At 64.6% G+C, this 56787-nt stretch carries 55 protein-coding genes and 1 tRNA gene (1 of these 56 cut by a window edge); 34 read left to right on the top strand and 22 right to left on the bottom strand.

What is annotated here, in order from left to right; all coding sequences use genetic code 11:
• Nucleotides 1–20 precede the first annotated feature (20 nt).
• The 3 genes from glgA to QMF22_RS09535 all read left to right on the top strand — a co-directional run bounded on the left by glgA (nt 21) and on the right by QMF22_RS09535 (nt 2484).
• A complete protein-coding gene (gene glgA, locus QMF22_RS09545) occupies nt 21–1202 on the top strand; it encodes a glycogen synthase (protein ID WP_283452904.1) in 1182 nt (393 codons plus the stop codon).
• Between the two features lie 79 nt (nt 1203–1281).
• Nucleotides 1282–2064: an ABC transporter ATP-binding protein gene (locus QMF22_RS09540; protein ID WP_283452901.1), complete on the top strand. Its 783-nt coding sequence runs from the start codon at nt 1282–1284 to the stop codon at nt 2062–2064.
• Nucleotides 2065–2232: 168 nt separating this feature from the next.
• The gene (locus tag QMF22_RS09535) at nt 2233–2484 is read left to right on the top strand and encodes a type B 50S ribosomal protein L31 (RefSeq protein ID WP_092107894.1); all 252 of its coding nucleotides are present in this window, start codon (nt 2233–2235) and stop codon (nt 2482–2484) included.
• 87 nt (nt 2485–2571) lie between these two features.
• On the opposite strand, the gene QMF22_RS09530 is transcribed toward QMF22_RS09535, so the two are convergent.
• The 4 genes from QMF22_RS09530 to treS all read right to left on the bottom strand — a co-directional run bounded on the left by QMF22_RS09530 (nt 2572) and on the right by treS (nt 6625).
• On the bottom strand, nt 2572–3258 hold the full coding sequence (locus tag QMF22_RS09530; protein WP_283452898.1) for an exonuclease domain-containing protein: 687 nt from the start codon (nt 3256–3258) through the stop codon (nt 2572–2574).
• 92 nt (nt 3259–3350) lie between these two features.
• Nucleotides 3351–4064, bottom strand: a complete 714-nt coding sequence (locus tag QMF22_RS09525; protein ID WP_283452896.1) for a GAF and ANTAR domain-containing protein — start codon at nt 4062–4064, stop codon at nt 3351–3353.
• Nucleotides 4065–4107: 43 nt separating this feature from the next.
• Entirely contained in the window at nt 4108–4812 is a 705-nt protein-coding gene (locus QMF22_RS09520) for a GAF and ANTAR domain-containing protein (protein WP_283452894.1), read from the bottom strand.
• Between the two features lie 115 nt (nt 4813–4927).
• Entirely contained in the window at nt 4928–6625 is a 1698-nt protein-coding gene (gene treS, locus QMF22_RS09515; RefSeq protein WP_283452892.1) for a maltose alpha-D-glucosyltransferase, read from the bottom strand.
• Nucleotides 6626–6741: 116 nt separating this feature from the next.
• Between treS and QMF22_RS09510 the strand changes: the two genes are divergently transcribed.
• Both QMF22_RS09510 and QMF22_RS09505 read left to right on the top strand, forming a co-directional pair.
• A complete protein-coding gene (locus QMF22_RS09510) occupies nt 6742–7677 on the top strand; it encodes an alpha/beta fold hydrolase (RefSeq protein ID WP_283452890.1) in 936 nt (311 codons plus the stop codon).
• Nucleotides 7674–8738 carry a glycosyltransferase family 4 protein gene (locus QMF22_RS09505; RefSeq protein WP_283452888.1) on the top strand — a complete coding sequence of 355 codons (1065 nt, stop codon included), beginning with the start codon at nt 7674–7676 and terminating at the stop codon, nt 8736–8738. Before QMF22_RS09510 ends, QMF22_RS09505 begins: the two co-directional genes overlap by 4 nt.
• On the opposite strand, the gene QMF22_RS09500 is transcribed toward QMF22_RS09505, so the two are convergent.
• Together QMF22_RS09500 and QMF22_RS09495 are read right to left on the bottom strand one after the other, a co-directional pair.
• Entirely contained in the window at nt 8733–9386 is a 654-nt protein-coding gene (locus tag QMF22_RS09500) for a histidine phosphatase family protein (RefSeq protein ID WP_283452886.1), read from the bottom strand. The two genes, QMF22_RS09505 and QMF22_RS09500, sit on opposite strands and share 6 nt — an antisense overlap.
• 6 nt (nt 9387–9392) lie before the next feature.
• On the bottom strand, nt 9393–10280 hold the full coding sequence (locus QMF22_RS09495) for a Sir2 family NAD-dependent protein deacetylase (protein WP_502846935.1): 888 nt from the start codon (nt 10278–10280) through the stop codon (nt 9393–9395).
• A 197-nt stretch (nt 10281–10477) separates the two neighbouring features.
• Here QMF22_RS09495 and QMF22_RS09490 point away from each other — a divergent pair, with 197 nt between their 5' ends.
• On the top strand, nt 10478–11287 hold the full coding sequence (locus QMF22_RS09490) for a TrmH family RNA methyltransferase (RefSeq protein WP_283452881.1): 810 nt from the start codon (nt 10478–10480) through the stop codon (nt 11285–11287).
• 53 nt (nt 11288–11340) lie between these two features.
• Nucleotides 11341–12582, top strand: coding sequence for a D-alanyl-D-alanine carboxypeptidase family protein (locus tag QMF22_RS09485; RefSeq protein WP_283452879.1), 1242 nt, complete (start codon nt 11341–11343; stop codon nt 12580–12582).
• A 9-nt stretch (nt 12583–12591) separates the two neighbouring features.
• Here the strand turns inward: QMF22_RS09485 and QMF22_RS09480 are convergent, their stop codons facing one another.
• Nucleotides 12592–13380 (bottom strand): SGNH/GDSL hydrolase family protein, encoded by a 789-nt coding sequence (locus tag QMF22_RS09480; RefSeq protein WP_283452877.1) that lies wholly within the window; start codon nt 13378–13380, stop codon nt 12592–12594.
• A gap of 85 nt (nt 13381–13465) precedes the next feature.
• On the opposite strand from QMF22_RS09480, the gene QMF22_RS09475 reads away from it, so the two are divergent.
• Entirely contained in the window at nt 13466–15283 is a 1818-nt protein-coding gene (locus QMF22_RS09475) for a DEAD/DEAH box helicase (RefSeq protein WP_283452875.1), read from the top strand.
• Nucleotides 15284–15289: 6 nt separating this feature from the next.
• On the opposite strand, the gene QMF22_RS09470 is transcribed toward QMF22_RS09475, so the two are convergent.
• Nucleotides 15290–16492: a trans-sulfuration enzyme family protein gene (locus QMF22_RS09470; protein WP_283452874.1), complete on the bottom strand. Its 1203-nt coding sequence runs from the start codon at nt 16490–16492 to the stop codon at nt 15290–15292.
• 118 nt (nt 16493–16610) lie between these two features.
• Here QMF22_RS09470 and QMF22_RS09465 point away from each other — a divergent pair, with 118 nt between their 5' ends.
• Entirely contained in the window at nt 16611–17090 is a 480-nt protein-coding gene (locus QMF22_RS09465) for an Lrp/AsnC family transcriptional regulator (protein ID WP_092107921.1), read from the top strand.
• Nucleotides 17091–17181: 91 nt separating this feature from the next.
• On the opposite strand, the gene cspE is transcribed toward QMF22_RS09465, so the two are convergent.
• On the bottom strand, nt 17182–17385 hold the full coding sequence (gene cspE / locus QMF22_RS09460) for a transcription antiterminator/RNA stability regulator CspE (RefSeq protein WP_035840308.1): 204 nt from the start codon (nt 17383–17385) through the stop codon (nt 17182–17184).
• A gap of 309 nt (nt 17386–17694) precedes the next feature.
• The gene (locus QMF22_RS09455; RefSeq protein WP_283452852.1) at nt 17695–18531 is read right to left on the bottom strand and encodes a DUF3097 domain-containing protein; all 837 of its coding nucleotides are present in this window, start codon (nt 18529–18531) and stop codon (nt 17695–17697) included.
• Between the two features lie 58 nt (nt 18532–18589).
• Here QMF22_RS09455 and QMF22_RS09450 point away from each other — a divergent pair, with 58 nt between their 5' ends.
• Nucleotides 18590–19300 carry an SOS response-associated peptidase gene (locus QMF22_RS09450; protein ID WP_283452850.1) on the top strand — a complete coding sequence of 237 codons (711 nt, stop codon included), beginning with the start codon at nt 18590–18592 and terminating at the stop codon, nt 19298–19300.
• A 103-nt stretch (nt 19301–19403) separates the two neighbouring features.
• Nucleotides 19404–19568 carry a hypothetical protein gene (locus QMF22_RS09445; protein ID WP_283452848.1) on the top strand — a complete coding sequence of 55 codons (165 nt, stop codon included), beginning with the start codon at nt 19404–19406 and terminating at the stop codon, nt 19566–19568.
• Between the two features lie 20 nt (nt 19569–19588).
• Here QMF22_RS09445 and QMF22_RS09440 read toward each other — a convergent pair whose 3' ends face one another.
• Nucleotides 19589–20236: a DUF1345 domain-containing protein gene (locus QMF22_RS09440; protein ID WP_283452846.1), complete on the bottom strand. Its 648-nt coding sequence runs from the start codon at nt 20234–20236 to the stop codon at nt 19589–19591.
• A 134-nt stretch (nt 20237–20370) separates the two neighbouring features.
• Here QMF22_RS09440 and QMF22_RS09435 point away from each other — a divergent pair, with 134 nt between their 5' ends.
• The gene (locus tag QMF22_RS09435; RefSeq protein ID WP_283452844.1) at nt 20371–21306 is read left to right on the top strand and encodes a DnaJ domain-containing protein; all 936 of its coding nucleotides are present in this window, start codon (nt 20371–20373) and stop codon (nt 21304–21306) included.
• On the opposite strand, the gene QMF22_RS09430 is transcribed toward QMF22_RS09435, so the two are convergent.
• A complete protein-coding gene (locus QMF22_RS09430) occupies nt 21303–22196 on the bottom strand; it encodes a hypothetical protein (RefSeq protein WP_283452842.1) in 894 nt (297 codons plus the stop codon). The genes QMF22_RS09435 and QMF22_RS09430 overlap by 4 nt on opposite strands.
• Nucleotides 22197–22284: 88 nt before the next feature.
• Between QMF22_RS09430 and QMF22_RS09425 the strand changes: the two genes are divergently transcribed.
• From QMF22_RS09425 to QMF22_RS09410, 4 genes are all read left to right on the top strand, one after another.
• Complete coding sequence (locus QMF22_RS09425; RefSeq protein WP_283452840.1) at nt 22285–22665, top strand: hypothetical protein; 381 nt, start codon at nt 22285–22287, stop codon at nt 22663–22665.
• Nucleotides 22666–22756: 91 nt separating this feature from the next.
• The gene (locus QMF22_RS09420; RefSeq protein WP_283452838.1) at nt 22757–23863 is read left to right on the top strand and encodes a LolA family protein; all 1107 of its coding nucleotides are present in this window, start codon (nt 22757–22759) and stop codon (nt 23861–23863) included.
• The gene (locus QMF22_RS09415) at nt 23860–24834 is read left to right on the top strand and encodes an ABC transporter ATP-binding protein (protein WP_283452836.1); all 975 of its coding nucleotides are present in this window, start codon (nt 23860–23862) and stop codon (nt 24832–24834) included. The genes QMF22_RS09420 and QMF22_RS09415 overlap by 4 nt, the downstream gene beginning before the upstream one ends.
• Nucleotides 24821–25696, top strand: a complete 876-nt coding sequence (locus QMF22_RS09410) for an ABC transporter permease (protein WP_283452834.1) — start codon at nt 24821–24823, stop codon at nt 25694–25696. The genes QMF22_RS09415 and QMF22_RS09410 overlap by 14 nt, the downstream gene beginning before the upstream one ends.
• 90 nt (nt 25697–25786) lie before the next feature.
• Here QMF22_RS09410 and QMF22_RS09405 read toward each other — a convergent pair.
• Nucleotides 25787–25871, bottom strand: a tRNA-Leu gene (locus QMF22_RS09405).
• Nucleotides 25872–25977: 106 nt separating this feature from the next.
• On the opposite strand from QMF22_RS09405, the gene QMF22_RS09400 reads away from it, so the two are divergent.
• The 3 genes from QMF22_RS09400 to mshC all read left to right on the top strand — a co-directional run bounded on the left by QMF22_RS09400 (nt 25978) and on the right by mshC (nt 29597).
• Nucleotides 25978–27345: a M20/M25/M40 family metallo-hydrolase gene (locus QMF22_RS09400; RefSeq protein WP_283452832.1), complete on the top strand. Its 1368-nt coding sequence runs from the start codon at nt 25978–25980 to the stop codon at nt 27343–27345.
• Between the two features lie 27 nt (nt 27346–27372).
• Complete coding sequence (locus tag QMF22_RS09395; protein WP_283452831.1) at nt 27373–28227, top strand: undecaprenyl-diphosphate phosphatase; 855 nt, start codon at nt 27373–27375, stop codon at nt 28225–28227.
• Nucleotides 28228–28289: 62 nt separating this feature from the next.
• Nucleotides 28290–29597: a cysteine--1-D-myo-inosityl 2-amino-2-deoxy-alpha-D-glucopyranoside ligase gene (gene mshC / locus QMF22_RS09390; RefSeq protein ID WP_283452829.1), complete on the top strand. Its 1308-nt coding sequence runs from the start codon at nt 28290–28292 to the stop codon at nt 29595–29597.
• 3 nt (nt 29598–29600) lie between these two features.
• Here the strand turns inward: mshC and QMF22_RS09385 are convergent, their stop codons facing one another.
• Nucleotides 29601–30560: a PAC2 family protein gene (locus QMF22_RS09385; protein ID WP_283452827.1), complete on the bottom strand. Its 960-nt coding sequence runs from the start codon at nt 30558–30560 to the stop codon at nt 29601–29603.
• Between the two features lie 81 nt (nt 30561–30641).
• Here QMF22_RS09385 and QMF22_RS09380 point away from each other — a divergent pair, with 81 nt between their 5' ends.
• The 9 genes from QMF22_RS09380 to lnt all read left to right on the top strand — a co-directional run bounded on the left by QMF22_RS09380 (nt 30642) and on the right by lnt (nt 41175).
• Nucleotides 30642–31409: an HAD family hydrolase gene (locus QMF22_RS09380; RefSeq protein WP_283452825.1), complete on the top strand. Its 768-nt coding sequence runs from the start codon at nt 30642–30644 to the stop codon at nt 31407–31409.
• Nucleotides 31406–32407: a tRNA (adenine-N1)-methyltransferase gene (locus QMF22_RS09375; RefSeq protein WP_283452824.1), complete on the top strand. Its 1002-nt coding sequence runs from the start codon at nt 31406–31408 to the stop codon at nt 32405–32407. Before QMF22_RS09380 ends, QMF22_RS09375 begins: the two co-directional genes overlap by 4 nt.
• A gap of 121 nt (nt 32408–32528) precedes the next feature.
• Nucleotides 32529–33467, top strand: a complete 939-nt coding sequence (locus tag QMF22_RS09370) for an FKBP-type peptidyl-prolyl cis-trans isomerase (protein ID WP_283452822.1) — start codon at nt 32529–32531, stop codon at nt 33465–33467.
• A 91-nt stretch (nt 33468–33558) separates the two neighbouring features.
• Nucleotides 33559–35703 carry a helix-turn-helix transcriptional regulator gene (locus QMF22_RS09365; protein WP_283452820.1) on the top strand — a complete coding sequence of 715 codons (2145 nt, stop codon included), beginning with the start codon at nt 33559–33561 and terminating at the stop codon, nt 35701–35703.
• A 3-nt stretch (nt 35704–35706) separates the two neighbouring features.
• On the top strand, nt 35707–36021 hold the full coding sequence (locus QMF22_RS09360; protein WP_283452818.1) for a hypothetical protein: 315 nt from the start codon (nt 35707–35709) through the stop codon (nt 36019–36021).
• Nucleotides 36022–36067: 46 nt separating this feature from the next.
• Nucleotides 36068–36325, top strand: a complete 258-nt coding sequence (tatA, locus tag QMF22_RS09355) for a twin-arginine translocase TatA/TatE family subunit (protein ID WP_092340156.1) — start codon at nt 36068–36070, stop codon at nt 36323–36325.
• Nucleotides 36326–36370: 45 nt separating this feature from the next.
• Nucleotides 36371–37123: a twin-arginine translocase subunit TatC gene (tatC, locus tag QMF22_RS09350; protein ID WP_283452813.1), complete on the top strand. Its 753-nt coding sequence runs from the start codon at nt 36371–36373 to the stop codon at nt 37121–37123.
• A 28-nt stretch (nt 37124–37151) separates the two neighbouring features.
• A complete protein-coding gene (locus tag QMF22_RS09345) occupies nt 37152–39611 on the top strand; it encodes a DEAD/DEAH box helicase (RefSeq protein WP_283452811.1) in 2460 nt (819 codons plus the stop codon).
• Between the two features lie 7 nt (nt 39612–39618).
• Nucleotides 39619–41175, top strand: a complete 1557-nt coding sequence (gene lnt, locus QMF22_RS09340; protein ID WP_283452809.1) for an apolipoprotein N-acyltransferase — start codon at nt 39619–39621, stop codon at nt 41173–41175.
• Nucleotides 41176–41227: 52 nt separating this feature from the next.
• Here the strand turns inward: lnt and QMF22_RS09335 are convergent, their stop codons facing one another.
• From QMF22_RS09335 to QMF22_RS09320, 4 genes are all read right to left on the bottom strand, one after another.
• Complete coding sequence (locus QMF22_RS09335) at nt 41228–41596, bottom strand: RNA polymerase-binding protein RbpA (RefSeq protein WP_092107959.1); 369 nt, start codon at nt 41594–41596, stop codon at nt 41228–41230.
• A 111-nt stretch (nt 41597–41707) separates the two neighbouring features.
• Nucleotides 41708–42472 (bottom strand): glycerophosphodiester phosphodiesterase family protein, encoded by a 765-nt coding sequence (locus QMF22_RS09330; RefSeq protein ID WP_283452804.1) that lies wholly within the window; start codon nt 42470–42472, stop codon nt 41708–41710.
• Between the two features lie 3 nt (nt 42473–42475).
• Nucleotides 42476–43438, bottom strand: a complete 963-nt coding sequence (locus QMF22_RS09325; protein WP_283452802.1) for an SPFH domain-containing protein — start codon at nt 43436–43438, stop codon at nt 42476–42478.
• Nucleotides 43431–43913: an NfeD family protein gene (locus tag QMF22_RS09320; RefSeq protein WP_283452800.1), complete on the bottom strand. Its 483-nt coding sequence runs from the start codon at nt 43911–43913 to the stop codon at nt 43431–43433. Before QMF22_RS09320 ends, QMF22_RS09325 begins: the two co-directional genes overlap by 8 nt.
• A gap of 165 nt (nt 43914–44078) precedes the next feature.
• On the opposite strand from QMF22_RS09320, the gene QMF22_RS09315 reads away from it, so the two are divergent.
• The 3 genes from QMF22_RS09315 to QMF22_RS09305 are packed head-to-tail and all read left to right on the top strand — an operon-like array spanning nt 44079 to nt 49385.
• Nucleotides 44079–44843 carry an SDR family oxidoreductase gene (locus tag QMF22_RS09315; RefSeq protein WP_283452798.1) on the top strand — a complete coding sequence of 255 codons (765 nt, stop codon included), beginning with the start codon at nt 44079–44081 and terminating at the stop codon, nt 44841–44843.
• A gap of 14 nt (nt 44844–44857) precedes the next feature.
• Nucleotides 44858–47035 carry an alpha/beta hydrolase family protein gene (locus QMF22_RS09310; RefSeq protein ID WP_283452796.1) on the top strand — a complete coding sequence of 726 codons (2178 nt, stop codon included), beginning with the start codon at nt 44858–44860 and terminating at the stop codon, nt 47033–47035.
• Nucleotides 46998–49385, top strand: coding sequence for an ATP-binding cassette domain-containing protein (locus QMF22_RS09305; protein ID WP_283452795.1), 2388 nt, complete (start codon nt 46998–47000; stop codon nt 49383–49385). The genes QMF22_RS09310 and QMF22_RS09305 overlap by 38 nt, the downstream gene beginning before the upstream one ends.
• 110 nt (nt 49386–49495) lie before the next feature.
• Here the strand turns inward: QMF22_RS09305 and pdxR are convergent, their stop codons facing one another.
• Nucleotides 49496–50983: a MocR-like pyridoxine biosynthesis transcription factor PdxR gene (pdxR, locus tag QMF22_RS09300; protein WP_283452792.1), complete on the bottom strand. Its 1488-nt coding sequence runs from the start codon at nt 50981–50983 to the stop codon at nt 49496–49498.
• 78 nt (nt 50984–51061) lie between these two features.
• Here pdxR and QMF22_RS09295 point away from each other — a divergent pair, with 78 nt between their 5' ends.
• Nucleotides 51062–51760, top strand: coding sequence for a pyridoxamine 5'-phosphate oxidase family protein (locus tag QMF22_RS09295; RefSeq protein WP_283452790.1), 699 nt, complete (start codon nt 51062–51064; stop codon nt 51758–51760).
• 316 nt (nt 51761–52076) lie between these two features.
• Here QMF22_RS09295 and dhaM read toward each other — a convergent pair whose 3' ends face one another.
• The 3 genes from dhaM to dhaK are packed head-to-tail and all read right to left on the bottom strand — an operon-like array spanning nt 52077 to nt 54482.
• On the bottom strand, nt 52077–52775 hold the full coding sequence (dhaM, locus tag QMF22_RS09290; protein WP_283452788.1) for a dihydroxyacetone kinase phosphoryl donor subunit DhaM: 699 nt from the start codon (nt 52773–52775) through the stop codon (nt 52077–52079).
• A gap of 10 nt (nt 52776–52785) precedes the next feature.
• Entirely contained in the window at nt 52786–53469 is a 684-nt protein-coding gene (dhaL, locus tag QMF22_RS09285; RefSeq protein ID WP_283452787.1) for a dihydroxyacetone kinase subunit DhaL, read from the bottom strand.
• Nucleotides 53470–53480: 11 nt separating this feature from the next.
• The gene (gene dhaK, locus QMF22_RS09280; RefSeq protein WP_283452785.1) at nt 53481–54482 is read right to left on the bottom strand and encodes a dihydroxyacetone kinase subunit DhaK; all 1002 of its coding nucleotides are present in this window, start codon (nt 54480–54482) and stop codon (nt 53481–53483) included.
• Nucleotides 54483–54726: 244 nt separating this feature from the next.
• On the opposite strand from dhaK, the gene QMF22_RS09275 reads away from it, so the two are divergent.
• Both QMF22_RS09275 and glpK read left to right on the top strand, forming a co-directional pair.
• Nucleotides 54727–55491, top strand: coding sequence for an MIP/aquaporin family protein (locus tag QMF22_RS09275; RefSeq protein ID WP_283452783.1), 765 nt, complete (start codon nt 54727–54729; stop codon nt 55489–55491).
• A 102-nt stretch (nt 55492–55593) separates the two neighbouring features.
• Nucleotides 55594–56787, top strand: the 5' portion of a protein-coding gene (glpK, locus tag QMF22_RS09270) for a glycerol kinase GlpK (protein ID WP_283452781.1). It continues 321 nt past the right edge of the window; only the first 1194 of its 1515 coding nucleotides appear in the window; its start codon is at nt 55594–55596; the stop codon falls past the right edge of the window.

Below are 56787 nucleotides of genomic sequence, written 5' to 3'. Positions count from 1 at the left end.
GGCTGCGCTACCTTTGCTCCATGCGAGTGGATCTGATGACCAAGGAATACCCCCCGGAGATCTACGGGGGAGCGGGCGTGCACGTCACAGAGCTCGTGCGAGCGCTCCGAAAAGACATCGACGTGTCGGTGCGGTGCTTCGGCGCGCCCCGCTCGGACGTCGACACTTTTGCCTACGCGGTGCCCGCGCAGCTGGTAGACGCCAATGCCACCCTGAGCACCCTCGGCGTCGACCTGCAAATGGCCCAGGACGCCGCTGGAGCCGATCTGGTGCACTCCCACACCTGGTACGCAAATGCGGCCGGACACCTCGCGAAGATGCTGCACGGTATCCCACACGTCGTCACCGCCCACAGTCTCGAACCGCTGCGTCCGTGGAAAGCTGAGCAGCTCGGCGGCGGCTACCGCGTATCCAGCTGGATCGAAAAGACCGCCTTTGAAGCAGCGGATGCCGTCATCGCCGTCAGCGACGGCATGCGTCGCGACATCCTGCGCAGCTACCCGGCACTCGATGCGAGCCGGGTACACACCGTGTACAACGGCATCGACCTCGAGCGTTGGAAGCCGACCCCGGACGAAGATTTTGTGCGGAGCCTCGGAATCGACCCTGACCGGCCATCCGTAGTCTTCGTCGGCCGGATCACCCGACAGAAGGGCCTGCCCTACCTGTTGCGCGCCACAGCCCTGCTGCCGCCCGAGGTGCAGGTCGTGCTGTGCGCCGGTGCGCCCGACACCCCGGGGATCCTGGCTGAAGTGACCGCCGGTGTCGAGGCACTGCAACGCGAGCGGTCCGGTGTGGTCTGGATCAACCGGCTCCTCGCCCAGCCCGAGCTTGCTGCGGTGCTCACCCACGGCACGGTCTTCGTGTGCCCGTCCGTCTACGAACCCCTCGGAATCGTCAACCTCGAGGCCATGGCCTGCGGACTCGCTGTCGTCGGTACCGCCACCGGCGGTATCCCCGAGGTCGTCGCCGACGGCCTGACCGGCCGGCTGGTACCGATCGAGCAGCTCACCGACGGCACTGGCACCCCGCTGCACCCCGATCAGTTCGTCGCCGACCTCGCCCGCACACTCACCGAAGTCGTGAGCGACCCGGCCCGCGCCGCCGAAATGGGACGCGCCGGTCGTCTGCGCGCCGAGCGGGAATTTGGCTGGAGCCAGATCGCCACCCGCACCCGGGAGATCTACGCGTCTCTGCTCTGACCGGCCGTAGGGGGTCGGGCACGCCATCGGGGCGGGCCCGGCGTCCTTCTGCACCGGCCCCGCCCGATAACATGGCTGTATGGTCAACGTTCTGCATTTCACCGACGTCTCGGTCGTCCGGGGTGGCACCACCATCCTCGACTCAGTGAATTGGAGCGTCGATGACGACCAACGGTGGGTCATTCTCGGCCCGAACGGGGCAGGCAAGACCACGTTGCTGCAGATCGCCGCGGCTTTCATGCATCCGTCGACCGGTCAGGCCGACGTGCTCGATGAGACGCTCGGTGGAACGGATGTCTTCGAGCTGCGGCCCCGTATCGGGTTCGCCTCGACCGCCATGGCGCGCAAGGTCCCGGGCAACGAGAAGGTCCTCGACGTTGTCATGACGGCGGCCTATTCGGTCACCGGCCGGTGGAACGAGGAATACGAAACCATCGACGAGCGACGTGCCCAGCGCGTGCTGCAGGAGTGGAATCTCGACCACCTCGCCGACCGCAAGTTCGGCACACTGAGTGACGGCGAACAGAAGCGCGTGCAGATTGCCCGCTCAGTGATGACCGACCCCGAAATTCTTTTGCTGGACGAGCCCGCTGCGAGCCTCGATCTCGGCGCCCGGGAATCGCTTCTGCAGCTGCTCAGCGGTTTTGCCCAGGAACCCAACTCTCCGGCCATCATCATGGTCACCCACCACGTCGAAGAGATTCCGCTCGGATTCACCCACGTGCTGTTGTTGTCGGGCGGCACGGTCGTCTCCGCCGGGCCCATTGCCGAAGCGTTGACCGCCGAAGCCCTGACCGAGACTTTCGGCCTCGCGGTCGAACTGTCCGAGACCGACGGCCGCTACTCTGCGCGTGCGGTCTGAGCTCAGACTCCGCGCAACGGCCGTCGATCACGCGCTCTTTCTGCTAAAGTGAATGGCTGGCCACCTGGCCAACCAGCTTGTCGTCGTCCCAGACGGCGGGGCCCAACAATCGAACAGCACTGTGACCAGTTACAAGTCTGTTCACCAGAAGTGCAAAAGGAAATCTTCATGAAGTCTGACATTCACCCCGAGTATGCCGCGGTCGTATTCCGCGACCTCGCCTCCGGCGCGACCTTCCTGACCCGTTCGACGGTTTCCAGCAAGAAGACCATCGAGTGGGAAGACGGAACCACGTACCCGGTCATCGACGTGGAAATCTCCTCCGAGTCGCACCCGTTCTACACGGGCAAGCAGCGCATCATGGACTCCGCCGGCCGCGTGGAGAAGTTCAACTCGCGATACAAGGGCTTCGGCAAATAGCACCAGGTTTTTGAACGAAATCTTCGACGGAAAAGGCGACCAGCTACGGCTGGTCGCCTTTTGTGTGCACCCGTCAGTGGGGAGCACTCAACGCTGGGGCCAGGTGGTGTCAGCCAGAAATTCAGGGTCGCGGCCACGCCGCATGAACTCCTGAAAGCTCTCAGCCTGCTGGCGGTACCAGGTGACCTGCAGAGCGTGCATCTCGTCGAGAGTGGCCGGCAGAGCGCCCTCGTGGGCCCGATGAATGGCCTGCGCGACACGACCGGCCGCGATCGCATCGGCTCCGGCGTCGTGGGCATCGTCCAGTGAGACACCATAGAAGGCGCTGGTGACCTCGAGGGTGCGCTTGCCCTTGCGGTACTTATCGACGGCCTTGTCGATGACCAAGGGATCGACGACGGGGCTCGGGGAGCCCAGCGGGGCGATGCCGTAGCGCAGGGCTTCACGATCCAGCAGGGTGAGATCGTAGGGGGCGTTGTAGGCCACGATAGGCAGGCCGTCGCTCAGGTGCCCGCGCAGGGCGGTGACGATCTCGGCTACGGCCTCGGCGGCCACCCGACCATGCTCTACGGCCTGCTCTGTCGTGATCCCGTGAACGTTGGTCGCTCCGGCCGGAATGTCGATACCCGGATCGACCAGCCAATCGAGGCGTTCCACGGCGGTGCCGCTCGCGTCGAGAACGGCTACGGTGGCCGACACGATGCGGCAGGTTTCCACGTCGATGCCAGTGGTTTCGAGGTCGAATACGGCGAGGTGATCGCTCCAGGTGCTCATACTTCCACCCTAGGGGCGACCACCGACACTCTTCCGCGCCACCCGCCGGTGCGGGCCGTGCTGTGGGGAACGGCGGGGTCGCGCGCGCGAAATCAGAGTTGAATACGCCGATTGATGACGTTCTCAGCGCTTTCCCGCATTGTCTGGTTGCGGGCGCGGGCATCCGCTCGGAGTCGCTTGAACGCTTCATCCATGTCAACCGTGCTGACCTGCGCGATGACGCCCTTGGCCTGTTCAATCAGAATGCGACTGTTCAACGCCCGCTGCAATTGTTCATTGACGACGGCGTCCTCACGCACGGTGCGCTCCTGCAGAATGCTGATGGTCGCGACATCGGCCATGGCCTGCCCGATGGCGGCGTCTTCAGGGGTGACGTCACCGGTATCGGTGCGAAAGAGGTTTAGTGCGCCAATGGTGCGATCGCGTACCCGCATCGGAATTGCATGCACGGAACGGAAGCCCTGGGACAAAGCGGCTTCCGTGAAGTCGGGGTACTTTTCGCCGGAGTCCTTGAGGTCGCCGATCGTGACGACTTTTCCAGTGATGAAGCAGTCGACGCACGGGCCAGCTCCAGCCTGCTGCTGCAGAACTTCGACCAAGTAGCTCTCTTCGCTGGTGGAGGCGACAACCTGGAGCTCTCCGCTCGGGTCGGCCAGCAGCAGGCCGGCCGCGGTCGCGTCGAGCAACTCGACGCATTCCTCGACCAGAGTGTGCAGCACGTCGAGAACGTCATATTCGCCCACCAGAGTGTCCGTCAACTTCACGAAGGCGGCGCTCACCAGTGAGGCGCGAGTCATAGTGACCATGAAGAAATTCTAAGACCTTTCGTGATATTTAATCAGTTTAAATCTAGTCATTTTCCGGACTGAATTGCAGTCGTCGGGCGACCACGTCTCCCGCGACGGCGCGCACCGTTTTGCCGTGAGCGAAGGCGTGTGCGCGCAGCAACAATAGGGCATCCGTCGGTGTGACGTTCATCTGCACCAGCACCATGCCGGTGGCCTGATGAATCTCCCGCCGAGACAGGGGAGACCCGGAAAAGACCTGGGATGTGGTGGACGTCACCGACACTTCGCTGGCTGCGGCCGCCTGCACCCGAAGCAGGTGGTCGAGTAGGTTCCACGCTGTCTCGTTGGCCAGGACCAGCGCCTTCGCGCGGTCCGCGCGATCCAGTACCCCGGCGGTCGTGCTGTACAGCTCGACGATACCGATGTTGAGTGCTCCGAGAGTGAGGGGAAAAACGTAGAGCGCCTCGACCGTGGTGTCCATCAGTGCGGTGTGAAAGACCGGCCACAGCGGATGCTCTGCCTCACGTACTCGAGGTTCCAGTACGGGTAGCCGGGTGCGAGCGGCCTCCCAACGGGGGCCCTCGCCGAGATCGAACTGCAGCTCGTCGAGGCGAGCGGCGAGGCGATCGGTGGCACAGACAATGGATTCGGGCATTGCACCGCCGAAAACGGATACAGCAGCACCGCTCACGGGCAACACGTCGAGAAAATGGGCGCACAGCGCCGTGTCCTCGACTCCGCCTTCTGAACCAGACCATTCAGCCATGACCGGCCTCCAGACCCTGGGCGATGGCTTGCTGATCCCAAGCTTACGTCGCGCGCGCGAGCACGACAATGAAAGTTTAGGCCAAGTTCGTCATCGTCGCGAACGGCCCACGCGCCTAACCGCAGTGCAACCAGTAGAAGCTCTGGGCACCGAGGGTGAGTGTGAGCGAACCTTCCTCGTTGAAGCTGGGAAAAACCGCGCCGCCGAACAGGTCGTACAGGCGGGTTCCGGCCATGTCGACATCGTCGATGGTGAAGGCGACCGGGTTGTGCGAGAAGCTGAACACGCACATCACGGTTTCGGGCTGGTCGCCGAACATGGAGCCGGAGCCGGCGTAGCTGCGGGTGAAGACGAGAACCGATTCGTGGTTGGTCTTGAGGACACGGATTTTGCCGAGTCCAAAGGTGGGATGCGCCTTACGCACATGGATCACATTGCGAATCCAGTGCAGCAGCGAACCGGACTGGGCCAGCTGAGATTCCACGTTGGTCTGCGTGAAGTTGTAGACCAGAGACTGCACGATCGGCAGGAATAGTTTGCCCGGGTCGGCATCGGAAAAGCCGGCGTTGCGGTCAGGGGTCCACTGCATCGGCGTGCGGGAACTGTCCCGGTCGGGCAGCCAGATGTTGTCGCCCATGCCGATCTCATCGCCGTAGTACAGAAACGGGCTGCCGGGCAGGGCGAACAACAGAGCGTGGGCGAGCTCTAGTTCGGCGCGCGAGTTGTCGAGCAACGGTGCCAGCCGCCTGCGAATGCCGATATTGGCGCGCATCCGTGGGTCGTAGGCGTACCAGCCGTACATGGCCTGCCGATATTCTTCGCTGACCATTTCAAGCGTGAGCTCGTCGTGGTTGCGGAGGAATACGCCCCAGCCGGCGCCGTCGGGAATGTCGGTGGTCTCGGAGAGCACCCGCACCAGTTCGTTGGCCTGCTGCGAGCGCAGGGAATAGAAGATACGCGGCATCACCGGAAAGTCGAATGCCATGTGGCACTCGGGTTCGTCTTCGGTGCCGAAGAAGGCGGCGACCTCGCGCGGCCACTGATTGGCCTCGGCGATCATGACCCGGCCGGGATACTCGCGGTCGACCATGGCCCGCAGCCGCTTGACGAATTCGTGCGTCGGCGGCTCGCCCTCGCCGTTGCCCTCCTCGGACTCAAACAGGTAGGGGATCGCGTCCAGCCGAAAGCCGTCGACACCGAGATCGAGCCAAAAGCGGATGACATCGAAGATGGCATCCTGTACGGCCGGGAGCTCGAAGTTGAGGTCGGGCTGGTGCGAAAAGAACCGGTGAAAGAAGAACTGGCGTCGAACCGGGTCGAAGGCCCAGTTTGATTCTTCCGTGTCGGTGAAGATGATGCGAATATTCGGGTACCGCTCGTCGGTGTCGCTCCAGACGTAGAAGTCGCCGTACGGCCCGTCGGGATCCTCACGGGACTGCTGAAACCACTCGTGCTGGTCGGAGGTGTGATTGAGTGGAAAATCAATCACGATGCGCATGTTGCGTTCGTGCGCCTTTGTGACGAGGTCCTTGAACTCCTCGAGGGTGCCGAATTCCGGAAGAATGGTTCGGTAATCAGAAACGTCGTAGCCGCCGTCTTTCAGCGGGGAATTGAAGAACGGCGGAATCCAGAGGGCGTCGATACCCAACCACTGCAGGTAGTCGAGCTTCGACACCAGACCGGACAGATCGCCCGAGCCGTCGGCATTGCTGTCGACAAAAGAACGCACCATCACTTCGTAGAAGACGGCGCGGCGATACCACCGCGGATCGAGGGCCAAACCGGGCAACTGAATGGGTGCGGTAAAGCTCACGGCTTTCCTTCCGTCCCGGCAAAGGGCTCTCTCGATGCATGTGGTGGCTCGAGTCTAGATCGACCACCCCGGTGTACGTCCAGCCTTGCGTAAGTCTCGCGCCTAAACTAGGTACGATGATCGTTTCTTCTCCCTACGATGTGCTCCTGCAGAGCCTCCCGGTGCGCGAGCGCACCGCATCCGTTCCGGGCACTGACGGAGCACCAAGTGACACGCGGTACTGGGACTACGGCGACCCCACCGCGCCCACCACGCTCGTGCTGGTGCATGGTTTTCGTGGCGACCACCACGGTCTGCAGCTGGTCGTGGCTGAGTTGCTCGGAGGCGACCCGCACTCGCCGGCGCTGCGCATCCTGGCACCCGACCTGCCCGGTTTCGGCGAGTCGGACCCGTTCCACGACGGGGTTCATTCCCTCGCGGCGTACGCTCGCTGGCTCGAGGAATTCCTTGGCGTGATCGCCCCGACCGGGAGGTTAGTGGTACTGGGCCATTCCTTCGGTTCGATCGTGGTCGCTGCCGCCGTGGCCGACGGGCTGCCGGCCGACGAGGTTATTCTGGTCAATCCGATCGCGGCGCCGGCACTGTCGGGACCGCGTGGAGTGCTGACCCGGCTGGCTGTGTTCTACTACTGGGCTGCGGCGAAATTGCCGGAGCGCTGGGGCTACGCGCTCTTGCAGAACCGTGCCATCGTGCGCATCATGAGCGTGAGCATGGCCAAGACGCACGATCCGGCTCTGCGTCGCTGGATCCACAATCAGCACGACCGCTATTTCAGTGCCTTCGCCAACCGCCGGGTCGTGATGAATGCGTTCACCGCCTCGGTCAGTCACGACGTGAGCGAGTTCGCCGCCCGTATCATTCAGCCGACGCTGCTGATCGCGGCCGACAAGGACGACATCACGCCGCTCGCGGCGCAATATCGACTGCAGACACTCTTTCCCAACGCCAGGTTGCGGGTTATCCACAACGTTGGGCACCTCATCCACTACGAGCAGCCGAAACCGGCCGCACTGTTCATCCGGGAATTCATGGCTGAGGAGCTGGCGCTGTGAGAATTGTCGTCGACTGCCGGTACGTTCGCTTCGACCATCACGACGGCATCAGTCGCTACACGACCGGGCTGGTGACCGAACTGGGCCGCCTGCATCCGCTCACCATGCTCATCAGCGACCATCGTCAACTCGCCATGTTGCCGGCGCTGCCGTGGCAGCTGGTTCGCGCCCCGACCAGCCTGCTTGAACCGCTCATCGCGCTGTCGGTCAACCGGCTCAAGCCCGACGTCGTGTTCAGCCCGATGCAGACGATGGGCTCCTGGGGACGCACCTACCGGCTGTTCCTGACCGTGCACGACCTCATCTACTATCGCAATCGCACGCCGCCGCGTGACCTGGCACCGTTCATCCGGCTGCTCTGGCGTGCCTACCACCTCTCCTGGTGGCCACAACGGATGCTGCTGAACGGCGCCGACGGCATCGTGACGGTGTCCGAGACCACCCGTTCACTGATCAAGGAGCACCATCTCACCCGACGTCCAGTCACCGTGGTACCGAACGCCGCCGACACGGTCCCGGGCATCCCGAGCCATCGAAGCATCCCGGAAACCTCCCGCCTGATCTATATGGGCTCCTTCATGCCGTACAAGAACCTCGACACTCTCGTGCTGGCCTTGGCCGACCTGCCGGAGTACGAACTGCACCTGCTCAGCCGGGTGTCGGCGACCGAACGAACCCGGCTGACCCGCCTTGCTCCGCAAGCCCGCCTGGTCTTTCACGACGGGGTGACCGATGAGGAGTACCACGCCCTGCTGCGCACAGCGACGGCCCTCGTGACCGCGTCCCTCGATGAGGGCTTCGGGATTCCCCTGGTCGAGGCGATGAGCCTAGGCATACCGGTCGTGGTCAGCGACATTCCGATCTTTCGGGAGATCGGCGGTGATGCCGCGCTGTACTTCGACCCGCGCAGTGCCGATGCCATGGCTGCGGCCGTTCGGAATCTCGCGGAGCCGGGGGAGTGGGCAGCCCGCTCCGCTCGGTCGATCGAGCAGGCCGCCCGGTTTACCTGGGCGTCATCCGCCCGTACCCTGCTCGGGGTGCTCGAGGGCCCGGCCTTATAGCACCGGTGACGCGGTGGCCTCACCGCGGTCGCCGGGAGACCGGGGGGTCGCGTCGAAGTGGGTCAGCAGCAGCTGGTCGTTCTGCCACCGAAAATCGTGCACGGATCCGTTCGCGATGAATTCTCCGTGCCGGGGTCGCTCGCCCTCGGTCACGTGGCGTAGCAGCGTGCCGATGATGCCGCCGTGGCTGAGCACGAGCACACGCTGTCCGGCTCGCCCGGCCGCCAGCGTCGCAAGGGCGGCGAGCACCCGATCGACGACATCGCGCCGAGTCTCCAATCCCGGAACAACGACACCGTCGGGAAAGCGGTGCTGGCGCTCGGCGAAGGTGAGTCCTTCGATGGCACCGTGACGGCGTTCGGTGAGGGCGGGAACGATGAGCGGTTCGCTCAGTCCGAGCTCGGCCGCGATGATGTGGGCGGACTCAGCAGCACGCGCCAGCGGACTGCTGACGATAGCGTCCCAGCGCCGCGACTGCAGCCGCTCGGCGGCGGCAGCGGCCTCGGCTCGCCCGGTCGCGTTGAGGGGGATATCCGTACTGCCCTGGATGCGGTGGTGGAGGTTCCAGTCCGTCTGGCCATGACGCACGATCGAGAACGTGGTCGTCGCCGGCTCACCCGACGGATTGGGGCTTCGCTGGGCAGACACGCGCGGTCAGCCCAGCAGACGATCGGCCAGTGCGGCAAGGGTTTCCGAGGTACCGGCCTCGAGCTTGTGCAGGGCACGCCCGTCACCCTTGGTCACGCCACGGTTGATGACGATGATTGGCAGTTTGCGGCGCCGGGCCTGTTCGACCAGGCGGATGCCGGAATTCACCGCCAGCGAGGACCCGGCCACGATGAGGGCGTCCGCGCTCTGGATCAAAGCTGATGCCTCCAGAAACGTTTCCGTCGGGACGAGCTCGCCGAAAAATACGACGTTCGGCTTGAGCACGCCCCCGCAGACCGTGCACGCCGGAACCACGAAATCGTCGATATTTCCCACATCGGCATCGCCGTCGGGAGCGATCCGGATGCTCTCCGGGTCGCGGAGCACGGGATTGTCTTTCTCCAGCCGGGCCGCGATGCTGTCCCTGCCGAAGGCCTGACCACAGGCCAGGCAGATGACCCGGTCGAGGGAACCGTGTAACTCGACCACATGGCGCGAGCCGGCGCGGGTGTGCAGGCCGTCGACATTCTGGGTGATGACCCCGGCAATGGCGCCGGCGCTCTCAAGCTGAACCAGCGACCGGTGTCCGAGGTTGGGTTCGGCCTGGTGAAACACCCTCCAGCCGAGGTGGCTGCCCGCCCAGTAGCGTTTACGTGCGCGTTCATCGGCGACGAAGGTCTGAAAGTTCATCGGGGTTCGCGTCGGTGCGCCCGCGCCGCGATAGTCCGGAATGCCGGAATCGGTACTGAGGCCGGCGCCGGTGAGAACGGCAGCGCGTTTGCCGCGCAGCAGAGCGGCGACAGCATCCACTGCCCGTTCCGAATCGAGGGCGACCGCGGAGGCGAGCGCGGCGGCGGTATCGGGGGCATCGGCGGGCTCAAGCGCGTCGACCAACACCGTATCGTCCACAGCGGTGCCGTGTTCAGCCGTGTCGCTGAGCTGGGCCGAGTCGGCGGTCATCGGCGCTCCTTTCCTACTTGGGCGAGCAGAAACGGATGCCCGTCCCTTGATTCTAAACTCGTCTGTTTTCCGGTTTGACTACCCACCTGACAGGCTTGACCTCAACAACTCGTCTCGAAAGGCACTTTTTCGTGCAGATCACCCGCATTACCGACCTGTCCAGTGAGGGTCTCGCCGACTATTCGCGTTTGACCGACGTCGCCCTCCGGCGTGTTCTCGAACCGGCCAGCGGTCTGTATATCGCTGAGTCGCCCAAGGTGATCGCCCGGGCGCTGAACGCCGGGCATCGGCCACGGTCGTTGCTGATTCAGGAACAGTGGATGCCCGACGCCGCGCGGCTTCTGGCCGACTGGCCTGACGTGCCCGTCTACGTGGGTGAGGCGAGCGTGCTCGAGCAGCTCACCGGTTACAACCTGCACCGCGGCGCCCTAGCCGCCATGCACCGGCCGGCTCTGCAACCAGTCGAAGCACTGATCAAAACGGCCCGCCGCATCGTGATTCTCGAGGACATCGTCGACCACACCAACGTCGGTGCCATCTTTCGTTCGGTGGCCGGACTCGGCGCCGACGCAGTTCTGATCACGCCGCGCTGTGCTGACCCGCTGTATCGACGCAGCGTGCGCGTGAGCATGGGCACGGTGCTGCAGGTGCCGTGGACCCGCCTGCCGGAGTGGAGCGTGGCCACCCCGCTGTTGCACGCCGCCGGATTCCACCTGGCGGCCCTGGCGCTGGCCGACAGCGCGGTCTCGCTCGACGTGTTCGCCGAGCAGGCGCCCGAACGTCTCGCCATCATCCTCGGCGCCGAGGGCGACGGTCTCAGCCAGCACGCGCTGGCCGCTGCCGACACGGTCGTGACTATTCCCATGCTGCACGGCATCGACTCGCTCAACGTCGCTTCGGCGAGCGCGGTCGCACTCTACGCCCTGCGCGTTCGTGCGTGAACACCCAGGGCGACCGGACCGGTTTCACCCAACGAAGAAGTTAGGCTGAAAGAATGTCTCCCTCCCGGCGTGTCCTCCTCCGGCGCCGTAGGCTCGCCGTCTTCAGCGTTCTCCTCGTGGTCGTGGGCGGAATCGGGTATGTCGGCGCCACCAACTTGGCCCCCGTGCCGGCGAGCGCAGCCGCCCTCGTGCAACCGACAGCGCTCACCCAGCCGGTCGCTGCACCGACCTGGCCGGCTTTTGGCGAGAGCGCCATTGGCGCGGTCGGATTCCCGGGCGTTCTGGCCTCGAGCGGAGCGCAGGACACGGTTCCGATCGCGAGCATCGCCAAAATGGTCACCGCACTTGTCATCCTTGACTCGAAACCGCTCGGCGCCGGCGAGGCCGGGCCGGACATCACGTTCACCGATGCCGACGTGGACATCTACTACGACGTGATCGCCGAGAACGGCTCGGTCGCCCCGGTCGTCTCCGGGATGGTGCTCACCCAGCGCGAGGCGTTCGAGGCGATGCTGCTGCCCTCGGCGAACAACTATGCAGCGTCACTGGCGGTGTGGGCCTTCGGATCGATCGACGGTTACCTGGAGGCAGCAAAGACCTGGCTCGCCGCCAACGCCCTGACCCAGACCAGTGTGACTGACACCAGCGGCCTGTCCACGTCGAGCGTGAGCAGCCCGGCCGACCTCGTCGAGATCGGCAAGCAGGTCGTCGGCCACCCGGCCCTCGCCGAAATCGTGGCCCTCCCGTCCGCCGTTCTGCCGGTCATCGGAACCATCACCAACACCAACAAGCTGCTCGGGCGCGATGGCGTCGACGGTATCAAGACCGGCACAACGGATGTCGCCGGCGCTTGCCTGTTATTCTCGACCGACTTCACCGTCGGCGCGAGCACGGTCACCCTGGTCGGGGTGGTACTCGGTGGCGATACGCACTCCGAGCTCAACTCGGCGATCGCCACGCTGATCGAGAGCGTCCAACCCGGTTTTCACGACGTCGTCCTCGCCGAGGAAGGCGCCGTCTTCGGCAGTTACACGACTCAGTGGGGTGACGAAAGCGACATAGTGGCCGAGCGGGCAGCATCCGTTCTGGTCTGGTCGGACTCACCGATCACCCCATCGGTGACGGCCCAGGACGTGCAGCTCGGCCGGGCCGGAGACGAGGTCGGTACGGTGTCGTTCACTATCGGTGGGGCAACGCCGACGACGGTAGCGGTGCCGCTTGAACTCCAGCACTCCCTAGCCGATCCCGGTCCGGCCTGGCGCATGGCACACCCCGGCGAGCTCGCCGCCGGCTGACCCGGGCGCTCAGACCGTGGGGAGCGCGAACGGGCCGGCGTCTGGCCGTTTGGGCAGCACGTGGTCGCCTGAGGACTGGTGGCGCACCCGGCGCAGCACCCACGGCACCAAATATTCCCGGGCCCAGGCGAGATCTTCTGTACGAGCCTGACGCCAGGTACTGCCCGGCATCGGCTCGGGTTCGCTCGGCTCGAGGGAATTCTTCACGTTGAGGGTCTGCAACACCATGCGTGCGACGGTGTGGTGCCCGAGCGCGTTCAAGTGCAATCGGTCGGGCGCCCACATTCGTGGATCCTGAATCTCCGTGAGCTGCCACATGTCGGCCACGATGCAGTCATGTTTCGTCGCGATCGCGCGAATGTTCTCGTTGTAGATGGCGACCTTGCCGCGGATGCTGCGAAAAACGGGGGAGAAGCCCACATCGGCGCCGGTGAACAGCACGACCGTCGCGCCGTCGCTGGTCAACCGGGAAATAGCGTCGTCACAGCGGGCCGCGATGGCGTCCGGGTCGGTACCCGGACGAATCACGTCGTTGCCGCCGGCCGAGATGGTGATCAGGTCGGGGCGCAGGGCCAAGGCAGGCTCGATTTGCTCATCGGCAATCTGCCGAATCAGCTTGCCGCGCACGGCGAGGTTGGCGTAAGCGAAATCCTCGGTGCCGTCGCTGAGTATCTCGGCGACCCGATCAGCCCAGCCGCGGTGCCCGCCGGGGCTCTGCTGCTCCGGATCACCGATGCCCTCCGTGAATGAATCACCGAGGGCCACGTAGCGCGACCATGGATGCTGTTGCTTCGTCATCAGACCATTGTGTCTGAACACCGTCGCGCTCGTCGAACCTGAGATCGGACGCGGACGTCGGTGGGCTTTGGTAGATTTGTCAGAAGTGAATACTCCATCGGTTTTCGGTCCCGCACAGGGAACGAGTGCAGCCGAACACCTGTCGCCGTCCTTCCCCGAACGTGCAGCGTGGGGCACCGCCGGCAAGCTGCGCGCCTGGCAGGCCGAAGCACTCGAAGCCTATTTCGTGCACGAGCCCCGCGACTTCCTGGCCGCAGCGACCCCCGGTGCCGGCAAGACCACCTTTGCGCTGCGACTGGCCGCTGAGCTTCGGTCCCGGCGCACGATTGACCGCATCACCGTCGTCGCGCCGACGGAGCACCTCAAGAACCAGTGGGCCGACGCTGCGGCTCGCGCGGGCATCCGTCTTGATCCCATGTTCAAGAACGCCGACCGCAGCTACGGCAGCCACTATCACGGGGTTGTCGTGACCTACGCGCAGGTCGCAGCCCGCGCCGCGCTGCACAAGCAGCTCACCGAGTCGAGTCGCACCCTCGTCATTCTCGATGAGATCCACCACGGGGGAGACGCCCTCAGCTGGGGCGACGCCATTCGGGAGGCCTTCGGGCCCGCGACCCGCAGGCTCTCCCTGACCGGTACCCCCTTCCGTTCCGACACGTCACCGATTCCGTTCGTGAGCTATCTGCCCGACAAACACGGCATTCGTATGTCACAGAGCGACTATGCCTACGGCTACGGCCGCGCCCTCGCCGACGGCGTCGTGCGCCCGGTCATGTTCATGGTCTACGCCGGCCAGATGAAGTGGCGAACGCGGGCCGGCGACGAGATGGAAGCCAAGCTCGGTGAGGGCAATACCAAGGACATCACCAGCCAGGCCTGGCGCACCGCACTCGAGCCGAGCGGTCAATGGATTCCGTCGGTATTACGAGCGGCGAACTCGCGACTGACCGAGGTCCGGCACGGCATTCCGGATGCCGGCGGTCTCGTCATTGCCACCGACCAGACCACCGCACGCGCTTACGCCGTCATCCTCGAGGACATCTGTGGCGAGCCCGTCACCATCGTGCTGTCCGATGAGAAGGAGGCCAGCGACCGCATCGACGAGTTCTCCAAGAACACCCGCCGCTGGATGGTCGCGGTGCGCATGGTGTCGGAGGGCGTTGACGTTCCGCGACTCGCCGTTGGCGTCTACGCGACGAGCGCGGCCACCCCTCTGTACTTCGCCCAGGCGATCGGCCGGTTCGTGCGGGCGCGTCGGCGCGGTGAGACGGCATCCATTTTTCTGCCGAACGTTCCCGGGCTGCTCAGCCTCGCCAACGCGCTCGAACTGGAACGCGACCACGCTCTCGATCGCAGCAACCGTGAAGACGGCGACGACGGCATGTACAACCCCGAAGACGCCATGGTCGCCGCGGCCAACAAAGAAGAGAAGGCGTCCGACGACCTCGGCCTGGACGATTTCACCTGGCAGGCCCTCGACTCTCAGGCCACCTTCGACATGGTCATGTTCGACGGCGACGAATTCGGCGAACTGGCCGAGCCGGGCACCGACGAGGAATTCGACTTCATCGGCATCCCGGGCCTGCTCGAGCCGGAGCAGGTCTCCGAGCTGCTGCGGCAACGCCAGTCCCGACAGTCCAAACGCTCCACCGATAAGCGCAAGGACCCGGTGACCGGTGAAATCGCCCCGCTTGAGCCGCCGCCCCTGTACCGCACCCTCAAGGAACAGCGAACCCTGCTGTCCAGCCTGGTTGGCATGTGGTCGAAGCTCGCCAATGAACCGCACGGCATGATCCACGCCGAGATACGGCGAATCTGTGGCGGGCCTGCGGTCGCTCAGGCCAGCGTCACCCAGCTGCAGATGCGCATCGACCTGCTGCGCCGCCGCCTCGGACGCAGCTAGCCCTACCTAGCGAACGGTTCCGCAGGTGCTGCCCGCGCCCACCGGGACGCGAGCCACCAGCAGGGCGGTCAGAATGTCGTCCATGAGGTCGTCGACGTGCTCCAGCCCAACGGAGATGCGCACAATCCCCGCGGCGGGCCGGGCGTCGGGCGCGACGGGTCGGTGGGTGAGCGACGCCGGATGCTGCACCAGGGAGTCGACACCGCCGAGCGACACGGCGTGGGTGATCAGGCCGAGCGCCTCGGTGAACCGCACGGCCGCCGCATAGGCGCCCAGATCCAAGGCCAGGAGCGACCCAGCGCCCGAACACTGCCTACCGATCAATCCCTGCGGGTCCTGGCCGGGGAGACCGGGGTAGAGTACCCGCACCAGGGCCGGGTGTCCGGCCAGCCGATTCGCTACATCCGCGGCCGTCGCCTGCTGGGCGCGAACTCGAACGGGAAGTGTGCGCAAACCACGATGCAGCAGGTAGGCATTGAACGGGGTCAGCAGTCCACCGGTGAGTGCCCGCACCTGCCGCAGGCGCACCATCCACTCTTCGGACCCGGAGACCGTCCCGCCCATGGCGTCGCCGTGACCGCCGAGAAATTTGGTGGCGCTGTGCAGCACGAGGGTAGCTCCCGATTCGATCGGACGCTGCAGTACCGGAGTCGCGAAGGTGTTGTCGATCAGTACGGGGACGTCACCGGCGGCGTTGACGACGGCCCGAATATCGGTCAGTTCGAGGGTCGGGTTGGCCGGCGTCTCCAGAATGACCAGCCCGGTGTCCGAGCGGATGGCGGCGGTCACCCCGGCCAGATCGGTCCAGGTGACCGTTGTGCCGAGCAGCCCGCTGGCCAGGACATGATCGGTTCCGCCATACAGCGGTCGCAGGGCCACGATGTGCGGTTTGCCGGCGGTGACCGTCGCGATGAGGGTCGCGGTGAGAGCGGCCATTCCGGTAGCGAAAGCCACCGTGCCCTCCGCCTGCTCCAACGCCGCGAGGGCAATTTCGAACCGGGCAACTCCGGGCTGCCAGAGCCGCTGGTACACGGCGGAGTCCCCGCGTTCCGGGGTTCCGCCGGTCGCGAGATTCTCGTACGACTCCCCGCCCGACTCCACGCCACGCAGCGGATTGGTGGTGGACAGGTCGATACCGGGAACGTGAACGCCGGCCTCGGTGAGGCCGTCCATTCCGGCATGCACGGCACGGGTTTCAATATGTGACATCGGTGGCAGCATGCCCTCACAGAAACAGATTCTGTGCGCCCGCGCAAGCCACCCTGCAGACCCTTGCAAAACCATGGTGCGAATCGCATAAACTCCTTAGGAATAAGGGAGTCTGTTGATGGAATCGAAGAAGCCGGAACTTGACCGGGTTGACCGCGCGCTGCTGCGCGCCCTATCGGTCAATGCCCGGGCGTCGGGAGCGGCCCTGGCCAGCGAAATCGGCGTTGCCGAGTCCACCGTGTCGCTGCGTCTGCGTCGCCTGCAGCAGCTCGGCCACATTCGTGGCTACCGGGCCAATATCGACCTCGCCGCTCTCGGTGCCAGCCTGCAGGCGCTCATCTCGGTGCGGCTCGCCAAGCACGCGCGCGTGCAGATCGACGACTTTCGGAACGCCGCCCCGCATTGGCCCGGCGTGATCGGGCTGTTCCACACGGCGGGTGCCGACGACTACCTGCTGCACGTGGCCGCAGCGGATGCGTCTCACCTGCGGGATTTCGTGCTCGAGCACCTGGCCGAGCATCCGGCCGTCGCCCACACCGAGACGAACCTGATCTTTGAGTATGTTGACGGCGACGGGTGGCAGGACTTGGTGAAGTAACCGGCGGCCCGCCGGCATCAGCGACCGGCAGCATCAGCTTAAAATAAGAACGCCCCCCGCGTGAGCGGGAGGCGTTCTTCGCAAGCTCTATTTAGAGGGCGCGGATGTTCTCGGCCTGAGGACCCTTGGGGCCCTGGGTTACCTCGAACTCGACCTTCTGGTTCTCGTCGAGGGACTTGTAGCCATTCGACGCGATCGCGGAGTAGTGCGCGAAAACATCGGCGCTTCCGTCGTCGGGTGCGATAAAGCCGAAGCCCTTTTCAGCGTTGAACCATTTCACGGTACCTGTTGCCATTTGTAAAACTCCTCCAGGAGTGTTAGACCGGCCCCGACTGTCGGGACCGTTCGTCGCGGTATTCGTCGTCCGCTTCCGAAAGGAATGTGGCGCACTAATAACGATCCAGATGAATCACAATCAATGCGTTTAAGACGTGCAAGCACTACAACTTCGAGTACAACACTAGCCCACATGTCTGGATGGTTTCGGAATTCCCAGCCTTTTTGACACGAAAGCGTGACGTTTACCGGAAAAAACGGGTGCACTCCGGGTCTACCACTGGCAGTGAGCGCTCTGGGAGGATTCTAAAAAAGTCATCCCGGCGTGTCATTCGGCTGTCACAAAGTCGATCAGGTTTTCCACTCGGCCGAGAAGTTGCGGTTCCAGGTCGGCAAACGTACGAACCTGGCCGAGAATGCGCTGCCAGGCCCGGGCGATATCCGCCTGCTCCTCGTGCGGCCAACCGAGCGCGTCGCAGATGCCGTGCTTCCACTCAATGCTGCGCGGAATATCGGGCCACGCTGTGAGGCCCACACGGGCCGGTTTCACCGATTGCCACACGTCGACAAACGGATGCCCCACCACGAGAACGCTCGCAGCATACGGCCCGCGCGCCACGGCCTCGGCGATACGACTCTCTTTCGAGCCCGGCACGAGGTGATCCACCAACACGCCCACTCGACGCCCTGAACCGGGGCGAAATTCTCGGAGGATCTCGTCGAGGTTGTCGACGCCCTCGATGTACTCAACGACCACTCCCTCGATTCGTAGATCGGCACCCCAGACCTTCTCCACCAGCTCGGCATCGTGACGGCCCTCGACAAAGATGCGGCTGGCGCGCGCAACGCGAGCGGGGGCATCGGGCACGGCGGTCGACCCCGAGGCTGTGCGCACCCGGCCGAGCGCGGCGCGCATCGTGGGAGCAATCAGGGTGACGGGACGACCGTCGATCAGAAAGCCGGAACCGAGCGGAAATAGTCGCAGCTTGCCATGCCGATCTTCCAGGGTGACGATCTTTTTCTCCACGCGGATGACGGCCCCGCAGAATCCGGTGGCGACCTCCTCCACGACCAGGTCACGGGTGGCTTCCTGGGTCGGAATAATACGGCGGCCGGCGTCACGCCAGCCGGGGGAGAGCACGTCTGCACTATATCGATCGTCCATTGCATCGACGCTAGCCGACGACGCTCTGCGCCCCGGCATGACACGGTATTCTGAAGCCATGTGTGGTCGATTCATCATTACCGATACGGCGCCCGATCTGGCGGCCATGTTCGATGTCGAGCATGAGGGGGAGAACCTTCCGGAGCCGTCGTGGAATATCCGGCCGACGGAGCAGATTCCGATCGTGCTCGAGTCCAATCGCACCAACCCGTCCTTGCGTCGGCTGGAATCGGCACGGTGGTCGCTGATCCCGTCTTTTGCGACCGAACCGACCTCGAAATTTCCGACCTTCAACGCGCGGGCAGAAACCGCCGCCGGGAAACCGACGTTCAAGACCAGCGTCAAGTCGCGGCGTGCCCTGGTTCCGGCGACCGGCTACTTTGAGTGGCACACCGAGGGCACCGTGAAAACTCCCTACTTCATTCACTCCGACGATGGGTTGCCGCTGGCGTTCGCCGGTCTGTATTCCTGGTGGAAGAATCCGGCCGCCGCCGACACCGATCCGGCACGATGGGTGCTGTCAGCGACCATATTGACGACGGATGCCCAGGGTTCGCTCGCGCAGATCCACGACCGCACCCCCGTCGCCCTGCCGGAGGAGTGGTGGGACCAGTGGTTGGATCCCGCCACCGAGGGCGATCAAACCCTGGTGGATGCCGCAGTGGCGGCCTCCCGGGAGGTCGTGGAATCGCTCGACTTCTATCAGGTTGCGCCTATAACGGGGAACGGCCCGGAACTGATCGAGCCGGCCAGCAAGGATTCGGTGTAATCGCACTCGGCCCCAACCGGTACGCTCGAATCAGTACGAATACTCAGTACGTTCACATCAGTGGCTGCACACTCGCGCGGGCGCTGCCCTGAAAGGAACACCCATGAACATTGTCGCCTTCGTCGTCGCCTTCGCGATCTTCGTCTTCGGTTTTTGGCTGTTCGGCCTGGCCTTCTCGGTCACCTCGCTGATGGCACCCATTTTCATCGGCGGAATCCTCTGCGTCGCCGTGGCCATGGCGATCCCGTTCCACCTTCTGCGCAACTAAACCACAGGGTCGCAGTCGACTCAGTGCAGCAGACCGGCCACCAGGTTGATGAGCGTCGCCAAAATCACTGATCCGAACGGAAACGAAAGCAGCGCGTGCCGCAGCGTCGTCATCCGCAGTGAGTGGTTTTGAATGCTGGTGTCCGACACCTGATAGGTCATGCCGATGGTGAATGCCAGATAGGCGAAGTCGCTGTACCGCGGCGGTTCGGGCTGATTGAAGTCGATGCCGCCAGGGGAGTCGCTGTAGTACAGGGACGCGTAGCGCAGCGTGAAGAGGGTGTGCACGAGAACCCAGGACAGCGCGACGCTGGCAATGGCCACCGCTGCCAGAAGTCCGCGCTCGGACCCCGAGGTCGCCGTCGTCCCCAGCAGCAACACCACGATGGCGCCGAGGCTCGCGAGCCCGGCCAGCAGGATGAGAAATTCCGAGGCACCCCTCGAGGGGTCTTCTCGGGTCGCGTGCCTGGCCGTCGACGCGGCATCCTGTCGCCCGATGGCAATCCAGACCCAGGCGATGTAGGTGACGCAGGCGGCCGCCCAGCCGAGGATCACCGCGAGGGCCCAATCGCCCGGTACGCCGACGAAGAGACCAACGACCACTCCGACGATGAGCATGACGATCAGCCGGGTGCTGTACCGGTGAACTGACGCTAGTGGAATGGTCACAGGCCGATCGTGGCACAGAATGGCCCCGTCATCCGGACAACGCACCCTCGGCGCGGTGTCAGAATCGCACGGTAATGTGGGTTGTCGATCGATTTCGCACCGATTGTCGTCGAACACGAAAGGTCCCGCCCAGGATGCAAGACAGCCCGGCCGCATCCACCCCCTACGAAGTCCTCGGAGTGAGTCCGACCGCGACCGAGGATGAGTTGCGTCGCGCCTATCGGCTGCTGCTGCGCCAGACTCACCCCGACGTCGGCGGCAGCGCCACCAAATTCCATGCGGTGCAGCTCGCCTGGGAACGTATCGGCAGCCCCGAGAATCGGGCCGCCTACGATCGTCGCCGCTTCGGAGATGCAGACCCCACCGTTCCAGCGGATACCTACGCCGCCCCGTCCTCCCGTGGCCCCGCCACCAAATCCAGCCTGAAGACCCGCATGCACGGCCACCCAGGCGGCCAGGCTCGCCTGAGATACCTCGATCTAGTGCGCGAATGGGCTGGCCGAGGCACCGTCATCGACGACCCGTACGCCCCCGCGTTAATTCGCAGCGCCCCGAAATTCGTGCGGCACTGCCTGGCCAAGGCCCTGGCCGAGGAGGCCACGGCCCAGCTCGTGGCCAATCTCGGTATCGGTTTCACGGCCTGGCACGACATCGACACCGGCAGCCAGACTGACAAACTCGACCACATCATCCTCGGCCCCGCCGGACTGTTCGGTCTGCTCTCCGAGGACTGGGGCGGGGCTGTGCAGTTGCGCCGCGGCGAACTGGTCGGCGACGAACTACCGGAGGAGGATCGCCCGATCCACCAGTTCGAGGACGCCGCCCGCTCCATTAGCCGGGCGCTCAAGGTGCGTTTCACCGCGCTCATCGTCGTTCTCCCGGATGGTGCGCTCGACGAACCAGTCTCACTGCCGAAGCGCGGCAGACGGCCGATGATCATCATCATCCCGCGGTCGCGCCTGGTTGGCGTGCTCCGCGAGGGATTGGCCGGCATGGAACGCGGCAGCTTCGAGAAAGTGTTCGAGCTGCGCAGTACCCTGCAAAACGGCATCCGTTTTGTGAATACCTAGGCGGGCAGGGCCAGCTTCTCGACCCAGTAGCGCAGAAACGTCGCCCCGGCTTCATCGTGGATCTGGTCGCCGATCACGATCACCGGATAAGGCCGATCCAAAATGCCGTCGGACGGCCGCACGTCAACGTGGGACACATCGTAACCGGCCTCGTAGAGGTGATCGGCCATGCGATAGTCGCTGCGTGAATCGCCCACCGAGCGCCACAGTCGGGGCAATGGCCCGCTCTCGGCAAAGTAGGCGAGGGCTCGTTTGGCGGCATGGTCCTTGTCGAGTGTGACCGATTCGATGTCGGTGGAGATGATGGTGGCATCCAGCCGAAACGGAACCTCCCCGGATTCGTCTGGCGACTCTCGATCGCCGAAGCGTACGCCGAGCCCGTGTTTCACCAGGAGGGCAAAAGCGGCCTCGTTGAAGTCGGCTTGGCGGGTGAGATAATTCGCGTGGCTGACGTCGGTGCGTTGTTCGACGGAGATCATCGCCTGCTTGGTCTCATCAAAGAACATCTCGGCCGAGAACGAGTCTGCGACGAGCTGGCGCACCTCGTCGATGACCGCGTGCGGCAGGGAAACACTCTGATCGACGACCACGTCTCCCATGCCGTCCGCACCGATCGGAAACCACACCGCGCCCTTCTCGCAGACGCCGTAAATTCGAAAGGTCTCCGGCAACCCGGCCGCGACGAGCGGCTCGACCACCTGCTCGCGAATGAATTCGGCGGATCGGCCCGTGATGAACGCGATCGGCACGTGTCCGGCTGCGAGGCTGATCAGATCGGTCAGGATGCTCGATGTCGCGATGGTGCGCGTGATCGGGCTCGCGATCGGACCGTCGACGTCCAGTAGCAGTCCCAGCGGGGCTACAGGCAGTCCGGGGAGTGGCGTAGGCATATCGCCATTCTCCCATAGCGGCCAAAGTCGCCTCTGACGGGAAGCGGATGCTGCGCCCGTCCAGCCGAGCGCCTATCGTGGTCTACAGATGATTACGCGACGAGAAGTAGCACTGCGCCTGGACATACCGCTGGAAATGGCGGCACGCCACGGTATTCCGTCGCGCCTCAGCGAGGGCCAGCTCGCCAAGCTGGAGGCCGAACCGCCAGCCTGGCTGGTGCAGTCGCGGGCCAATCGTACCGGTAAGAAACCCGTCTGGGTGCAGCTGACCTGCACGATCTGCGGGTACACCGAAGCTGTTCGCCCCAAGAAATGGTGGCCGACGTTCACCTACATCAGCTGCTCCAACCACGGTTTCGATGAGTTGCCCGAACCGGCCGCCGGTTTTGGCCGCACCGAGTGTGACGGCATCGGCAGCCAGTTCATCGGCATCACCGATGAGGCGCTGAGCTCTGCCAAACCGAACTGACGCTGCTGAAAGTACGCTGATCGCGTGGTCGACGGGCACGCCATGGGGCGTACGATCACGGTATGAATCTGAACGCATCGGGCCGTTGATCATGTCCCGCAATTCGTTGAAGTGGATCCCGGCCTTCGTCGTGCCGGCCTTTGTCGTCGCAGCCGTCATCGCCGCGCCGCTTGCGGCCGGTGCTGCCGTCGATCTGCCCGACAAGACGGCCGAGCAGGTTTTGCTCCTGGTCAACGACAGCACCGTGTCGACCTTCTCCGGAACGGTCGCCCAAACCACTGATCTTGGCCTGCCCAGTCTTGACCTGGGCGCGGGCGTGACCGGCCCATCGTCGGCAGATGCCTTGAGCACAACCCTCGAATTGCTCAGCGGCTCCCACGAGTTTCGTGTGTACGTCGGTGGCGATAGCCAGTCCCGCGTGCAGATCAAGGACCGGATGGCTGAACGCGATGTCGTGCACAACGGCAGCGACGTTTGGTTGTACGACTCGAGCACGAACGCGGCGACCCACCTGAGCATTCCGCCCGATCTTGCCGCTACCGCCCAGGCGAAGGCCGCTGAACTCGAGTCACAGCTCCCGGCCGACCTGTCATCTCCGGCTCAGCTCGCCGAACGTTTCCTCGAAAATCTTGACCCGAGCACAACGGTCTCGGTGGGCACCGACGCCCGGGTCGCCGGGCGCAACGTCTATCAGCTGGTCCTGACGCCGAAAGTGACCGACACCCTCGTCGCATCCGTTTCAATCGCGGTGGACTCCGAGACCGGCCTGCCGTTGCAAGTGACCGTCGAAGCCCAGGGCCAGAGCGCACCCGCGCTGCAGGTGGGCTTCACCACCATTGACTTCTCCACTCCAAACGCTGACCTATTCGACTTTGTGCCGCCGGCCACAGCCACGGTGACGTCCCCGGCCTTCCCGACCACGCCCGACGGCTCTGCCGCCAGCCACACGGGCGACCACAGCCCGGCAGCGGGAGGCTCCCCGGTCATCACGGGCACCGGCTGGTCCAGCATCATCGAGCTGCCCGCCAGCGCCGTACCGGCCGAGTTGAGCGATAATCACATGCTCGAACAGCTCACCGAGCCCGTCGCCGGCGGACGAGCACTGACCACGTCACTCCTGACGGTCTTCCTGGTTGGCGACGGTCGTGTTTTCGCCGGGGCAGTTCCATTGGCGCAGCTCCAGGCTGCCGCCGAGTGACACCGGCGCTAACCCCGCCCACCCGGAGCCTCGCCATCGAGAGTCGGGGGCTGACCAAACGGTTTGGCAGCCAAACCGCGGTGAACGGCATCGACCTCGCTGTTCCCCGCGGCTCCGTCTTCGGTTTTCTCGGTCCGAACGGTTCCGGTAAGACCACCACGATTCGCATGCTGCTGGCCCTCAGCCAGGCCACCAGCGGAACAATCACCGTGCTCGGCCGGAGTATGCCAGCCGGGCTGCACGATGTACTTCCCCGCGTGGGCGCCCTGGTTGAAGGTCCCGCCTTCTATCCCTTTCTTTCCGGGGCGGCTAACCTGCGGCGGTTGGACACCGCCGACCGACACGCGCCGGGAGCGACCCGCCGGGCTCGAGTGCAGCTGGCCCTTGACCGCGTGGGCCTCACCCATGCCGCCGACAAGAAGGTGCACGCCTACTCGCTCGGCATGAAGCAACGGCTGGGCATTGCCAATGCCCTGCTGCTCCCCAGGGAGCTGCTCATCCTCGATGAGCCCACGAACGGGCTCGACCCCCAGGGCACCCGGGAAGTGCGCAGCCTCGTGCGTTCACTGGCCGCCGAGGGAACTACCGTGTTCGTCTCCAGTCACCTGCTGGCCGAGGTCGAGCAGGTGTGCACGCACGCCGCCGTGATGAGCGCCGGCAGCATCGTCGCCCAGGGTACCCTGGCCGCCCTGCGCGCGGTCGGGGAGACCCTGATCCGCGTTCGCACACCGGATACCGCGGGCGCGGTGCGCGTGCTCACCCACCTCGGTCTGACGCCGCAGGCAGGATCGCCTGATGATGGTGATCCGATGGTGACAGCGCCGCTCGTCGGCACAAGCTGGCTGCCGGAGGCGATCGTGACGGCTCTCGTAGCCGGCGGAGTGCGCATTCGCGGCTTCGCGATCGAGGAACCGAGCCTCGAAGAACGCTTCGTCGCACTGACCGGGGAAGGTTTCGATGTCGTCCAGTGAGGCGCTGCCGGGCGAACGCCCGAGCGTCGTGTCGTCGCGCCACGGCAGCGGATGGTCGCTGCTCGCCTCCGAAATCTCGGTACTGTTTCGTCGGCGCCGCACCTGGGCCATGCTGGTCGCCGTGGCGCTCATCCCCATTCTGCTCGCCGTAGCCGTGCGACTGTCGTCGGAGGCACTGGACCCGGGGGAGGGACCGCCGTTTCTGGATCGGGTAACCCAGAACGGCCTGTTCGTGGGCTTCACCGCCATGGTCGTTGCCATTCCGCTGTTCCTGCCGCTGACCATCGGTGTGGTCGCCGGGGATACCGTCGCCGGGGAAGCCGGCCTCGGCACCCTGCGCTACCTGCTGGTCGCGCCGGCCGGCCGGGTGCGGCTGCTGCGGGTCAAGTACGCCGGAGCTGCACTGTTCTGTCTCGTGGCGACGCTGACCCTCACGGTGTCCGGAGCGATCATCGGGGCGGCGCTCTTCCCGATCGGCCCGGTCACGCTACTCTCCGGCGACACCATCAGCGTCAGCGAGTCGTTGGCGCGCTCGCTGCTGGTGGCGGCCTATGTCACAGTGTCCCTGCTGGGCCTGTCGATGATCGGGCTGTTCATCTCCACACTCACCGACGTTCCCGTCGGGGCCATGGCGGCGACGATCGTGGTCTCGGTGGTCGCGCAAATCCTCGATGTGATTCCGCAGCTGTCCTGGCTGCACCCGTGGCTGTTCAGCCACTACTGGCTCGGTTTCGCCGACCTGCTGCGGCAGCCTCTCGACCTCGGCTCGTTCGGCCAGAACGCGATCGTGCAGCTGGGCTACCTGACCGTTTTCGGGGCGCTGGCCTACAGCCGTTTCGTGACCAAGGACATCCTGTCCTGACGGAGTTAACGAGACAGGGCCGGATCCAATGGATCCGGCCCTGTGAACTGTCTCAACCAGTCCTCGTTGATCTCTCGAAAGAAATCTCCGTGTCCGAGATGGGAATTGAACCCACACGCCCTTAACGGGCACTGGCACCTCAAGCCAGCGCGTCTACCAATTCCGCCACCCGGACTGGGTGAAACGACCTCCGGATGAACCGGCTGCCGAGGTAATAACTTAGCACGGATTAGAACACCCGTTGTGTCACCGGCACCGGCGCCGACGGGTAGCGTTTGACCATGGCTTCCCATTCGAACGTGCCCCCGGCCGCAACTTCCGCTGATTCAGCAGGTAGACCGCCCGCAGCGGTCGCCCAGAAACTCGACCTGACCGCCGAAATCGCGCGGGATCTCATCCGCTTCGACACGACGAACTACGGTGAGGGTCGTTCCAACGGCGAAACGGATGCCGCCGAGTACGTGGCCGAGAAGCTGCGCGGCCTCGGCCTGAAGCCCGAGCTGTTCGATTCCGAACCGGGCCGAACGAGCGTGGTGGCCAGGGTAAAGGGGCGCGATGCGTCGCGGAGCGCCCTGGTCGTGCATGGTCACCTCGACGTTGTGCCGGCCGACGCGGCCAACTGGAGCGTTGATCCGTTCGCCGGCGTCATCAAGGACGGACTGCTCTGGGGTCGTGGTGCCGTCGACATGAAGAACATGGACGCCATGATCCTGGCCTCCCTGCAGGACGTGATCGCCGCTCAGGGCGCACCGGAGCGTGACCTCGTCATCGCGTTCTTCGCCGACGAAGAGGCGGGCGGCGTGCTCGGTTCGCACTTTCTGGTCGAGGAGCACCCGCACCTGTTCGACGGAGCCGCCGAAGCCATCAGCGAGGTCGGTGGCTACTCGATCACGCTCGGTGGCAAACGCGCCTACCTGCTGCAAACCGGGGAGAAGGCGCTGATCTGGGTCAAGCTCGTCGCGCGCGGCGAGGCCGGACACGGCTCCCGCATGCACCCGAACAACGCCATCACCCGCCTTGCAGGCGCCGTGGCAAAACTCGGTCGGCACGAGTGGCCGATTCGCCTGACCGACACGACCGAGCAGCTTCTGGGCGAAATCGCCCGCATTCTCGATGTCGATCCGCAGCGGGTCGGCCCCGACGAACTCGCCCTGGCAACCGGCACGGCTTCCGGTTTCATCCAGGCCAGCCTGCGCACGACGGCCAACCCCACCGGCCTGACCGCCGGCTATAAGCACAACGTCATCCCCGATACGGCCGAAGCGCTCATCGACATCCGTTCGCTGCCGGGTGAGGAAGACCTCGTGCTTGCTCAGATTCAGGAGATTGTCGGTTCCGACATCGAGATCGTCACGATGCACCGCGATATCGGTTTGGAGACCGAATTCAGCGGACCCCTGATCGAGGCGATCGTGGGTACCCTGGAGCGCCACGACCCCGGGGCACCGGTGTTGCCGTACCTCCTGTCGGCGGGAACCGACAACAAGGCGCTCAGTACCCTGGGCATCAAAGGGTATGGCTTTGCACCGCTTCGCCTCCCCGCCGACTTGGACTTTCCTGCAATGTTCCACGGAGTGGATGAGCGGGTGCCGCTGGACGCATTAGTGTTTGGCAGGCAGGTTCTGACGGACCTGTTCTCCAGTTACTAACTCCAAAAATCTGAGAAAGCGAAGCGTGTGGACTTTCTGAATGCGATCATCCTGGGCCTCGTCCAGGGATTGACCGAATTTCTTCCGGTGTCGTCGAGTGCCCACATCACCATCGTTGGCCAGTTTCTCGGCACGGGTGAAGACCCAGGGGCTCGGTTCACGGCCATCACCCAGATCGGTACCGAAGCTGCCGTCGTCATCTTCTTCTGGCGTGACATCGCGCGCATCATCGGCCAGTGGGCGAAGTCGCTCACCGGCCGGGTTCCCCGCAATGATCCGGATGCCCGCATGGGCTGGCTAATCATCCTCGGCTCACTGCCGATCATCGTTCTGGGGCTGCTGTTTCAGAACCAGATCGAGACCGTGCTGCGCTCGCTCTGGATCACCGCGACCATGCTCATCGTCTTCGGAGTCCTGCTCGGCATCGCCGACCACGTCGGTGCCCAGAGGCGCCGGCTGCGAGACATCACCTACGGGCACGGCGCTATTTACGGTTTCGCACAGGCTCTCGCGCTCATTCCAGGCGTGTCCCGCTCGGGCGGCACCATCACCGCCGGGCTGTTCCTCGGTTACGAACGCGCCGCAGCGGCGCGTTACGCCTTTCTGCTGGCGATTCCCGCCGTGCTCGGCAGTGGCTTCTATCAGGTGTACAAGTCCATCGCCGACCCCTGCCTCGCCGGTGCGACCAACTGCACGCCAGAAATTTTCGGACCACTCGAAACGCTAGTGGCAACGGTCATCGCCTTTTTCGTGGGTCTCGGCGTGATCGCATTCTTCATGAACTACATCTCCAAACGCAGCTTTCTGCCTTTTGTGATCTATCGCATCGCGCTCGGCATCGTGCTGTTCGTACTTCTGGGCACCAACGTCATCTCGGCCTAGCAGAACCGAGCTGCACCGGCCAGCGCGCGAAACGCTGCTCCAGAGAAAGCTAGGCTGGTTGAATGCGTGCATGGGAACGACCCGAAATTGTCTCTGTCCCCGGCGAATCTGGTGCACCCTGGCTCCACGACACGAAAACTGACAGCCTGGTGCTGGCCCAGCCGCTTGATTCGGCCCGCCTGTACGTCTGCGGCATCACGCCCTACGATGCCACCCACATCGGCCACGCGAACACCTACCTCGCCTTCGACACTCTGCAGCGGGTCTGGATCGACGCCGGGTTTCGCGTGCACTACGCCCAGAACGTGACGGATGTCGATGACCCGCTCCTGGAGCGGGCGATCGCCACCGGCGTCGACTGGCGCGACCTGGCCGAGTCGCAGGTGGATCTGTTCCGCACCGACATGCAGGCCCTCGGCATCATTCCGCCGAACGACTTCGTCGCCGTGACCGAGGTCATTGACGAGGTCGCCGCTGCCGTCGCGCTGCTGCAGCAAGCCGGACTGGCCTACCCTGTACCGACAGACGATGCTATCGCCGGCGCCGACGGAACGATCGCCGCCGACCTCTACTTCGATATTCAGGCCGCCGAAGCCAGCACGGACTGGACCCTGGGCGACGAGAGCAACCTCGACCTGGTCAGCATGCTCCGGCTGTTCGCCGAGCGCGGGGGCGACCCCGACCGGGCAGGCAAACGCGATCGCCTCGACCCCCTGCTCTGGAAGGCGGCGCGTGCCGGCGAACCTGTCTGGGAATCGCCCGTCGGCGCCGGGCGCCCCGGTTGGCACATCGAGTGTTCGGTCATCGCCCTCAAGGAGCTCGGGACGGACTTCACCGTGCAGGGCGGCGGATCAGACCTGATCTTCCCGCACCACGATATGAGCGCCGGGCACGCGGAGGCGCTGTCCGGGCATCCGCTTGCCGGGGTGTACAGCCACACCGGCATGGTCGCCTACCGCGGCGAGAAGATGAGCAAGTCCCTCGGCAACCTTGTACTGGTCTCGGGACTTCGTGCCCAGAATTTTGACCCGCGCGCGATCCGGCTGGCCCTGCTGGCCCGGCACTACCGAACCGACTGGGAATGGACAGCGGCGCTCCTGGACGAAGCCGTCGAGCGCCTGTCCGCCTGGTCTGCGGCGTTCGGCGCTGAGTCGCTCGGCACGGTGACCGTGAACGCATCCGAGAGCGCCGCCAGTACGGCAACACCTGGTTCGGCTGCCGCCCTGGTCGACGCCCTTCGCCTCGCGCTACGCCACGACCTGGACACACCACAGGCCCTGCAGCTGATTGACGATGCGGTCGGCAGGGAGCTCGATGATGTCGCACTGGTCAATCAGGCCGTCAGCGCTCTCCTCGGCGTGGCTCTGTAAGTCCTAGTGCCGTGGCCCGTCGGGCCTGGTGCCGGGCCCGTCTGGACGGCCGTCTGGCCGACCATCGGCACGTCCGTCGGTGCCGCGCTTGCGCAGGTACTTCTCGAATTCCTGGGCGATCGCCTCACCGCTCGCCTCCGGCGAGTCGACCGTGTCGCGGGCCTGCTCCAGCTGGGCGATGTACGCGGCCATCTCCTCATCCTCACCGGCCAGCACGTCGATGCCGCTTTCCCAATCGGCGGCCTCTGTCACGAGCGCGCCCCGGGGGATCACCACGTCGATGACCTCTTCCAGTTTGTCGATCAACGCGAGCATCGCCTTGGGCGACGGTGCGTTGTGCACGTAGTGGGGAACGGATGCCCAAATCGACAGTGTTGGAATTCCCACCGTCTCCGCGGCGTCCGACAGAACGCTGAGGATACCAACCGGCCCCTCGTAATTACTGCGTTCGATCAGCAGTTCGGCGCGCACCTGGGCGTTATCGCTCGACACGAAGATCGAAATGGGCCGGGTGTGCGGAACATCGGCGAGCATCGCCCCCAGGAACACGACGCCGCTCACGTCAGCGGCGAGGGCGGCGTCGAGAATCTCCGCAGCAAAGCTCTTCCAACTGCGCGACGGCTCCGTACCGATCAGGAGGTATATGTTGCCAGCATTCGTCCCGCTGACGCGCAGCTGCGCGTCGTCGGCCAGCGGAACACTGGCCACATCGGGATCCGTCGGGCCGTACATGATCGCGCTCGGCCAGCCGAGCGAGCGGACGCCATCTTCATTGGTTGACACGGTCGGTCGATTGAACTGGTAATCGAAGTACAACTCGGGATCGACCTCGGTGATCATCTCGACGTCGAGGAGTTCTTTCAGCGCGCGAACCGCGCCCGTTGCGGCCTCGCCGGCGTCATTCCAGCCTTCGAAAGCAACGACCATCAGCCGTCCGCCCAGAAACCCATTACCGTCAGCCACCGTGTTTGTCCTCAATTCCTCGTGCCTTCCGCGTGGAGGGCCTTCAGTCAAGGATAGGCGGTGGCCCTACACTTGAACCCCGTGAATGTTTTTCCTCTGCCTCTGCCCACACCCGCTTCCCTCCCCGCCGCTGTCTTGTGGGACATGGACGGCACGATCGTTGACACCGAACCGTACTGGATGCGCGCGGAAACCGAGCTGGTGGCCGAATTCGGCGGCGTCTGGACCCACGACGACGGCATGCTGCTGGTCGGGTCCGGGCTGTGGAACTCGGCAGCGATCTTGCAATCACGCGGAGTGGACCTCACCGCGGATGCCATCGTCGCCCGCCTCACCGACCGCGTTCAGGAGCAGCTGGCCGAACACGGCATTCCCTGGCGTCCCGGTTCTCGGGAGCTCCTGCAGCAGCTGAAGGCGGCCGGCGTGCCGACTGCGCTCGTCACCATGTCGGTGGAGCGGATGGCCCGCCAGATCATCGATCTCATCGACTTTGCAGCCTTCGACGTTGTCGTCGCCGGCGATATGGTCGAAAATAGCAAGCCGCATCCGGATCCCTACCTGGTCGCCGCCCGGCACCTCGGCGTCAACCCGGCGGAATGCATCTCGATCGAGGATTCCGTACCCGGTGTCGCATCCGCTGTCGCTGCTGGCACCATCACCATTGCCGTTCCGCACCAGATCGATCTGCCGGAGAGTGCCGTGTACACGCGCTGGTCGACGCTCGACGGGCGAACCATCCACGACATTGCGGCGCTGTTTCACTCCTCAGAGCGTTCTGATTCGACCGCTCCCGTTTATCCTCTCGCCCCCACCGGGTTCGCCCGCAACGAAAGCGCACCACTCGCATGAGCAGCAACCAGGTCATTCAAAACAGTGGACTCTTTCGCGTTGGCGACCGGGTGCAACTCACCGGGCCCAAAGGGCGAATGAATACCATCACCCTGCAGGAAGGACTGACCTTTCACACCCATCGCGGCATACTCGCGCACGACGACATCATCGGCCAGCCCGACGGCTCGGTCGTCACCAACAACGTCGGCGTTGAACACCTCGCGCTGCGCCCGCTACTGGTGGACTTCGTGATGAGCATGCCGCGCGGTGCCGCCATCATCTATCCCAAGGACGCTGCCCAAATTCTGGCGCAGGCGGACATCTTTCCCGGTGCCACGGTCGTCGAGGCCGGAGTCGGTTCCGGGGCACTGTCGCTCTGGCTGCTGCGAGCAATCGGACCGGCCGGCCGCCTCGCATCCTTTGAACGGCGCGAAGAATTCGCCGATGTCGCCCGCGACAACATCGCCACCTTCCTCGGAAACGATCCGCAGAACTGGACTATCACGCTCGGCGACCTCGCCGAAACGCTGCCCGACACCATGCCGTCGCACAGCGTCGACCGGGTGGTCCTTGACATGCTGGCGCCCTGGGAATGCCTGGGCGCAGTCTCCGAAGCTCTCAAGCCCGGGGGAGTGCTGCTCTGCTACGTCGCCACGGTGACGCAGCTGTCCCGCGTGGCCGAGGCCATCCGCGGTACCGGTTTTTACACCAATCCGGATTCTAACGAAACGATGGTTCGTGGATGGCATGTGGAAGGTCTCGCGGTGCGACCCGACCACCGCATGATCGGCCACACCGGTTTCCTGATCACGGCTCGTCGTCTCGCGCCCGACACGATCCTGCCCGAATTGAAGCGGCGTCCGTCGAAGACGGACTTCAGCGACGCCGATGTCGAAGCCTGGACTCCGGGAGCGCTCGGTGAACGCAACGTCAGCGCGAAGGTCATGCGCAAACGGGTGCGCGCGGCGGGATCCAGCGCGGAGCTTTCCAAAGCCCGAGGCCTCGACGCCGGTTAGGATGGGTCCCGGCCCTTCTGGTTGAACCACGCCGAAGCCTGCGCCCCCCGTAGCACCCGCACCCCTCACACCCGCGCAACAGATCTACGCTGCGCACCACCCTGTACTGAAAGAAGGACCTGTGCGCAAAGCATCCGCGCTGATCATCACCGCCGGCCTCGTGATGACGGCACTGACCGCGTGTGCCGGCCCCGGCACTGCCCAGGCATCCTGTGACGCTGGGGCTCCGTCGGGCGCCGCGTCGAAACTGGTCTCGGTGACGGGTGATTTCGGCGCAGTTCCGGACATCAGCTTTCCGACACCCTTGAAGTCCTCCACCACTCAGCGCACCGAAATCATCGCGGGTTCCGGGCGGCAGGTCGTTCCCGGACAGATGGTATCCGTCGAGTCGAACCTGTATAACGGCACAACCGGCGAGCCTCTGCAGCTGAGCGCTTTCGACGGCAGTACTGCCGTTGAGTTCGGACTGGGCGATGCTACCAATCCCGGATTTGTCGCCGGTCTGGTCTGTGCGCGCGTGGGTGAGCGCATCGCGGTCGTCATCGCGCCGGACGACGGCATCGGCGTCAACGATCAACTGCACGTCAGTGCGACGGATTCCCTCGTGCTCGTCGTTGATATCGTGAAGGCATTCCTGCCGCGAGCTGATGGAACCGACGAGGTCGTCGCGAACGGTCTTCCTGCCGTCGTCCTCGATGCCGACGGCACCCCTGGAATCGTCCTTCCCTCCGGTGATGTGCCGAAGGCGCTGGAATTCGGCGTGCTCAAGAAGGGAACCGGCGAGAAGGTCGCGTCAGACGCGACCGTTGTGATCCACTACACCGGCCTGTTGTGGGCGAGTGACAAGGTCTTCGAGTCCACGTGGGCGACGAGAACGCCTCGGGTGGTGCCACTGTCTGACCTCCCGCAGGGCCTGGCCACCGCGATTTCTGGTCAAACCGTTGGCTCCCAGCTGGTCGTAGTCGTTCCTCCAGCGCTGGGCTTTGGCCCGTCGGCACAGGGCCAGGTCCCGGCTGGTTCAACGCTGGTGTACGCGGTCGATATTCTGGGCATCAACTGATCGGCGAGTCTCCGCTCGGCGCCCGGAGCGATGTCCTCATCGGTCAGGTACCACCACGGCTGACGCCTGATTCGGACGATAGGATCACACCGTGACTTCGACGCCTCCGCATCCCGACTCGACCGAGGATACCGTTCCTAAACCGTCGGTGATCACGGCTCCGGAGCGGCTGTTCAGTCTGGTCCTGGCCCTTGTCGCGACGGATTCGGGGTTGACCAAGGCCGACATCCTCCAGAACGTGCAGGGCTACCGGCAGCGCTATGCGTCCGCCGGTTCGAACGAGAGCCTGGAGCGCCAGTTTGAGCGCGATAAGGACGACCTTCGTGAGCTAGGCATTCCACTCGAGACGTTTGAGCCCCCGGACGATCCAGGAAGTAACCACTTTCTGCGCTATCGAATTCCGAAGGGTCTCTACGATCTGCCCGCCGACGTGACCTTCACTCCTAGCGAGGTGTCCCTGCTGAAACTGGCCGGCACGGTGTGGCGCGAAGGATCCCTCTCCGGAGAATCCCGCCGTGCCCTGATGAAATTGAACTCGCTCGGCATTGAACCGAGCGAACCGGTACTCGGCTACGCGCCCTTGCTGCGCACGCGCGATGCGAGTTTCGAACCACTCAGCCAGGCGCTCGACCGTGCGGAGGTCGTCGCTTTTCTGTACCTGAAACCAGGGGAAACCACACCGGCGCGTCGTGTGGTCGCTCCGCGCGCGCTCGTGCAACACGAAGGCCGCTGGCACCTGTACGCCACGGATGAGGCCGTTCACGCCCCACGCACGTTTCTGCTGGCTCGTATCGTCGGTTCAGTCGCCGTCGTCAGTACAGCGGTTGCAGTCGCCAGCGCGACTCCGGGTCCGGTTGTCGACAGTGCGACCGACAGTGCTCGAGCCCTGGCCGAGCTCGAGGCTCTCTGGGCCGGTAATATCGCCCGCCTCACCGTCGTGCCCGGATCCGATGCCGCTGTTCGTCTCGGCGCGCGCCAGGCGGCGCAGCACCCGGTACCCCTGGGCCAGCAGCCCACCGGAGTCGAGCGCCTACTTCACTTCACCGATCTGAATATCCTCGCGGACGAACTGGCCGGATTCGGCCCGGAAGTATTCGTCGTGAGCCCGCTCGCCCTCCGCACCGCGGTGGAGACTCGGCTGCTCGCGGCCAGGGACGCTCATGTAGGTCGCCGGCCCGCCGGGTCGTCCGAAAGTACGCCTCGCCGCCGAACACAGTCGCTGCGCGCGCGATCGGGTTCGGCTTCCCAGCCCCGGGTGGCCGGCGACCAGCTCACGCTGCTGCTGTCCCTCGTTCCGTACCTTATCGATCAGGGGCGCGTCAGTGTCACCGAGGTGGCGGAGCACTTCGATCTGTCGGCGGAACGCGTTCGTGGTCTGGTCAGCCTCATCGCGCTGTCCGGCATCCCCGGGGAGACCCGCCAGTATTTGCACGGGGACCTGTTTGACATCCTGTGGGACGAATTCGAAACAAACGATCGGATCGTGCTCACGCATCAGGTCGCCATCGACGATTCCCCGCGATTCTCCGCCCGCGAGGCCGCGGCGCTGATCGCCGGTCTGCAATACCTGTCGGCCCTGCCCGACAATGCCGATACGGACGCCATCGCATCGCTGATGGCCAAGCTGACCCGCAGCGCATCGGCCCCGCCGATCCAGGTCGGCGTCGCCCAGCGCGATGCCGGCATCACCCGCGACATCGTCCAGACGGCGCTCAGCACGCAGATGCAGGTTGAGTTCGACTATCTGAACGCTCGCGGCGGCCAGCAACACCGGCTTGTCGACCCGCTGCGCATAGAGTCCGTCGACAACGACTGGTATTTGCGCGGCTGGTGCCATCTCCGTGAAGCCGTCCGAACGTTCAGACTGGACCGCATGAGCGAACCGCGCGTGACGGACGTGCCACGCAGCACGCACCCGGCCGACCTGGTTCTGCCCGATACCCTGTTTCAGACGTCGACCACAGACGTCGATGTGCGACTGGAGCTGCCGACTACGGCGCTGCCGTTGCTGGCGGATTACCGTCCCGAACGCGCAGAACCCGTCGGATCGGGCGAACGCACTCGCACCACACTGCGCGTCGCACATTCCCACGCGCTCAAGCGTCTGGTCACCGGCCTGGCCGGTATCGTCACCGTTCTAGAACCTGCCGAATCACGCCAGGCGGTCGCTGACTGGGCCGCAGCCGGGTTCTCCCAGTACGCCGCCGACCACCAGCGCCAGGCGAAGGAGGAGTAGCCGATGCCCTGGTGGTCGTGGCTGCTCATTTGGACTGTTCTAACATTGGGACTGCTCGCCGTGCTCAGCTGGTTTGCGGTCTCGCTGTTCCGGACGGCTCGCGGCACCCTGCAGGCGTTGGAATCGTTCCACGGTCAGTTGCCTACGGGCGAATTCGATCGTCCAACGGCTGCCTCCGTCGGTGTCCCGGCCGTGTTCGCAGATTCGGCCGTGCTGCTCGGAAGGGTCGAGCAACTGCGTGCAGAACGCACCCACCGATCCCAGGTGCGTCGCGATGCAAGGATCGTGCGGGGTAAACTGCTGGGGCACGCCCGTTAACCGCCACGCCCGTTGCAATACTCGCTAACACAGAGGACACACCCTCATGCTGCAAAACCTAACCGGATGGCACTTCCTGATCATCCTCGTCGTCGTGCTGCTTCTTTTCGGTGCGCCCAAGCTTCCCGGACTCGCCCGCAGCCTGGGGCAGTCAATGAAAATTTTCAAGAGTGAGATCAAGAGCGACGCGGTCGACCCCGATCCGAACGCCCCTGCTCGCTCGACGAGTACCACAGGCGACGACGCGTCGACGACGTCCGGCTCCACCGCGGTCGGCCCCACCGACCCCGCTGCGAAGCCTTAGCGCCGCATGGTCCGCGCCGAGCGGAGTGCGACCAAAGCGGGAAAGATGTCGTTGGGGCAGCACCTGATCGAACTGCGCAAGCGCCTCTACCTGGCAGCTGCCGGGCTCCTCATCGGGGCCATTGCGGGTTGGTTCCTCTCCGACTTTGTCTGGGATCAGCTGCGTGAACCCATTTACGTCATCATCAACGCCCAGCATCGTAACGCCCAGATCAATTACCCCGACATCACGAGCGCCTTCGACCTCAAGCTGAAGATTTCGCTCTACGTCGGTCTGATTGTGTCCAGCCCGGTATGGCTCTATCAGGTCTTCGCCTTTCTGGTACCGGGGCTCACCCGAACCGAAAAGAAATACACCTTCGGGTTTCTCTTCACTGCCATTCCGCTGTTCCTGGCCGGCTGCGCCGCAGGCTGGATCGTTCTGCCGCACGTGGTCGAGCTCATGACGAGTTTCGCCCCCATCGAGGATTCGGCCTACATCAACGCGCAGGCATACTTCGACTTTGTGCTCAAGCTCGTGGTGGCGATCGGTATCGCGTTCGTGCTACCCGTGTTCATCGTGCTGCTCAACTTCGCCGGCGTCATCAGCGCAGCATCGATCATCAAGTCCTGGCGGATCGCCATTCTGGTCATTGTGCTGTTCACCGCGATCGCTACCCCCGCCGCCGACGTGGTGTCAATGTTCCTGCTGGCCATTCCCATGGTCATGCTGTATTTTGCCGCCTACGGCATCGCTTGGCTGCACGATCGACGCGCAGCCAGAAAAGTGCTCGCCTTCGAAAAAGAATTCGCGCTTTAGTCTCTTTTGCCGTAATTGTTAGGATCACGTGACTCACACGCAATCGCCGGCCGAAAGGTATTCGGCCGCGCGCATCCGGGCCGCCCAGCCACTCCTGCAGGGGTTCGAGATCGGCCTGGGCTTCGACCTCGACCCGTTCCAGCGTGAAGCCTGTGCGTGCCTGGAGGCGGGCAACAGCGTGCTCGTTGCGGCGCCGACCGGAGCCGGCAAGACGATCGTGGCCGAATTCGCGATCTACCTGGCGATGCAGCGGTCCCACGCGAAAGTGTTCTACACGGCCCCGATGAAGGCCCTCAGCAACCAGAAGTTCCAGGAATTCGTGGCCGAGTACGGCGCTGACCAGGTCGGGTTGCTCACCGGAGACAGCAACGTCAACGCGGGGGCGCGCATCGTGGTCATGACCACAGAAGTGCTGCGCAACATGCTCTACGCCGATTCCGATCTGCTGACCGACTTGGCCTTCGTGGTGATGGATGAGGTGCACTACCTCGCTGACCGCTTTCGCGGAGCTGTCTGGGAAGAAGTGATCATCCACCTGCCACAGCCGGTGCGCATGGTGTCGCTCAGCGCGACAGTGTCGAACGCGGAAGAATTCGGCGACTGGCTGCAGGCCGTGCGCGGTGAGACCGACGTGATCGTGTCGGAGGAGCGCCCCGTTCCACTCGAGCAGCACGTGTTGGTCAAGAACAATATGCTCGATCTGTTCGACTCCACCGGACTGATCGGCACGCACCGGGTCAATCCTGAACTCGTGCGTCTGGCGCACGCAGGCGGACGTTCGGCCGGCGGGCGCGGCCGAGGTTCCGGTCGCCAGGGTGGCCAATCCGGGGGTTACCGGGGCTATGACAAGCAGCGTCCCCAGTTCGATGCCGGCCGGATGGACCGCGGAGACATCGTGCGTATGCTCGACGGTAAACATCTGTTGCCGGCCATCTTCTTCATTTTCAGCCGGGTCGGCTGCGACCAGGCCGTTCGGCAGGTGCTCCGTTCGGGGGTACGCCTGACCCAGGAACACGAGCGCGAAGAGATCCGCCAGATCGTCGACGATCGATGCCGCACTCTGCTCGACGAAGACCTCGGCGTGCTCGGCTATTTCGAGTGGCTGGACGGGCTCGAACGCGGAGTCGCGGCCCACCACGCCGGTCTGCTGCCGGCCTTCAAGGAGGTCGTCGAGGAGCTGTTCCAGAAGAAGCTGGTCAAGGCCGTCTTTGCCACCGAAACGCTTGCCCTCGGCATCAACATGCCTGCCCGCACAGTCGTGCTCGACAAACTGGAGAAGTTCAACGGTGAGGCGCGCGTTCCCATCACCCCGGGGGAGTACACCCAGCTGACCGGTCGGGCCGGTCGTCGCGGAATCGACACCCTCGGGCACTCGGTCATCCAGTGGGCCCAGGGACTCGACCCGCAGGCCGTCGCCTCGCTCGCCTCTCGGCGCACCTATCCGCTGAATTCGAGTTTCAAACCCACCTACAACATGGCCGTCAACCTCATCGACCAGTTCGGAGTCACGCGAACCCGCGGCGTGCTCGAATCCTCGTTCGCCCAATTCCAGGCCGACCGCGCCGTTGTCGATCTGGCCCGCTCTGTGCGCCAGCAAGAGGAATCCCTCGCAGGGTTCAAGACCAGCATGACCTGCCACCTCGGCGATTTCGAGCAGTACTCGGCTATTCGTCGGCGTCTCACCGAGGTGGAGCGCGAGGGCACCAAGGCCGACAACTCCCTGCGTGGGGAGCGCGACAAACGCCAGCGTGAGGTCGCCAGCCTGCGCAAGCAGATGCGCGCCCACGGCTGCCACCACTGCGCTGACCGCGAGGCACACTCGCGCTGGGCGGAACGCTGGTTCAAGCTCAAGCGCCAGACGGATGCCCTCAACCAGCAGATCTCCCAGCGCACGGGTGCCATCGCCCGCGTTTTCGATCGGGTGACCGACGTGCTGCTCGGCTACGGCTATCTCGAATCCAATGCCAGCGGTGTGATCGCCCTCAGCGAAAGCGGACGAATACTGCGCCGCATCTACGCCGAACGGGACCTGCTGGTTGCTGAATCCCTGCGCCGTGGCCTGTGGAGCGAACTCGACGCCGCGAGTCTCGCAGCGATGGCCTGCGCGCTCGTCTTCGAGCCGCGACGCGAAGAAGGCCTCATCGATGCCCGCTACCTTCCCAAGGGTCCCTTTCGCCCCGCGCTGGACGACACCCAGGAGCTGTGGAGTCGCATCGACGACCTGGAGCGTGACCATAAGCTTCCCGGCAGTAATCCGCTCGCCGTGGGCCTCAGCCTCGCCATGTGGGAATGGGCCCGCGGCGCGTCGCTAGCCGACGTGCTCTACGAGGCAGAGATGGCGGCCGGCGATTTCGTGCGCTGGACCAAACAGACCATCGACCTGCTCGACCAGCTGTCCATCGCCGGCGATGCCCAGGTCGGATCGACCGCCCGGAGCGCCATGGACGCCATCCGCCGTGGCATTGTCGCCTACTCTTCGGTGGCCTGAACCCGCCATGTGGGCGAGTGAGCGTGCGTTCAGCCTGCCGTTGTGGGCATCCGTTCTGGTCGCCGCCGGTGCCGGAGCGGTCCTCGATGCCGGTTTCCCGGATCGCGACTGGTGGTTTCTCGCGCCGGTCGGGGTCGCGCTCATGCTCCTGGCTCTGCTCGGTCGAAGCCTCGCGACCGGACTGCTCGTTGGCCTGGTCGCCGGCCTGTCGTTCTGGCTGATTCACATCTACTGGATCACCCTGTATCTCGGTCTCGTGCCGTGGTTCGCGCTCGGCGGGCTGGAGAGCCTGTTCTTCGCCGTCGGGCTCGGGCTCACCGCGGTCGTGCTACGGCACGGTCCCCGGGTCTGGCCCAGCATCTGGGGTCGCCTCGGAGTGGTGCCGGTCACTGTCGCCGGGTTGTGGACGGCCAGGGAGGCAATCAGCGCGGTCTGGCCCTATGGCGGCTTCGCCTGGGGCCGCCTCGCGCTCTCCCAGTCCGAGAGTCCGTTCGGCCCGCTCGTGGCTTGGGTGGGACTGTCGGGCCTGAGCTTCATTCTGGTCTGGCTGAGCGCCCTGGCCGTGCAGTTGCTGCGCGAACCCGAACTGGCGCGCAAGCTGGGCGCCGGGATCGCTGTCGGTGCCGTCGCGGTGGTGCTGGCCGTCCCGGCGTGGCCGACCATTACCAGCGGCGAGGTTCGGCTCGCGGCCGTGCAGGGCAACGCTGACGCCGGGCTCTTTGCCGAATATTCACCCGGCCAGATCCTGCAGGACCACGTTTCCGCGACCCTGCCGTTGATCGGCCAGAAAGTCGATTTCGTGGTCTGGCCGGAAAACGCGAGCGATATCGACCCCACCCGGTCCGAAGCGGCCGCGCAGGTACTCGACTACATCAGCACCGAAATGGATGCCCCGCTCATCACCGGCACCATCACCAAGCCAGGGGAGACCTACTACAACAGCTCGCTGCTCTGGGAAGCCGGCCGCAGCGCCGTCGACGTGTACGACAAGGTACACCCCGTGCCCTTCGCAGAATATATGCCGGATCGGGCCTTCTGGCGTCCGTTCGCCCCGGAGCTGATCGACCTGATCGGCCGAGACTACGGCATCGGAACCCGGGACAATATCTTCGATATCAACGGGGTCCTGGCCGGGATCGCGATCTGTTTCGACATCGCCGACGACCAGCTCGTGCACGAAATGATCGACGACAAGGCCCAGATCATTCTCGCTCAGACCAACAATGCCGATTTCGGGCACACCGACGAGAGCGTGCAGCAGCTCGCGATCGCCCGGCTGCGCGCGATCGAGACGGGACGGACTGTGGTGAACATCTCCACCGTTGGATCGAGCGCCATCATGACTCCCGACGGGCACACCCAGGACAGCCTGCCCACCTTCACTGCCGGCGCGATGGTGCAGACGGTGCCACTCAGCGACACCATCACGCCGGCGATGGTGGCTGGGCGTGGAATTGAATGGCTCGTTTCCGGGTTGGGGTTGGCCGGTCTGGCGCTCTGTTTCGGCGCCGCCCGACGCCAACATCGCCGATTTGCGCGAGCGGCTTCGCGAACACACCGTTAACCAACAACGACCCCGGCACACAAGTGCGGGGTCGCCTGGACGGAACCGGCGGTTAGGCGCCGATTTTCTGCTGGCCACCACGGCGCAGGCGCAACACGGAGAGGCGCTCTTCGAGCAATTCTTCGAGTTCATCCCTGGTGCGACGTTCCAGCAACATGTCCCAGTGGGTCCGAGGAATCTTTTCGTCGGAGTGGTCAACGATCACCGGCAGGGAGTCGACCAATCGGGTCGCCGTCCGTGCGCAGTACTTGCATTCCCATTCGTCCGGAGCCTCAGCTTCGGCCGAAAAAATCATCACCGTCTCGCGCCCACACGTCTCACACCGGTAGGTGTGCGGAACCCGGGGGGAGAAGGTGACGCCTTCTTCGCTCTGTAGGCTTTGTGCGCCTAATCTCATGCCACGCAAACTGCGGTCAGCCATAGTGTGGTCTCCTCTCGCTCGCAATCACGGTTCAATCGCGATGCTTTCACATTTGTAAACCATCAAGCTGGGTGTTAACCTTCCCGAACCCCCCGTTCTGGGAGGTAATTCTCAGGTTCGGCGACTAATAGCCGCCACAGCCAGATCGGTGCGATCCGTGACAATGCCGTCGACACCCAGATCAAGCAGTCGAATCATTTCTACCGGGTCGTTCACGGTCCACACGTGCACCTCGACATTCACCCGGTGCATCATCGCGATGAAACGCGGTGTCACGATACGAAGCATTCCCGCACGCTCGGGTACCTGCACCGCAACGCAGCCCGCCAGGGTCCGGCGAACGAGCGCAGGAATGCCCACATTCGCCGCCGCTACGGCCCGGGCCACGAGCGATGACGAGGCGGAAGACACCACGCCCGGCAGCAGATCCACGATCCGTTGGCGGCGCGGTTCGTTGAACGAGGTCACCAGAACTCGGGGAGTGGCTCGCTGGTCACGAATGGCCCGAGCGGCGGGCTCGGCGGCGGCATCCGTTTTGATATCGATATTGAACCGGGCCGTCGGAAAGGCCTCGAGGGCATCGGTGAGGGACGTGAACGATTGCCCGAAGCCCAGGTTGATGCGTTTCAGCTCGGTCATGGTCAGTTGGTCGATGCGCGCGTCCCGTTCGAGGGCGGCGAGATCGGGGTCGTGGCTGATCACGGCCACACCGTCGAGCGACACGTGCACGTCGGTCTCGAGGTGGGTGGCCCCGCCCGCCAACGCCTTCACGAAGGCGAGCAGGGTGTTTTCCGGCGCTTCCTGCGCCAGACCGCGGTGGGCGAAGACCCGGGGATGCGGTGCGTCCAAGAATACTGACGGGGCGTACTCGACCACCGCCTAGGCCTGCGGTGCTGCGGGTGCTGCGGGTGCTTCGGAAGCGGCAGGTGCGGCCGCCGGGTTGTGGGCGTTCGCGCCGAAGGCGCTGCCGATTCCCTTCATGGCTTCGGTCAGTTCGCTCGGTACGATCCACAGCTTGTTGGCACTGCCCTCGGCGAGCTTGGGAAGTGTGAGCAGGTATTGGTAGGCGAGCAGCTTCGGGTCGGGATCTCCATCGTGAATGGCCTTGAACACCGTGGTGATGGCTTCCGCCTCACCCTGCGCGCGCAGGACGGCAGCTTTGGCATCACCCTCGGCTTCGAGGATCGCCGCCTGGCGAGCGCCCTCAGCGGTGAGAATGGCGGACTGTTTGGTGCCCTCGGCGGTGAGGATCAGCGCACGACGGTCACGCTCGGCGCGCATCTGCTTCTCCATGGAGTCCTGGATGGAGTGGGGCGGCTCGATGGCCTTGAGCTCGACTCGGCCCACGCGGATACCCCATTTGCCGGTGGCCTCGTCAAGCACGATACGCAGTTGGCTGTTGATGTTGTCGCGACTGGTCAGTGCTTCTTCCAGGTTCAATCCGCCGACCACGTTACGCAGGGTGGTCGTGGTGAGCTGCTCGACCGCACCGAGGTAATTGTTGATCTCGTAGGTGGCGGCGCGGGCATCCGTCACCTGAAAGTAAACGACGGTGTCGATGGAGACCACGAGGTTGTCCTCTGTGATCACGGGCTGCGGCGGAAAGGAGACGACCTGCTCGCGAATATCGAGCAGCGGCCGCACCCGGTCGACGAACGGCACGAGCAGGTTCAGACCGGGCAGCAGCGTCTTGTGGTACTTGCCGAGGCGCTCGACCACCCCGGCGTTACCCTGCGGAATGATGCGAATGGCGCGCACGAGAATGACGATGACGAACACCGCCAACACGGCGAGCAGAGCGATCACGAAGATCTGGCCGATGAAACCTGCGGGGTCAAGCATTGTTCTGGGTCCTTTCGGCGGGGATGACGATGGCGGTCGAGCCTTCGATGAGATGCACGGTGACGGGCTCGCCCGGTTCAGCGGATGCTGCAGTGCCGCCACCCGGCAGCAGCAGACGCGCAGTCCAGGTTTCGCCGTTGGCCAGCTTCACCAGTCCGCCGGTCTCGGTGACGGTCGAGACAACACGGCCGCTCATTCCGATCAGGGCGTCGATATTGGAAAGCGCCGGATCGCCGCCCTTGCGCAGGGCGCGCAGCAAAAACGGCCGAATCGTCAGCAACAGCAGCACCGACAGGCCGGCGGCGACAACGATCTGAAGCCACCAGTCCAGGCCGAGCAAATTGGCGCCCAAACCGCCCAGACTGCCGATGGAGATCATCAGGAAGGTGAATTCCAGGCTCAGCAGTTCGATGGTGATGGCTACGAGAATGAACACGAGCCACAAAATCCAGAGATAGTCGGTCAAGTCGACCATGCGTGACACCTTCCACATTCCGTTCACCTTGAAACTAGCAGGTACCGGCGACAACACGCCGGGGGAGTGGCCGAGGCTTGTTGATAAGGTCGAAAGCATAGGTAGTGGCCGATCAGGTCACACTTCATCACGGAAACAAACAGACCGAATTCTTGAGGAGCACGCGTGACCAATCCACTTGCAGCAGGATCACTCGAGGGCAAGCGTGTACTCGTCACCGGCTCGTCCCGCGGCATCGGCGCCGACACCGTCGGCTATTTCGCCGAGGCCGGAGCGCGCGTCGTCATCAACTACCGCAATAAAGAGGGGCGCGCGAACAAGCTTCGCGACGCCATCCGCGCCGCCGGGGGAAACGCCATCACCATCGGCGCCGACCTGACCGATCCGGCATCGGTCGCCGCGATGTTTGAGACCATCACGAGCGAATTCGGTGGACTCGACATTCTGGTGATGAACGCATCCGGCGGCATGGAGAGCGGCATGGCGGCGGACTACGCCATCAAGCTCAATCGTGACGCCCAGGTCAATCTACTGAACGGCGCGGTACCCCTGCTCGGTGACGATTCCCGGGTGGTCTACGTCACCAGCCACCAGGCGCACTTCATCAAGACAACACCCACCATGCCGGAGTATGAGCCGGTCGCGCGCAGTAAGCGCGCCGGCGAAGACGCCCTGCGCGCCGTCATTCCCCAGCTCGAAGAGTCCGGTATTGGATTCGTCGTCGTTTCCGGTGACATGATCGAGGGCACCATCACGGCTACGCTGCTCGAACGGTCCAACCCTGGCGCTCTGAGCGCCCGCAAGGAGGCGGCCGGTCGCCTGTACAACGTGAGCGAGTTCGCAGCGGAAATCGTCCTGGCCGCGACCTCGCCGGTCCCGGCCGGCAACACTCGCCTGGTTGGCGACACGTCCGGGTTCGCCGGCGAATAACGGGTGAACAAGCGATGAAGGCTGCCGATCTTCCCCTACTCGGGTCGCTGTCACGCCCGACGATCCATCCCGATGGTTCGCGGGCGGTCTTCTCTCGGGTACACGCGGATTTTTCGGCGGATGTTTACGTCGGCCAGCTCTTTACCGTCGAGCTGTCAGGGGAGCCCTCTCCGCGCCGGATCACGCGCGGCGTTCGCGACTCGGCGCCTCGGTTTTCTCCGGATGGCAGCCTGATCGGGTTTCTGCGCGCCGATGCCGGCGGAACCGCGCAGCTGCACGTTGTTGATGCGGCCGGCGGCGAGCCCGTGGCGGTGACCGACGCGGCTCTTGGCGTGAGCGACTTTCGTTGGCACCCTCACGGTGACCGGATCGCCTTCCTGGCGCGGGTCCCCGAGCAGGGTCGGTATGGAACGGTTGCGGGTCTGTCGGCCGACTCGGAACCGGCCCGCCGCGTCGATACCCTGCGTTATCGCTCGAACGGCGTCGGCTACACCAGTGACCGCCGCCTACACGTGTTTCTCGCCGTCGTGCCCGATGTCTGGGGCGAACCGACTCCCGCCGTAGCGCCGTCCGTGACCGACGCACCGCGGGCGCAGTCTGGCAACCAGCCGGGTAGCGCGCCAACACCGGACCTTGTGGATCCGGCCGGCCTGGCGAGTGGATTACCGGTCGCCCGCCAGCTGACCGAAGGAGACTTCGATCATTCCGGGCTGACTTTCTCGCCCGACGGTTCCAGGCTCTTCACCGTGTCGGCCCGTCAGGCCGGCCGGGATACCGACCTGCGCAGCGAAGTGGTCGAACTCACACTCAGCGACAGCACCGACGCCGCTGCACAGGGGACCATCGCGCCGCTTCGCACCGTCGTGCCTGCGGCCCACAACCTCAGTATCTCGGCGTTGGCGTCTGCCGAGGACGGTACCCTCTGGCTGCTCGCAACCGACATGGGTGCGAGCGGGCGAGACTTCGTCGGCCGGGTGACCGCTTTGTACCGCAGTGGTGTCTCGCTTGACGGTTCAGCACCCATCCGGGTGACCGACCCGAACCAGACCGACCAGGATCTGCTCGACCTCGATGCCACCGGGGGAATCTGTCCGTTGGCGGACGGCTCCGTGCTGGTGCTCACGGGCCGTCGTGGCCGGGTCGAGCTGGTACGGGTAGAGCGAGAGGGGCGGGTGCAGTCACTCGACTGCGGAGCCACCGTCGCCACCTCAATGGATGCCTGCGGCGACGCCGTCGTTGTCGCAGTGCAGTCCGCCGGCACGACGGGTGACCTCGTTCTCCTCGACCCGGGACTCACCGGCAGTCACGCTTCAAAGACCCCGCCGATACTCCTCACCGATTTTTCTTCGGCCCTGCGCGCCACCGGACTGATCCCCGGAATCGAGCAAACGGTCACCGGACGAGACGGCTATCCGGTGCACGGCTGGGTGCACACTCCAACAGGGCCAGGACCGCATCCGGTGCTTCTGACCATTCACGGCGGACCGTTCGCCCAATACACGGGTGCGCTCCTCGATGAGACCCAGGTCTACGTCGACGCTGGCTATGCGGTAGTCCTCTGCAACCCGCGCGGGTCATCCGGTTATGGCCAGGCCCACGGGCGCGCCATCCGCCAGCGCATGGGCACCCTCGACCTGACCGACGTGCTGGACTTTCTCGACGGCGCTCTCAGCGCCGAGCCCGCCCTCGACGCCCACCGTGTCGGCATCATGGGCGGGTCCTACGGTGGCTATCTGACCGCGTGGACGATAGCGCACGAGCACCGGTTCGCGGCGGCCATCGTGGAACGCGGATTTCTGGATCCGCAAGGATTTGTCGGGACCAGCGACATCGGCGATTTCTTCGGTGACGAATACGCCGGTACGGATGCCGACCTGCTGCAGGCACAAAGCCCACAGTTTCTGGTCGGCCAGGTGACAACTCCGACCCTGGTGCTGCACTCCGCGCAGGATCTACGCTGCCCGCTGCCGCAGGGTGAGCGCTACTACGCGGCGCTGAAACGTGGGGGAGTGGAGACCGAACTCGTGGTTTTTCCGGGGGAGAATCACGACCTCAGTCGCACCGGTCGCCCCCGGCATCGTTTGCAACGGTTCGAAATTATTCTGGACTGGTGGGCCCGCCACCTGCCCAGTGCTACTAATCCCAGGAGAGCCGATGAGCGAGACCCCCACCACGACCATCCCGTCAGCTGAACGCCAGATCGCAGACAGCCACGACCTGATCCGCGTGCAGGGCGCCAGGGAAAACAACCTCAAGAATGTCAGTGTTGCGATTCCCAAGCGTCGACTGACCCTGTTCACCGGTGTGTCCGGCTCGGGTAAGAGTTCGCTCGTGTTCGGTACCATCGCGGCCGAGTCCCAGCGCATGATCAACGAAACCTACAGCACCTTCGTGCAGGGCTTCATGCCGACCCTGGCCCGGCCCGACGTCGATGTGCTCGACGGGCTGACGACGGCCATCATCGTCGACCAGGAGCGGATGGGCGCCAACGCGCGTTCCACCGTCGGCACGGCCACCGACGCGAACGCGCTGCTTCGCATCCTGTTCAGCCGCCTCGGCCAGCCGTACCTCGGCTCGCCGCAGGCCTATTCCTTCAACGTCGCCTCGATCAGCGGAGCGGGCGCGGTCTCGATCGAACGCGGCGGAACGACCGTCAAGGAACGCCGCAGCTTCAGCATCACCGGGGGCATGTGTTCCCGCTGCGAGGGTCGGGGTTCGGTCACCGACATCGATCTGACCGCGCTCTACGACGGGCAAAAATCCATCAATGGTGGCGCCTTGAAGATTCCCGGATACAGCATGGATGGCTGGTACGGTCGCATCTTCAACGGCTGTGGCTTCTTCGACGCCGACAAGCCGATCAACGACTTCACCCAGAGGGAGCTGGCTGATCTCCTGCATAAGGAACCGACCAAGATCAAAATCGAGGGAATCAACCTCACCTACGAAGGCCTGATTCCGAAGATCCAAAAATCGATGCTCAGCAAAGACGTGGACACCCTGCAGCCGCATATTCGTGCGTTTGTCCAGCGGGCGGTCACCTTCACGGTCTGCCCCGACTGCACCGGAACCCGACTCAATGAGGGTGCCCGGTCGTCGAAGATCAATGAGATCAGCATTGCGGATGCCTGCGCCATGCAGATCAGCGACCTCGCCGAATGGGTCATGGGCCTCAACGACTCGTCAGTTGGGCCTCTGCTGACGGCGTTACGGCTGTTGTTGAACTCGTTCGTGCAGATCGGGCTGGGCTATCTGTCCTTGGACCGTGCCTCCGGCACTCTCTCCGGCGGTGAGTCGCAGCGCACCAAGATGATCCGTCACCTCGGATCCTCGCTCACCGACGTCACCTATGTCTTTGACGAACCGACCATTGGGCTGCACCCCCATGACATCCAGCGCATGAACACCCTGCTGGTGCAGCTTCGCGACAAGGGAAATACGGTGCTCGTCGTCGAGCACAAGCCGGAGATGATCCAAATCGCCGACCACGTCATCGATCTCGGCCCCGGCGCTGGAACGAACGGTGGCGAGGTGGTCTTTGAGGGTTCCCTCGCCGGCCTTCGAAGCAGCGGCACGCTGACTGGTCGGCACCTGGATGACCGCGCGACCGTGAAATCGACCGTGCGTGCGCCCTCGGGTATCCTGCAGGTGCGCGGCGCGAGCGCGCACAACCTGGCCAACGTCGACGTCGATATCCCGTTGGGTGTGCTGACGGTGCTGACCGGCGTCGCCGGGTCGGGGAAAAGCTCACTGATCACGGGCTCGGTCTCGGGGCGAGACGGCGTGGTATCCGTCGACCAGGGTGCGATCAAAGGCTCGAGGCGGAGCAACCCCGCGACCTACACGGGCATGCTCGACTCGATCCGCAAGGCGTTCGCAAAGGCCAACGGAGTCAAGCCGGCTCTGTTCAGTTCCAATTCGGAGGGCGCCTGCCCGAGCTGCAACGGTGCCGGCGTCATCTACACGGACCTCGGAATCATGGCTGGCGTCGCTATTCCCTGCGAGGTCTGCGAGGGTAAGCGGTTCCAAGCATCCGTTTTGGACTTCCACCTGAATGGACGCGACATCAGCGAGGTGCTGGCGATGTCGGTGACCGAAGCCGAGGAGTTTTTCGGTGCGGGGGAGTCTCGGATCTCGGCCGCCCACGGCATTCTGGTGCGCCTGTCCGATGTGGGGCTCGGCTATCTCCGACTGGGCCAGCCGTTGCCGACGCTATCGGGCGGAGAGCGCCAGCGGCTCAAACTCGCCACCCAGATGGCCGACAAGGGTGAGGTGTATGTGCTGGATGAGCCGACCGCCGGTCTGCACCTCGCCGACGTGGAGAATCTGCTCGGCCTGCTGGACCGGCTCGTCGACTCGGGCAAGTCAGTCATCGTGATTGAACACCATCAGGCGGTGATGGCGCACGCCGACTGGATCATCGACCTGGGTCCAGGGGCTGGCCACGACGGCGGCCGAATCGTCTTTGAAGGAACGCCGGCCGACCTCGTGGCCAGTCGAGCCACACTCACCGGCCAACACCTCGCAGCCTACGTCGGCTGACCCGGCAGCCGGCTATGCGGGCAACTCGACCAGCCCTCTCGGACTCTCGAGCATGTGACCGATAATGCACATTATGTCAACAAAGGTTTGGCCAGGCAGTCGACCGACCTTCAACCGGCTGTGCAGGGTTCGCTGCCGTCATTCGGTGTGGGCGTTCCGGCCGTCACTGCGCGAATCTGGTCGAGAGCCCTCGCCAATGCCGTGTCATTGCACGCCGCATAGCCGAACACCAGCCCAGCCGGAACGGCAGATTTGACGGGTTCTGCTGAGTAATCCCTCAAATCGGCCACGCGAATCCCCCGCCGGAGCAATTCGGAGACGGCCAACCCCGCCACCACTTGGTCGGCCAATTCGAGCACAGCGTGCAGGCCGCCGTCCAGGGCGGTCAGGGTGGTACCCGGCACGCTGGACAGTGACTCCAACACGAGGCGGCGGCGGTGGGCATAATCCCGCCTGGCGGTTGCGATGTGACGGCGCACGGCTCCCGAGGACAACAGTGCGGCGGCAGCCTCCTGCACGACGCCCGACACCGGGCCGGGTAGATCGCCTCGAACCGCGAGCAGGGCATCACGCACGGCGGCGCGTTCGGGCAGGACGAGATAGCCCACCCGCAACCAGGGTGTCAGAACTTTCGAAAAGCTGCCGACCAGCACGACCCGGCCATCGTTGTCGAGGGAGGCCAGGGCCGGCAGTGGTGGTCCGACGTGCCGAAACTCGCTGTCGTAGTCGTCCTCGATGATCCAGGCATCGGTTCGCTGCGCCCAGTGCAGCAAGCGAAGTCGATCTTCCACCGGAAGCCGACCGCCCAGCGGATACTGATGGCTGGGGGTGACGAGTACCGCGTCAACCCGGTTGGCTAACGCGTCCAAGGCCCTCACTGGCATTCCGTCTGCCTCGTTCGGGATCGACACGAGGTTCACCCCCAGCCGCCGCAGAACCCGCGCAGCGGCCGGATAGCCCGGCGTTTCCACGGCGACCAGGGGCGCTCGGCCGACCCGGTCAGCCAGCGCGGCGCCAGCTCCCCCGCGCTCCTGCAGTGCCACGGCCACCAGCGCCAGCGCCTCACTCGTTCCGGCGGTGACGATGATGTCATCGATGCTGCAGAGCACTCCCCTGGCGTGTCTCAGGTGCTGAGCGACTTCAGTGCGGAGGGCCATTGTGCCCTGCAGCGGGGGTTCGGTGTGCGGGATGGGTTGCGCGGCGGCTCTGCGCCACGCGGCCGTCCAGGCTCGCCCGCTCAATCGGCGGGTCGACGGATATCCGGGGGTCAGATCGAGCACGACCGGGGCGGGCCCCGATTTCGGTGCGACGACGGATTGGGTCGGTAGTGCCGCGTCACCCTCGTGTACCAGCACGGCCACCCGCGTCGGCGCGCCCTGCGTGCTGACCAGGTAGCCCTCGCCGGTGAGCTGGTCGTAGGCGGTGACCACGCTACCCCGAGACACGCCGAGCCGAGCGGCAAGTGCCCTGGTTGACGGTACGCTCTCCCCCACGTGCAACTCCCCCAGTAGGATGCTGCTGCGCATTTGGGCGACGATTTGGGCGCTGAGTGGTTCGGAGCCAGCACGCTCGAGGGCAATGACGGGCAGGTACGGCACTGGTCTCCCCTACTGGACTACCAAAATATAGCGAAACTGGACTCTCTGCTGATCCAGTTGTGGCCTCAGCATAGTGTTATGACCACCGCGAGCGCATCCCTGCCCATCACTGCTCGAACTCGGGTCGGCCGGCTGGCCGCCCAACAAATCGTCGACCGTGCGGCGCTATACGCCCTGCTCGACAGCCAGATTCTCGCGCACGCCGCCATCGTCCTCGACGGGAACCCGCTGATCATCCCTCTGGCCTTCGCCCGGGACGGCGACAGCGTGCTCATTCACGGATCTACCGGAGGCGGATTGTTGCGCCACGCAGCGACCGGCTCAGGGCTCGGGTTGAGCGTCACCGCCCTCGACGGCCTCGTCTACGCCCGCAACCTCTTCGACAGCAGCATGAACTATCGAAGTGCCGTCGTCTACGGAATTCCCCTCGTAGTTCCCGACGCGGACAAGGAGAGGGCTTTGCTCGTGCTCTCTGAACGACTCATGCCGGGGCGGGGCGACGAGGTCCGCCCGATGACGAGGCGGGAACTCGCGGCGACAATTGTGTTTCGCATCCCCCTCGACGAGGTGAGCCGGAAGGTACGCACCGGAGCACCGAGTGAGAGCGCAGACGATGGCGAAGACCACGCCGTCTGGGCGGGAGTGGTGCCCATGAACATCCGCTGGTTGACGCCGGAAGCATCACCGCTGACAGCCAAAGCGACCGCGGTACCAGCGTCGGTCCGGCGGCAGTGCGCCGTCGACGCGGAGCATGCATCCGGCGTCCTCGTGGCGTAGTCGGCGACCGGTCGCGTCAGGCGTGCGAGTGGTGAATCACCATGCCGAATTCATTGACCGGCTCGAAAGCGTCTCGGTCCCAGGCGCCGGGGTGCGGAACCGGGCAGTCGACCACGGTATTTCGCGACGAATGGTCGATCGTGTGTTCTCGCATGGCGTGTGAGCAGATCGGGCATGACCGAAAATCGGTCGCGTCCCACTGTTCCGGGCCTCGTGGGGTCTTTCTGTCCTGAATCATGCCATTACGATACGCCGGATTGGACAATAAGGCACGCAACTGCTATGCGAAATTTCCGGCAAAACTGTCACATCGGGACTACTCTTCCCCGAAACCTGATTCCAACAGTTCTGCGAGGGCGGTGATCGCCGGGCCGGCCGACGGGTCAGTGGACGAGAGCTGCACGCTGCTCCCCCGAGCCAGACCGAGCGACATAATGCTCAGCAGACTGCTGGCGTCCGTGCCGTTCACGGTGATCGGAACCGAGAACGTGCTCGCGAGACTCACGAATTCTGCGGCGGGGCGTGCATGCAAGCCATCTTTGTTGACAAGGATCACCGTGCGCGAGACCCCGGTCGGTGCGGGCTGTTCAGCGGTCGGCGGGGCGCTACTCGACGGGTGCAGAGCGGATTGAGCGGCTGCCACGACGGCATCGAGGTCTCCCCCGATCTCTGCGGCTACGGCGGCGGCTACCCCGCCCTCGACCAGAGGCGCGTCCACAATTCGCACCCGGTTTTGCTCGGCATCCTCGAGAAAATCCCGCGCGGTTTCCGCGGTCAGAATCGCGGAACCCAGATCACACAGAATTACCACGCCGCCGCCGCCGTTCGCCGCGGTGATGCCGTCGCTGATCTTCTCAAAGCTGGTGCCGATGCCACCAGCATCCGTTCCTCCCGCAGCGACCAGATGCACCGTTGGTGCCATCTGACGCGCCAGTTCAACCAGTCCCGCCGCGATCTTCTCGCTGTGCGAGACGAAAACCAGGCCAACCCGGTCAGCGGATGCCGCCGCGCTCACTCGCGTACCATCACGCGGTCGCCATAGCGTCGGCTGCTGCGCGGAGCAGCAGTGACGTCGACTCTGAACCCGGATCCCGGTGGCCGATCGCCCGCTCACCAAGATAGCTCGCCCGTCCCTTGCGGGCCACGAGTGGTTCGGTGGCTTGCGCGCCGTGAGAAGCGGCATCCGCTGCGGCCAGCAAGACGACGTCGACGCCGGAACCGGTCGCTTGCGCGGACAACGCCGCGTTCACGGCCGGTGTCCAGGCGTCGATCATGGTCTTGTCACCCTCTTCCGCTTTGCCACGCAGTACGATGCCGTCACGGGCTGCCGCCAGAAGGGCGACCAGAGCGGCCGCATCCACCCACTCGGCGTCCCCGGCAGCGCCGGCGGCCTTGAGAAAAGCCGTACCGTACAGCGGCCCGGCAGCACCGCCAACCGTTGAGATCAACGTCGTTGCGACCAGCTTCAGCACCGCGCCGGGCGTTGTCTCGTCGGGCAGAGCGTCGAGCTTCGGCAGGATCGCCTGAAAGCCGCGATCCATGTTTTCACCGTGATCGCCATCGCCGATTTCTCGGTCGAGGGTATTGAGGGCGGCGCGGTTGGTCGCAAGCACCTCGGCGCTCCGGCGTATCCAGCGCATGGTCCAGGCGGTGTCGAGCCTTGGCGCCGCGTCAGCGAGGGCAGCGTCTGGTTGGTCGTTCGGGGTCATCGAATCTCCTTCTACCGTCCCCACCGTAGCGCCGCCGTCTGCACCGGGGCGTCCCACAGCGCCGTGAGCTCGTCGTCGAGTTTCAGAACGGAGATGGACGTTCCCGCCATCTCGAGGCTCGTCGTGTAGTTGCCGACCAGGCTCCGGGTGACCGTGATCCCCTTCTCCTTGAGTACTTCGGCGGCCCGGCGGAACACGATGTAGAGCTCGATTTGCGGCGTACCGCCCATGCCATTGACGAACAGGAGCACCTCATCTCCACTGACAAAGGGCAGGTCATCCAGAATAGGGCCGAGCAGCCGGTCCACGATCGCGTCGGCGGGTTCGAGCTTGATCCGCTCCCGCCCCGGCTCGCCGTGAATTCCAATGCCGATCTCAATCTCGTCGTCGGCGAGCACGAAACTCGGCTCCCCGGCATGAGGCACCACACAGGGTGTGAGCGCGACTCCCATGGTGCGCACCCGGGAATTCACCCGTTCGGCGACGGCGACCACGGCATCGAGGTCATCGCCGCGTTCGGCGGCGGCCCCAGTGATCTTCTCGACCAGAACCGTGCCCGCCACGCCCCGGCGGCCTGCCGTGTAGAGCGAGTCCTTGACGGCGACATCGTCGTTGATGATCACCGCGCGCACGTCGATACCCTCAGCGGATGCCAGATCGGCGGCCGTCTCAAAGTTCAACACGTCCCCGGTGTAGTTTTTCACGATGTGCAGCACGCCGGCGCCGCCATCGACGGCTTGGGTTGCGGCGAGGATCGGGTCGGGAGTCGGTGATGTGAAAACTGCGCCTGGCACCGCGGCATCCAGCATGCCGTGGCCGACGAAGCCGCCGTGCAGCGGTTCGTGCCCGCTCCCGCCACCGCTGACGATCCCTACTTTTCCCTGGACCGGGGCATCACTTCGCACAATAAAGATCGGATCGTGCGAGACCCGCACAATGTCACCGTGCGCCGCCTCGAATCCGGCGACAGCCTCGTTGACCACGTTCTTGGGATCGTTGATGAGCTTCTTCATGACCATCCATTCACTCGGTGATGCCACGGTTCGACAGAGAGAGGACCACGGCAAGGTCCGGGCAGCACCGCCCGGGACAGCCATTTTCCCACGGTCAACATACGCGCTGGGACCACGCTCGGAAAGGGGGCCATATGAACTTCGTCAGCCCATTCCCCTCTTTGACACCCCGCGCTATGTTGTTGCCATCCGCTCGCCGCAGAGGGGTAGCTTCGGCATCCCCGACCTGATCAGAAAGGTTCTCGTGGAAAATATCGGAGCTGTATTCGTCTCGGAGGTCGTGGGCACTGCAATGCTGATTCTCCTCGGAACCGGCGTCGTCGCCAACGTCGCCCTGGCGAAGAATAAGGGCCTTGGGGGTGGGTTCCTTATGGTGACCATCGGCTGGGGCTTCGCAGTGTTCGCCGGCGTCGTCGTCGCCTACCGTTCGGGGGCGCACCTCAACCCGGCCGTCACCCTGGGCCTCGTCGCCAACGGAGCCAAGGAATTCGGGATGGGAGTGCCCGTCAATGTGGTCTCCGTGCTTGCCTACATCGGCGCCCAGCTGATCGGAGCCATCCTGGGCGCCGTCGCCTGCTGGCTCGCCTACAAGCAGCACTTCGACGCCGAACCTGACCCGGCCAACAAACTCGGTGTCTTCTCGACCGGGCCGGCCATCCGCTCTTACGGCTGGAACCTCGTCACCGAAATCATCGGCACGTTCGTGCTGGTCTTCGTTGTCATCGCCTTCGGTGGTGACCGGCAGGGTACCACCGGCGGTTTGGCCTCCCTCGGAGCCCTTCCGGTGGCCCTGCTCGTCATTGTCATCGGCACCTCCCTCGGCGGACCCACGGGGTACGCCATCAACCCGGCCCGTGACCTCGGTCCGCGCATCGCGCACTTCATCCTGCCGATCAAGGGCAAGGGCAGCTCCGACTGGGCCTACTCGTGGGTACCCGTTGTCGGCCCGGTCATCGGCGGTCTGCTGGCCGGCTGGGTGGCAATCCCGCTCCTTCCCCTGCTCACCTGACCCGAACAAACGGGCCGGTCCCCCGCGGACCGGCCCGTTGTCGTGCGACCAGATCTGCACGCGCGCAAACACCAAGCACACTCACTAGGAGGACACGCACCGATGACTGACTACATTCTCGCTATCGACCAGGGAACGACCAGTTCCCGGGCCATCATCTTCGACAAGGCCGGATCGATCGTGTCGACCGGGCAGCTCGAACACGAACAGATCTTTCCGCAGGCCGGCTGGGTCGAGCATGACCCGAAGGAAATCTGGGACAACACCCGCGAAGTGATCGGGCAGGCGCTGTCCAAGGCCAACCTAACCCGGCACGACATCAAGGCCATCGGAATCACCAACCAGCGCGAAACCGCTGTCGTCTGGGACAAGAACACCGGAGTCCCCGTCTACAACGCCATCGTCTGGCAGGACACCCGCACCCAGCCCATCGTCGACCGTCTCGCCGCCGACGGTGGTGTCGAACGGTTCAAGAAGAAGGTCGGTCTGCCGCTGGCCACCTACTTCTCCGGCACCAAGATCGTCTGGATCCTCGAAAATGTCGAGGGCGCACGCGCCAAAGCGGATGCCGGCGACCTCTTGTTCGGCACGACCGACTCCTGGGTGTTGTGGAACCTCACCGGCGGCGTTGACGGCGGAGTGCACGCCACCGATGTCACCAACGCCAGTCGCACGTTGTTCATGGACCTTGAAACCCTGCAGTGGGACGACGAGATCCTCGCCATCTTCGACGTTCCGAAGTCAATGCTGCCGTCGATCCGTTCGTCCTCGGAGATCTATGGCACTGCGCACACCTCGAGCCTGCTGCGCGAGGTCCCCGTCGCCGGTATCCTCGGCGACCAGCAGGCCGCCACCTTCGGCCAGGCAGCGTTCGATCAGGGCGAGGCCAAGAACACCTACGGCACCGGAAACTTCCTGATTTTCAACACCGGTACCGAGATTGTGCACTCCAAGAATGGCCTGCTGACCACCCTCGGCTACAAGCTCGGAGATGAAGCGCCGCACTACGCCCTGGAAGGGTCCATCGCGGTAACCGGTGCGTTGGTGCAGTGGATGCGCGACAACCTCGGCATGATCAGCTCGGCCTCAGAGATTGAGGCGCTCGCGAGAACAGTCGACGACAACGGCGGAGCCTATTTCGTTCCGGCTTTCTCGGGACTGTTCGCGCCGTACTGGCGTTCCGACGCCCGCGGGGCGCTGGTCGGACTCACCCGGTTTGTGAACAAGGGGCACATCGCCCGAGCGGCACTCGAGGCGACGGCTTTTCAAACGCGGGAGGTCATCGATGCGGTCAAC

Source organism: Cryobacterium sp. PH31-L1, from assembly GCF_030063145.1.
Classification (GTDB): domain Bacteria; phylum Actinomycetota; class Actinomycetes; order Actinomycetales; family Microbacteriaceae; genus Cryobacterium.
This window is presented reverse-complemented; position numbering and strand designations above follow the sequence as displayed.

Excerpts from the sequence above, each read along its gene's own strand:
- QMF22_RS09455 (WP_283452852.1), bottom strand. The coding sequence starts at position 18,531 with ATGGACGATCGATATAGTGCAGACGTGCTCTCCCCCGGCTGGCGTGAC.
- QMF22_RS09530 (WP_283452898.1), bottom strand. The coding sequence starts at position 3,258 with ATGAGCACCTGGAGCGATCACCTCGCCGTATTCGACCTCGAAACCACT.
- QMF22_RS09430 (WP_283452842.1), bottom strand. The coding sequence starts at position 22,196 with ATGCCTACGCCACTCCCCGGACTGCCTGTAGCCCCGCTGGGACTGCTA.
- QMF22_RS09470 (WP_283452874.1), bottom strand. The coding sequence starts at position 16,492 with ATGTCACATATTGAAACCCGTGCCGTGCATGCCGGAATGGACGGCCTC.
- QMF22_RS09520 (WP_283452894.1), bottom strand. The coding sequence starts at position 4,812 with ATGGCTGAATGGTCTGGTTCAGAAGGCGGAGTCGAGGACACGGCGCTG.
- QMF22_RS09325 (WP_283452802.1), bottom strand. The coding sequence starts at position 43,438 with ATGCTTGACCCCGCAGGTTTCATCGGCCAGATCTTCGTGATCGCTCTG.
- lnt (WP_283452809.1), top strand. The coding sequence starts at position 39,619 with ATGTGGGCGAGTGAGCGTGCGTTCAGCCTGCCGTTGTGGGCATCCGTT.
- tatC (WP_283452813.1), top strand. The coding sequence starts at position 36,371 with ATGTCGTTGGGGCAGCACCTGATCGAACTGCGCAAGCGCCTCTACCTG.
- QMF22_RS09410 (WP_283452834.1), top strand. The coding sequence starts at position 24,821 with ATGTCGTCCAGTGAGGCGCTGCCGGGCGAACGCCCGAGCGTCGTGTCG.
- dhaL (WP_283452787.1), bottom strand. The coding sequence starts at position 53,469 with ATGACCCCGAACGACCAACCAGACGCTGCCCTCGCTGACGCGGCGCCA.
- cspE (WP_035840308.1), bottom strand. The coding sequence starts at position 17,385 with ATGGCAACAGGTACCGTGAAATGGTTCAACGCTGAAAAGGGCTTCGGC.
- QMF22_RS09400 (WP_283452832.1), top strand. The coding sequence starts at position 25,978 with ATGGCTTCCCATTCGAACGTGCCCCCGGCCGCAACTTCCGCTGATTCA.
- QMF22_RS09305 (WP_283452795.1), top strand. The coding sequence starts at position 46,998 with ATGAGCGAGACCCCCACCACGACCATCCCGTCAGCTGAACGCCAGATC.
- QMF22_RS09310 (WP_283452796.1), top strand. The coding sequence starts at position 44,858 with ATGAAGGCTGCCGATCTTCCCCTACTCGGGTCGCTGTCACGCCCGACG.
- QMF22_RS09320 (WP_283452800.1), bottom strand. The coding sequence starts at position 43,913 with ATGGTCGACTTGACCGACTATCTCTGGATTTTGTGGCTCGTGTTCATT.
- QMF22_RS09540 (WP_283452901.1), top strand. The coding sequence starts at position 1,282 with ATGGTCAACGTTCTGCATTTCACCGACGTCTCGGTCGTCCGGGGTGGC.
- QMF22_RS09425 (WP_283452840.1), top strand. The coding sequence starts at position 22,285 with ATGATTACGCGACGAGAAGTAGCACTGCGCCTGGACATACCGCTGGAA.
- QMF22_RS09510 (WP_283452890.1), top strand. The coding sequence starts at position 6,742 with ATGATCGTTTCTTCTCCCTACGATGTGCTCCTGCAGAGCCTCCCGGTG.
- QMF22_RS09465 (WP_092107921.1), top strand. The coding sequence starts at position 16,611 with ATGGAATCGAAGAAGCCGGAACTTGACCGGGTTGACCGCGCGCTGCTG.
- QMF22_RS09535 (WP_092107894.1), top strand. The coding sequence starts at position 2,233 with ATGAAGTCTGACATTCACCCCGAGTATGCCGCGGTCGTATTCCGCGAC.
- dhaK (WP_283452785.1), bottom strand. The coding sequence starts at position 54,482 with ATGAAGAAGCTCATCAACGATCCCAAGAACGTGGTCAACGAGGCTGTC.
- mshC (WP_283452829.1), top strand. The coding sequence starts at position 28,290 with ATGCGTGCATGGGAACGACCCGAAATTGTCTCTGTCCCCGGCGAATCT.
- QMF22_RS09375 (WP_283452824.1), top strand. The coding sequence starts at position 31,406 with ATGAGCAGCAACCAGGTCATTCAAAACAGTGGACTCTTTCGCGTTGGC.
- QMF22_RS09435 (WP_283452844.1), top strand. The coding sequence starts at position 20,371 with ATGCAAGACAGCCCGGCCGCATCCACCCCCTACGAAGTCCTCGGAGTG.
- QMF22_RS09525 (WP_283452896.1), bottom strand. The coding sequence starts at position 4,064 with ATGGTCACTATGACTCGCGCCTCACTGGTGAGCGCCGCCTTCGTGAAG.
- QMF22_RS09420 (WP_283452838.1), top strand. The coding sequence starts at position 22,757 with ATGTCCCGCAATTCGTTGAAGTGGATCCCGGCCTTCGTCGTGCCGGCC.
- QMF22_RS09450 (WP_283452850.1), top strand. The coding sequence starts at position 18,590 with ATGTGTGGTCGATTCATCATTACCGATACGGCGCCCGATCTGGCGGCC.
- QMF22_RS09445 (WP_283452848.1), top strand. The coding sequence starts at position 19,404 with ATGAACATTGTCGCCTTCGTCGTCGCCTTCGCGATCTTCGTCTTCGGT.
- tatA (WP_092340156.1), top strand. The coding sequence starts at position 36,068 with ATGCTGCAAAACCTAACCGGATGGCACTTCCTGATCATCCTCGTCGTC.
- QMF22_RS09480 (WP_283452877.1), bottom strand. The coding sequence starts at position 13,380 with ATGACGAAGCAACAGCATCCATGGTCGCGCTACGTGGCCCTCGGTGAT.
- QMF22_RS09335 (WP_092107959.1), bottom strand. The coding sequence starts at position 41,596 with ATGGCTGACCGCAGTTTGCGTGGCATGAGATTAGGCGCACAAAGCCTA.
- glgA (WP_283452904.1), top strand. The coding sequence starts at position 21 with ATGCGAGTGGATCTGATGACCAAGGAATACCCCCCGGAGATCTACGGG.
- QMF22_RS09360 (WP_283452818.1), top strand. The coding sequence starts at position 35,707 with ATGCCCTGGTGGTCGTGGCTGCTCATTTGGACTGTTCTAACATTGGGA.
- QMF22_RS09295 (WP_283452790.1), top strand. The coding sequence starts at position 51,062 with ATGACCACCGCGAGCGCATCCCTGCCCATCACTGCTCGAACTCGGGTC.
- QMF22_RS09485 (WP_283452879.1), top strand. The coding sequence starts at position 11,341 with ATGTCTCCCTCCCGGCGTGTCCTCCTCCGGCGCCGTAGGCTCGCCGTC.